The sequence below is a fragment of the Duganella sp. OV510 genome, assembly GCF_900100205.1.
Classification (GTDB): Bacteria; Pseudomonadota; Gammaproteobacteria; order Burkholderiales; family Burkholderiaceae_D; genus Rugamonas.
This window is the reverse complement of sequence record NZ_FNEQ01000001.1, coordinates 279,348-335,635: the sequence shown is the minus strand read 5'-3', so window position 1 is coordinate 335,635 and position 56,288 is coordinate 279,348. Positions and strand designations below refer to the sequence as shown.

At 61.6% G+C, this 56,288-nt stretch carries 56 protein-coding genes (2 of these 56 cut by a window edge); 33 read left to right on the top strand and 23 right to left on the bottom strand.

Annotation, left to right across the window (positions count from 1 at the left end; translation table 11 throughout):
- From bamA to BLS51_RS01585, 10 genes are all read left to right on the top strand, one after another.
- A protein-coding gene (bamA, locus tag BLS51_RS01630; protein ID WP_090179358.1) for an outer membrane protein assembly factor BamA crosses the window boundary here: on the top strand, positions 1–2,009 show its 3' portion. It extends 328 nt beyond the left edge of the window; the window shows 2,009 of its 2,337 coding nt (coding positions 329–2,337); its start codon lies beyond the left edge, outside the window; it ends in the stop codon at positions 2,007–2,009.
- Between the two features lie 58 nt (positions 2,010–2,067).
- Positions 2,068–2,571 (top strand): OmpH/Skp family outer membrane protein, encoded by a 504-nt coding sequence (locus BLS51_RS01625; RefSeq protein ID WP_090179361.1) that lies wholly within the window; start codon positions 2,068–2,070, stop codon positions 2,569–2,571.
- A 36-nt stretch (positions 2,572–2,607) separates the two neighbouring features.
- Positions 2,608–3,663: a UDP-3-O-(3-hydroxymyristoyl)glucosamine N-acyltransferase gene (lpxD, locus tag BLS51_RS01620; protein WP_090179367.1), complete on the top strand. Its 1,056-nt coding sequence runs from the start codon at positions 2,608–2,610 to the stop codon at positions 3,661–3,663.
- Positions 3,660–4,148, top strand: coding sequence for a 3-hydroxyacyl-ACP dehydratase FabZ (gene fabZ, locus BLS51_RS01615; RefSeq protein WP_090179371.1), 489 nt, complete (start codon positions 3,660–3,662; stop codon positions 4,146–4,148). The genes lpxD and fabZ overlap by 4 nt, the downstream gene beginning before the upstream one ends.
- Positions 4,149–4,150: 2 nt before the next feature.
- A complete protein-coding gene (gene lpxA, locus BLS51_RS01610) occupies positions 4,151–4,942 on the top strand; it encodes an acyl-ACP--UDP-N-acetylglucosamine O-acyltransferase (RefSeq protein WP_090179374.1) in 792 nt (263 codons plus the stop codon).
- A gap of 1 nt (position 4,943) precedes the next feature.
- Entirely contained in the window at positions 4,944–6,152 is a 1,209-nt protein-coding gene (lpxB, locus tag BLS51_RS01605) for a lipid-A-disaccharide synthase (protein WP_090179377.1), read from the top strand.
- On the top strand, positions 6,149–6,769 hold the full coding sequence (rnhB, locus tag BLS51_RS01600) for a ribonuclease HII (RefSeq protein ID WP_090179380.1): 621 nt from the start codon (positions 6,149–6,151) through the stop codon (positions 6,767–6,769). The genes lpxB and rnhB overlap by 4 nt, the downstream gene beginning before the upstream one ends.
- On the top strand, positions 6,766–7,551 hold the full coding sequence (locus BLS51_RS01595) for a TrmH family RNA methyltransferase (RefSeq protein WP_090179384.1): 786 nt from the start codon (positions 6,766–6,768) through the stop codon (positions 7,549–7,551). The genes rnhB and BLS51_RS01595 overlap by 4 nt, the downstream gene beginning before the upstream one ends.
- 20 nt (positions 7,552–7,571) lie before the next feature.
- Positions 7,572–8,771 carry an EAL domain-containing response regulator gene (locus tag BLS51_RS01590; RefSeq protein WP_090179388.1) on the top strand — a complete coding sequence of 400 codons (1,200 nt, stop codon included), beginning with the start codon at positions 7,572–7,574 and terminating at the stop codon, positions 8,769–8,771.
- A 134-nt stretch (positions 8,772–8,905) separates the two neighbouring features.
- Positions 8,906–11,299, top strand: a complete 2,394-nt coding sequence (locus BLS51_RS01585) for a catalase (protein ID WP_090179391.1) — start codon at positions 8,906–8,908, stop codon at positions 11,297–11,299.
- Positions 11,300–11,315: 16 nt separating this feature from the next.
- On the opposite strand, the gene BLS51_RS01580 is transcribed toward BLS51_RS01585, so the two are convergent.
- Positions 11,316–12,164 (bottom strand): posphoenolpyruvate synthetase regulatory kinase/phosphorylase PpsR, encoded by an 849-nt coding sequence (locus tag BLS51_RS01580; RefSeq protein ID WP_090179394.1) that lies wholly within the window; start codon positions 12,162–12,164, stop codon positions 11,316–11,318.
- A 156-nt stretch (positions 12,165–12,320) separates the two neighbouring features.
- On the opposite strand from BLS51_RS01580, the gene ppsA reads away from it, so the two are divergent.
- From ppsA to BLS51_RS01555, 5 genes are all read left to right on the top strand, one after another.
- A complete protein-coding gene (gene ppsA / locus BLS51_RS01575) occupies positions 12,321–14,750 on the top strand; it encodes a phosphoenolpyruvate synthase (protein WP_090179397.1) in 2,430 nt (809 codons plus the stop codon).
- Positions 14,751–14,836: 86 nt separating this feature from the next.
- A complete protein-coding gene (locus BLS51_RS01570; RefSeq protein ID WP_090179402.1) occupies positions 14,837–15,259 on the top strand; it encodes an NfeD family protein in 423 nt (140 codons plus the stop codon).
- 22 nt (positions 15,260–15,281) lie between these two features.
- Positions 15,282–16,217 carry an SPFH domain-containing protein gene (locus BLS51_RS01565; protein ID WP_090179405.1) on the top strand — a complete coding sequence of 312 codons (936 nt, stop codon included), beginning with the start codon at positions 15,282–15,284 and terminating at the stop codon, positions 16,215–16,217.
- A gap of 4 nt (positions 16,218–16,221) precedes the next feature.
- Entirely contained in the window at positions 16,222–16,629 is a 408-nt protein-coding gene (locus BLS51_RS01560) for a DUF4259 domain-containing protein (protein ID WP_090179409.1), read from the top strand.
- Between the two features lie 102 nt (positions 16,630–16,731).
- On the top strand, positions 16,732–17,568 hold the full coding sequence (locus tag BLS51_RS01555; RefSeq protein WP_090179412.1) for an NAD-dependent protein deacetylase: 837 nt from the start codon (positions 16,732–16,734) through the stop codon (positions 17,566–17,568).
- Here the strand turns inward: BLS51_RS01555 and BLS51_RS01550 are convergent.
- From BLS51_RS01550 to smpB, 3 genes are all read right to left on the bottom strand, one after another.
- Positions 17,565–18,119 carry a FlgO family outer membrane protein gene (locus tag BLS51_RS01550; RefSeq protein WP_090179415.1) on the bottom strand — a complete coding sequence of 185 codons (555 nt, stop codon included), beginning with the start codon at positions 18,117–18,119 and terminating at the stop codon, positions 17,565–17,567. The two genes, BLS51_RS01555 and BLS51_RS01550, sit on opposite strands and share 4 nt — an antisense overlap.
- On the bottom strand, positions 18,119–18,811 hold the full coding sequence (locus BLS51_RS01545) for a hypothetical protein (RefSeq protein WP_090180792.1): 693 nt from the start codon (positions 18,809–18,811) through the stop codon (positions 18,119–18,121). The genes BLS51_RS01550 and BLS51_RS01545 overlap by 1 nt, the downstream gene beginning before the upstream one ends.
- A 161-nt stretch (positions 18,812–18,972) precedes the next feature.
- A complete protein-coding gene (gene smpB, locus BLS51_RS01540) occupies positions 18,973–19,422 on the bottom strand; it encodes an SsrA-binding protein SmpB (protein WP_090179418.1) in 450 nt (149 codons plus the stop codon).
- A gap of 74 nt (positions 19,423–19,496) precedes the next feature.
- Between smpB and BLS51_RS01535 the strand changes: the two genes are divergently transcribed.
- Positions 19,497–19,931 carry a type II toxin-antitoxin system RatA family toxin gene (locus BLS51_RS01535; protein WP_090179421.1) on the top strand — a complete coding sequence of 145 codons (435 nt, stop codon included), beginning with the start codon at positions 19,497–19,499 and terminating at the stop codon, positions 19,929–19,931.
- Positions 19,921–20,217 (top strand): RnfH family protein, encoded by a 297-nt coding sequence (locus BLS51_RS01530; RefSeq protein ID WP_090179424.1) that lies wholly within the window; start codon positions 19,921–19,923, stop codon positions 20,215–20,217. The genes BLS51_RS01535 and BLS51_RS01530 overlap by 11 nt, the downstream gene beginning before the upstream one ends.
- Here BLS51_RS01530 and BLS51_RS01525 read toward each other — a convergent pair.
- Positions 20,195–21,403 carry an esterase/lipase family protein gene (locus tag BLS51_RS01525; RefSeq protein ID WP_090179431.1) on the bottom strand — a complete coding sequence of 403 codons (1,209 nt, stop codon included), beginning with the start codon at positions 21,401–21,403 and terminating at the stop codon, positions 20,195–20,197. The two genes, BLS51_RS01530 and BLS51_RS01525, sit on opposite strands and share 23 nt — an antisense overlap.
- Positions 21,404–21,526: 123 nt before the next feature.
- Between BLS51_RS01525 and BLS51_RS01520 the strand changes: the two genes are divergently transcribed.
- Positions 21,527–22,360, top strand: coding sequence for a substrate-binding periplasmic protein (locus BLS51_RS01520; RefSeq protein ID WP_090179436.1), 834 nt, complete (start codon positions 21,527–21,529; stop codon positions 22,358–22,360).
- A gap of 6 nt (positions 22,361–22,366) precedes the next feature.
- Here BLS51_RS01520 and BLS51_RS01515 read toward each other — a convergent pair whose 3' ends face one another.
- The 8 genes from BLS51_RS01515 to BLS51_RS01480 all read right to left on the bottom strand — a co-directional run bounded on the left by BLS51_RS01515 (position 22,367) and on the right by BLS51_RS01480 (position 31,968).
- The gene (locus tag BLS51_RS01515) at positions 22,367–24,625 is read right to left on the bottom strand and encodes a beta-glucosidase (protein ID WP_090179441.1); all 2,259 of its coding nucleotides are present in this window, start codon (positions 24,623–24,625) and stop codon (positions 22,367–22,369) included.
- A 35-nt stretch (positions 24,626–24,660) separates the two neighbouring features.
- Positions 24,661–27,030, bottom strand: a complete 2,370-nt coding sequence (locus BLS51_RS01510) for a GH36-type glycosyl hydrolase domain-containing protein (protein WP_090179446.1) — start codon at positions 27,028–27,030, stop codon at positions 24,661–24,663.
- 11 nt (positions 27,031–27,041) lie between these two features.
- Complete coding sequence (locus BLS51_RS01505) at positions 27,042–28,385, bottom strand: MFS transporter (RefSeq protein WP_229207428.1); 1,344 nt, start codon at positions 28,383–28,385, stop codon at positions 27,042–27,044.
- A 92-nt stretch (positions 28,386–28,477) separates the two neighbouring features.
- On the bottom strand, positions 28,478–28,981 hold the full coding sequence (locus tag BLS51_RS01500; protein ID WP_229207429.1) for a gluconokinase: 504 nt from the start codon (positions 28,979–28,981) through the stop codon (positions 28,478–28,480).
- 98 nt (positions 28,982–29,079) lie between these two features.
- On the bottom strand, positions 29,080–30,108 hold the full coding sequence (locus tag BLS51_RS01495) for an HTH-type transcriptional regulator GntR (RefSeq protein ID WP_090179456.1): 1,029 nt from the start codon (positions 30,106–30,108) through the stop codon (positions 29,080–29,082).
- A 63-nt stretch (positions 30,109–30,171) separates the two neighbouring features.
- A complete protein-coding gene (locus tag BLS51_RS01490; protein ID WP_090179460.1) occupies positions 30,172–30,657 on the bottom strand; it encodes a DUF4124 domain-containing protein in 486 nt (161 codons plus the stop codon).
- A 74-nt stretch (positions 30,658–30,731) separates the two neighbouring features.
- The gene (locus tag BLS51_RS01485; protein WP_090179466.1) at positions 30,732–31,223 is read right to left on the bottom strand and encodes an FxDxF family PEP-CTERM protein; all 492 of its coding nucleotides are present in this window, start codon (positions 31,221–31,223) and stop codon (positions 30,732–30,734) included.
- 469 nt (positions 31,224–31,692) lie between these two features.
- Positions 31,693–31,968, bottom strand: coding sequence for a hypothetical protein (locus tag BLS51_RS01480; protein ID WP_090179470.1), 276 nt, complete (start codon positions 31,966–31,968; stop codon positions 31,693–31,695).
- A 182-nt stretch (positions 31,969–32,150) separates the two neighbouring features.
- Here BLS51_RS01480 and BLS51_RS01475 point away from each other — a divergent pair, with 182 nt between their 5' ends.
- Positions 32,151–32,372 carry a hypothetical protein gene (locus BLS51_RS01475; RefSeq protein WP_090179475.1) on the top strand — a complete coding sequence of 74 codons (222 nt, stop codon included), beginning with the start codon at positions 32,151–32,153 and terminating at the stop codon, positions 32,370–32,372.
- Between the two features lie 39 nt (positions 32,373–32,411).
- Here BLS51_RS01475 and BLS51_RS01470 read toward each other — a convergent pair whose 3' ends face one another.
- The gene (locus tag BLS51_RS01470; RefSeq protein WP_090179478.1) at positions 32,412–32,672 is read right to left on the bottom strand and encodes a hypothetical protein; all 261 of its coding nucleotides are present in this window, start codon (positions 32,670–32,672) and stop codon (positions 32,412–32,414) included.
- A 324-nt stretch (positions 32,673–32,996) separates the two neighbouring features.
- Positions 32,997–33,278, bottom strand: a complete 282-nt coding sequence (locus tag BLS51_RS01465) for a hypothetical protein (RefSeq protein WP_090179481.1) — start codon at positions 33,276–33,278, stop codon at positions 32,997–32,999.
- 439 nt (positions 33,279–33,717) lie between these two features.
- Here BLS51_RS01465 and BLS51_RS30090 point away from each other — a divergent pair, with 439 nt between their 5' ends.
- Positions 33,718–34,398, top strand: coding sequence for a PEP-CTERM sorting domain-containing protein (locus BLS51_RS30090; RefSeq protein WP_090179486.1), 681 nt, complete (start codon positions 33,718–33,720; stop codon positions 34,396–34,398).
- Between the two features lie 289 nt (positions 34,399–34,687).
- Entirely contained in the window at positions 34,688–34,819 is a 132-nt protein-coding gene (locus BLS51_RS30415; protein WP_255369050.1) for a hypothetical protein, read from the top strand.
- Positions 34,820–35,015: 196 nt separating this feature from the next.
- On the opposite strand, the gene BLS51_RS29160 is transcribed toward BLS51_RS30415, so the two are convergent.
- Positions 35,016–35,366 (bottom strand): hypothetical protein, encoded by a 351-nt coding sequence (locus tag BLS51_RS29160; RefSeq protein WP_139168632.1) that lies wholly within the window; start codon positions 35,364–35,366, stop codon positions 35,016–35,018.
- Positions 35,367–36,004: 638 nt separating this feature from the next.
- Between BLS51_RS29160 and guaB the strand changes: the two genes are divergently transcribed.
- Both guaB and guaA read left to right on the top strand, forming a co-directional pair.
- Positions 36,005–37,468 (top strand): IMP dehydrogenase, encoded by a 1,464-nt coding sequence (gene guaB, locus BLS51_RS01455; RefSeq protein ID WP_090179489.1) that lies wholly within the window; start codon positions 36,005–36,007, stop codon positions 37,466–37,468.
- A 60-nt stretch (positions 37,469–37,528) separates the two neighbouring features.
- A complete protein-coding gene (gene guaA / locus BLS51_RS01450; RefSeq protein ID WP_090179493.1) occupies positions 37,529–39,139 on the top strand; it encodes a glutamine-hydrolyzing GMP synthase in 1,611 nt (536 codons plus the stop codon).
- A 123-nt stretch (positions 39,140–39,262) separates the two neighbouring features.
- On the opposite strand, the gene BLS51_RS01445 is transcribed toward guaA, so the two are convergent.
- The 3 genes from BLS51_RS01445 to BLS51_RS01435 form a co-directional block, all read right to left on the bottom strand.
- Positions 39,263–39,571, bottom strand: a complete 309-nt coding sequence (locus tag BLS51_RS01445; RefSeq protein WP_090179496.1) for an addiction module antidote protein — start codon at positions 39,569–39,571, stop codon at positions 39,263–39,265.
- A complete protein-coding gene (locus BLS51_RS01440) occupies positions 39,568–39,834 on the bottom strand; it encodes a type II toxin-antitoxin system RelE/ParE family toxin (protein ID WP_090179499.1) in 267 nt (88 codons plus the stop codon). Before BLS51_RS01440 ends, BLS51_RS01445 begins: the two co-directional genes overlap by 4 nt.
- 279 nt (positions 39,835–40,113) lie before the next feature.
- Complete coding sequence (locus BLS51_RS01435) at positions 40,114–40,968, bottom strand: LysR family transcriptional regulator (RefSeq protein WP_090179504.1); 855 nt, start codon at positions 40,966–40,968, stop codon at positions 40,114–40,116.
- Positions 40,969–41,099: 131 nt separating this feature from the next.
- Here BLS51_RS01435 and BLS51_RS01430 point away from each other — a divergent pair, with 131 nt between their 5' ends.
- Together BLS51_RS01430 and BLS51_RS01425 are read left to right on the top strand one after the other, a co-directional pair.
- Positions 41,100–41,846, top strand: coding sequence for a glucose 1-dehydrogenase (locus BLS51_RS01430; RefSeq protein WP_090179508.1), 747 nt, complete (start codon positions 41,100–41,102; stop codon positions 41,844–41,846).
- Positions 41,843–43,276, top strand: coding sequence for an MFS transporter (locus BLS51_RS01425; RefSeq protein ID WP_229207430.1), 1,434 nt, complete (start codon positions 41,843–41,845; stop codon positions 43,274–43,276). Before BLS51_RS01430 ends, BLS51_RS01425 begins: the two co-directional genes overlap by 4 nt.
- A gap of 63 nt (positions 43,277–43,339) precedes the next feature.
- On the opposite strand, the gene BLS51_RS01420 is transcribed toward BLS51_RS01425, so the two are convergent.
- Positions 43,340–44,176 (bottom strand): hypothetical protein, encoded by an 837-nt coding sequence (locus BLS51_RS01420; RefSeq protein ID WP_090179519.1) that lies wholly within the window; start codon positions 44,174–44,176, stop codon positions 43,340–43,342.
- Between the two features lie 98 nt (positions 44,177–44,274).
- Positions 44,275–44,544, bottom strand: coding sequence for a hypothetical protein (locus tag BLS51_RS01415; protein ID WP_090179523.1), 270 nt, complete (start codon positions 44,542–44,544; stop codon positions 44,275–44,277).
- A gap of 210 nt (positions 44,545–44,754) precedes the next feature.
- On the opposite strand from BLS51_RS01415, the gene BLS51_RS01410 reads away from it, so the two are divergent.
- Together BLS51_RS01410 and BLS51_RS01405 are read left to right on the top strand one after the other, a co-directional pair.
- Positions 44,755–45,177: a hypothetical protein gene (locus BLS51_RS01410; protein WP_090179527.1), complete on the top strand. Its 423-nt coding sequence runs from the start codon at positions 44,755–44,757 to the stop codon at positions 45,175–45,177.
- Positions 45,178–45,248: 71 nt separating this feature from the next.
- On the top strand, positions 45,249–46,139 hold the full coding sequence (locus tag BLS51_RS01405) for an alpha/beta fold hydrolase (RefSeq protein WP_217636412.1): 891 nt from the start codon (positions 45,249–45,251) through the stop codon (positions 46,137–46,139).
- Here the strand turns inward: BLS51_RS01405 and BLS51_RS01400 are convergent.
- Positions 46,090–47,028, bottom strand: coding sequence for a LysR family transcriptional regulator (locus tag BLS51_RS01400; protein WP_229207431.1), 939 nt, complete (start codon positions 47,026–47,028; stop codon positions 46,090–46,092). The two genes, BLS51_RS01405 and BLS51_RS01400, sit on opposite strands and share 50 nt — an antisense overlap.
- 115 nt (positions 47,029–47,143) lie before the next feature.
- Here BLS51_RS01400 and BLS51_RS01395 point away from each other — a divergent pair, with 115 nt between their 5' ends.
- From BLS51_RS01395 to BLS51_RS01375, 5 genes are all read left to right on the top strand, one after another.
- On the top strand, positions 47,144–48,325 hold the full coding sequence (locus tag BLS51_RS01395) for an efflux RND transporter periplasmic adaptor subunit (RefSeq protein WP_139168631.1): 1,182 nt from the start codon (positions 47,144–47,146) through the stop codon (positions 48,323–48,325).
- 2 nt (positions 48,326–48,327) lie between these two features.
- Positions 48,328–51,507 (top strand): efflux RND transporter permease subunit, encoded by a 3,180-nt coding sequence (locus tag BLS51_RS01390; RefSeq protein WP_090179540.1) that lies wholly within the window; start codon positions 48,328–48,330, stop codon positions 51,505–51,507.
- Between the two features lie 16 nt (positions 51,508–51,523).
- On the top strand, positions 51,524–52,945 hold the full coding sequence (locus BLS51_RS01385) for an efflux transporter outer membrane subunit (protein WP_229207432.1): 1,422 nt from the start codon (positions 51,524–51,526) through the stop codon (positions 52,943–52,945).
- An 86-nt stretch (positions 52,946–53,031) separates the two neighbouring features.
- Complete coding sequence (locus BLS51_RS01380) at positions 53,032–53,460, top strand: MarR family winged helix-turn-helix transcriptional regulator (RefSeq protein WP_090179548.1); 429 nt, start codon at positions 53,032–53,034, stop codon at positions 53,458–53,460.
- A gap of 126 nt (positions 53,461–53,586) precedes the next feature.
- Positions 53,587–54,558: an alpha/beta fold hydrolase gene (locus BLS51_RS01375; protein WP_090179553.1), complete on the top strand. Its 972-nt coding sequence runs from the start codon at positions 53,587–53,589 to the stop codon at positions 54,556–54,558.
- A 2-nt stretch (positions 54,559–54,560) separates the two neighbouring features.
- Here the strand turns inward: BLS51_RS01375 and BLS51_RS01370 are convergent, their stop codons facing one another.
- On the bottom strand, positions 54,561–55,355 hold the full coding sequence (locus tag BLS51_RS01370) for an alpha/beta fold hydrolase (RefSeq protein ID WP_217636413.1): 795 nt from the start codon (positions 55,353–55,355) through the stop codon (positions 54,561–54,563).
- A 66-nt stretch (positions 55,356–55,421) separates the two neighbouring features.
- Here BLS51_RS01370 and BLS51_RS01365 point away from each other — a divergent pair, with 66 nt between their 5' ends.
- Positions 55,422–56,288, top strand: the 5' portion of a protein-coding gene (locus tag BLS51_RS01365; protein ID WP_175472487.1) for an AraC family transcriptional regulator. 111 nt of this gene lie beyond the right edge of the window; only the first 867 of its 978 coding nucleotides appear in the window; its start codon is at positions 55,422–55,424; its stop codon lies off the right edge, out of view.

Below are 56,288 nucleotides of genomic sequence, written 5' to 3'. Positions count from 1 at the left end.
ACTTCACCGGCACCAAGGAGTTTGAAAAAGACACGCTGGTCAAGGCGCTGAAAGACATCGGCGTCGGCGAGGCCAAGATTTTCGACAAGGCGTCGGTCGACCGCGCCGAACAGGAATTGAAGCGCCAGTACCTGTCGCACGGGCTGTATGGCGTCAAGGTGGAAACCACCGTCACGCCGCTGGAGCGTAACCGCGTCAACATCAACTTCGTGGTGGACGAGGGCGAGATCGCCAAGATCAAGGAAATCAATATCGTCGGCAACAAGGTCTTCTCCGACAAGGAACTGAAGGAACAGCTGGCGCTGAACACCGGTGGCTGGTTCTCGTGGTACACCAAGGCCAACCAGTATTCCAAGACCAAGCTGACCGGCGACATCGAGTCGCTCAAGTCCTACTATCTGAACCGCGGCTACATCAGCATGAATATCGACTCCACCCAGGTGTCGATCACGCCGGACAAGAAGGATATCTACATCACCGTCAACATCACCGAGGGTGAGCAGTACAAGGTCAACAACATCAAGTTCGAAGGCGAGACCTTCGGCCGTGAAGAAGAACTGCGTCAGCTGGTGCTGCTGCGTAAAGGCGCGATCTATTCGGGTGAGATGCTGACCGCCACCAACAAGCTGATTTCCGACCGCCTGGGCACCTTCGGCTATGCCTTCGCCAACGTCAACGCGGCGCCGGACATCGATGTCGACAAGCGTGAAGTGTCGTTCACCTTCTTCATCGATCCGGGCAAGCGCGCCTATGTGCGCCACATGAACATCGCCGGCAACACGTCCACCCGCGACGAGGTGATCCGCCGCGAATTCCGCCAGTTCGAATCCAGCTGGTATGACGCCAACAAGATCAAGCTGTCGCGCGACCGCGTCGACCGCCTCGGCTACTTCAAGGACGTCACCGTCGATACGCCTGAAGCACAGGGTACGTCTGACCAGGTCGACGTCAACATGACCGTGACCGAGCGCCCGACCGGCAACTTCCAGATCGGCGGCGCCTTCTCGCAGTCGGAGAAATTCTCGTTCCAGGCGGCGATCCAGCAGGCCAACTTCGCCGGTTCGGGCACCACCGTCGGCCTGGAGCTGAATACCTCCAAGTACAGCCGCACGATTTCGTTCTCGCAGACCGACCCGTACTACACCGACGACGGCGTGTCGCGCGGCTACGAGCTGTATCTGCGCACCACCAAACCGCCGGCGGTCAACATCGGTATGTACACGATTAAACAGCAGGGCGGCCGCGTCAGCTGGGGCGTGCCGTTCTCGGAAGTCGACACTGTGTTCTTCGGTGTGGGCCTGGAGCGCTCGAAGATCACCACCGACGAAACCTCGCCGACCCGCTTCCAGGATTACGTGCGTTCGATCACCGGCATCGCCAGCGGTGTTGGTACTGCCAGCGCCACCGCCGTGCCGCTGACCGTGGCATGGGCGCGCGACAGCCGCGATTCGGCCACCACGCCAACCATCGGCCGCTACCAGCGCGCCAACCTGGAGCTGGACTTGATCGGCGAACAGAAATACTACCGTGCCGTCTACGAGCAGCAGTGGTACAAGCCCTTGTTCTGGAAAATGACCCTGGCGCTGAAAGGTGAGATCGATTACGGCCGTGGCTTTGGCGACAGCAACTATCCGGTGTTCAAGAACTTCTACGCCGGCGGCATCGGCTCGGTGCGCGGCTACTACAGCTCCTCGCTGGGTGCGGTCGACACCCGCTACGGCGATGCGCTGGGCGGTGCTTCGCGCGTCATCGGCAATGCCGAACTGCAGATGCCATTCCCTGGCTCGGGCCAGGACCGCAGCCTGCGCTGGTTTGCCTTCCTTGACGGCGGCCAGGTGTATCAGGAAGCTGAAAAAATGCGTTTGTCGCAATTGCGCTATTCTTCGGGTCTGGGCATCAGCTGGATTTCGCCGGTCGGTCCGTTGAAGTTGAGTTATGCTAAGCCTTTGAACGCCAAGTATGGCGACCGCCTGGAACGCTTCCAGTTCCAGATGGGTACCGGCTTCTAATGTCGGAAAGTATTAATTTTTACCTCGGAGAAATAAGTTGAAGACTGCATCCGCAACCATGACCAAATATCTTGCCGTGCTTGCATTGGGCTGGTGTTCATTGGCACCGGTGCAGGCTCAGACCTCGGCATCGCGCATTGCGTGGATCAGTCCCGAGCGCATCTACAATGAGTCGAAGCTGGCCAAGCTGGCCGGCGAAAAGCTGCAGGAAGAGTTCAAAAACCGTGAAAAGGCGATGAACGACATGGGCCTGCGCCTGAAGACGGCGTCGGAAAAGCTGGAAAAAGATGCGCCGGCGCTAAGCGAGGCGGACCGCGTCAAGCGCCAGCGCGACGTGTTCGAGCTGGACAAGGAATACCAGCGCCGCCAGCGCGAGTTCCGCGAAGACCTGAGCCAGCGCACCAATGAAGAGCGTCAGGCGATTTCGGAAAAAGCCACCAGGATCATCAAGCAGATGGCCAACGTGGAAGGCTTCGACATCGTGCTGCAGGACGCTGTCTGGGCCAGCCCGCGCATCGACATCACCGAGAAGGTGCTGGCCGCGCTGGACAAAGACAAGTAAGACAAGTAATAACCTCGTCAAAGATTGGATCACCCGATGGGCACTCGACTAGGAGCATTGGTCGAACGCTTGGGCGGACAGCTGGTGGGCGACGCGAACCTGGAAGTATCCGGGATCGCGCCCCTGGCGGATGCCGGCGTTTCGCACATCAGCTTTCTCAGCAATAGCAAGCTGCGCGCTCAGGCGCTGCAGAGCCAGGCGGCGGCACTGATTGTGTCGGCCGCCGATGACGCTTTTATCGCCGCCGGTTACACTGGCGCGCGCATCGTCGTCCCGAATCCCTATGTGTATTTCGCCCGCGCGGCGCAGTATTTTGAGTCGCTGACGGCCATCGTGCCGGCGGCTGGCGTGCATCCGACCGCCGTGGTGGCGGAGACGGCGCAGGTGGCGCCTTCGGCGCATATCGGCGCGCGCGCGGTGGTGGAAGACGGCGCGGTGATCGGCGAGCACGCCGTGATTGGCGCCGGCTGCTTCATCGGCCGCGAGGCGGTGATCGGCGATGCCACCAAATTGTTCGCCAACGTCACGTTCCATGCGTATTGCCAGATCGGCGCGCGTGGCATCATCCATTCCGGCGCGGTGATCGGCACCGACGGTTTCGGCTTTGCCAACGAGGGCGGCGTCTACATCAAGATTCCGCAAACCGGCCGCGTGATGATCGGCGACGATGTGGACATCGGCGCCAACACCACCATCGACCGTGGCGCGCTGGCGGATACGATTATCGAAGACGGCGTCAAGCTGGATAACCAGATCCAGATCGGCCATAACTGCCACATCGGCGCGCATACGGCGATGGCCGGCTGCGTCGGCGTGGCCGGCAGCGCGAAGATAGGCAAATACTGTACCTTCGGCGGCGCCGCCATGGTGCTGGGCCACCTGAGCATCGTCGACAAGGTGCACGTCGGCTCCGGCTCGATGGTGTCGCGTTCGATCCTGGAGCCGGGCCAGTACACCGGCTTCTACCCGTTGGCGAAAAACGCCGACTGGGAAAAATCGGCCGTCATCGTGCGCAACTTGTCGTCCATGCGCGATAAAATCCGCGCACTGGAAAAAATCATCAAGACCAAAACAGAGAATAACGAATCATGACCACTACTGAAAACAAGACGATGGACATCTGCGAGATCAAGTCCTACCTGCCGCACCGCTATCCGCTGCTGCTGGTCGACCGCGTGCTCTCGTATGAAGAGAACAAGTCCATCACCGCCATCAAGAACGTGACCGTCAACGAAGAATTCTTCAACGGCCACTTCCCGCACAAGCCGGTGATGCCGGGTGTACTGATGATCGAAGCGATGGCGCAGACCGCCGCGCTGCTGTCGTTCAAGACCATGGGCATCAAGCCGGACGAGAACTCGGTGGTGTACTTTGTCGGCATCGACAACGCGCGCTTCAAGCGCCCGGTCGGTCCTGGCGATCAGCTGAAAATGGATATCGAAATCGTGCGCGTCTCGCGCGGCATCTGGAAATACAAGGCGGTCGGCTCGGTCGACGGCCAGACTGCCGTGGAAGCAGACCTGATGTGCACCATCCGTAACGCTGCCGACGCTTCGCAGCCAGCCGCAGGACAGTAATCATGGCCAAGATACACGCCACTGCCGTCGTCGACAGCAAGGCCGAGCTGCATGACAGCGTCGAAGTCGGCCCGTACTCGGTGATCGGCCCGAACGTTCGCATCGGCTCCGGCACGGTGGTGGGTCCGCACGTGGTCATCGAAGGTCACACCAGCATCGGCAGCGACAACAAGTTTTTCCAGTTCTCGTCGATCGGCGCCGCGCCGCAGGACAAGAAGTGGAACGGCGAGCCAACCCGTTTGACCATCGGCGACCGCAACACCATCCGCGAATTTTGCACCTTCAACACCGGCACGGTGCAGGACAAGGGCGTGACGTCGCTGGGCAACGATAACTGGATTTCGGCTTACGTCCACCTGGCGCATGACTGCGTGGTGGGCAGCAATACGATCTTCTCGAATAACGCGCAGATCGCCGGCCACGTCGAAATCGGCGATTACGTGATCATGAGCGGCTTCGCCAATGTGCACCAGTTCTGCAAGATTGGTGCGCACGCGTTTGTCGGCATGAGCACTTCGCTGACGCAGGATGTGCCGCCGTTTGTGCTGTTGAACGGTAATCCGGCGGCGGCGCATGGCGTCAACATCGAAGGTTTGAAACGCCGTGGTTTCACGCGCGAGCAGATCAACGGTATCCGCGCCGCGTACAAGATCATCTACCGCTCCGGCCTGACGCTGGAAGAAGCCAAGGCGGCGCTGATCGCTGAAGAAGCGGCCGTGCCGGCCGACGTGGCGCTGCACATGCGCGCCATGCGCGAGTTCCTTGATACGGCAAGCCGTGGCATTGTCCGATAACATGGCGCCGCACGCCGCGCAGCCCGGTGCCGATGGCACGAGGCGGGACGCGGCGGCCGGCAGGCCGCTGTCCCTGGCCCTGGTGGCAGGCGAGCCGTCCGGCGACATGCTGGCGGCTCGTTTGCTTTCCGGCCTGCGTCCGCATCTGCCGGACGCGCGCTTCCATGGCATCGGCGGGCCGCAGATGATGGCCCAGGGCTTCGAGTCGCACTGGCCGATGGACCAGCTGACCGTGCGCGGTCTGCTGCCTGTGTTGATGCGCTATCGCGAACTGAAAGGCGTCCAGAGCGCGCTGCGCGACCAGTTGCTGGCCGAGCGTCCGGCGGTCTTCATCGGCGCCGACTATCCAGGCTTTAACCTTGGCCTGGAAGAGCAGCTGAAGGCGGCCGGCATCCCCACCGTGCACTACATCGGGCCGCAGATCTGGGCCTGGCGCGGTGGCCGCATCAAGAAGATCCAGCGCGCTGTGTCGCACATGCTGGTGATCTTCCCGTTTGAAGAAGCAATATACAAGCAGGCCGGCGTGCCGGTCAGCTATGTCGGCCACCCGCTGGCCGAGCTGATTCCGCTGACGCCGGACGTGGCTAGCGCACGCCGTCAGCTTGGCTTGCCGGAAGATGCCAACGTGGTCACCATCATGCCGGGCAGCCGCATGTCTGAGCTCAAGTACAACACGGTCGCCTTCGTGCAGGCGGCCAGGCTGCTGAAGCAGCGCGACAGCACGCTGCGCTTCGTGGTGCCGATGGCCGGTGAACGCCAGCGCGCCTACTTCCTGGAACTGCTGGCGCAAGCCGGCTTGCAGGATGTCGAGATCCAGCTGCTGGATGGCCAGTCGCACACCGCGATCGCCGCCGCTGAAGCGGTGATGGTGGCCTCCGGCACGGCGTCGCTGGAAGTGGCGCTGTTCAAGAAGCCGATGGTCATCGCTTACAAGATGATGGAGCTGGAGTGGCAGATCCTGCGCCACTTCGGCTACCAGCCATGGATAGGACTGCCGAACATCCTGGCGCGCGAATTCCTGGTGCCGGAGCTGCTGCAGCACGCGGCCAGCGCCGAAGCACTGGCCGAGGCGATGTGGAAGCAGCTGAGCGACGCGCCGCATCGCCAGCGCCTGACGCAGCGTTTCACCGACATGCATCACAGTCTGCTGCGTAACAGCGCAGCGGAAAGCGCAGCCGCCGTGCTACAAGTAATTGAAAGAACCAAGTGAAGAATCAAAACCTAGGCCTGTTCGATGACCTGCCAGACTCGCCGGATGAAATCATCTGCGGCGTGGACGAGGCAGGGCGCGGCCCGCTGGCCGGCCCGGTGTTTGCGGCCGCCGTCATCCTCGACGTCTCGCGTCCCATCGAAGGCCTGCGCGACTCGAAGAAACTCACCGAGGCCAAGCGCGACATGCTTGCGCCGCTGATCAGGCAGCACGCGCTGGCGTGGGCCATTGCCGAAGCGTCGGAAGAAGAAATCGACAAGCTGAATATCCTGCAAGCGTCGATGCTGGCGATGCGCCGCGCGGTCGAAGCACTGAGCACCGTGCCGACGTTGGCCCTGATCGACGGCAACCGCTGCCCGGTCATGAAGATCCAGAGCATTGCGGTGATCGGTGGCGATGACAAGGTGGACGCCATCTCGGCCGCCTCCATCCTCGCCAAGACCGCGCGCGACGCCGCACTGGTGTCGCTGCACGCACGCTATCCGCAATACTGCTTCGACCAGCACAAAGGCTACGGCACGGCACTGCACCTGGAGCGCCTGCGCGAACACGGCCCGTCGCCGGTGCATCGCCGCTCGTTCGCGCCGGTGCGCGCGCTGCTGGAGGTGAACCTGTGAAAACCATCACCTCGCGCGACAATGCGCAATACAAGGAACTGGTCAAGCTGGCCGGCAGCCAGCAGGCGCGCCGCAAGGCCGGCCGCACGCTGCTGGACGGCGTGCACCTCTGCCAATCTTACCTGCAACTGCGCGGCATGCCGGAGCAGTGCGTGGTCAGCGAAAGCTCGCTGCATAACGCTGAAGTGATGGACATCGTTGGCCAGCTGGAAGCGCAGCGCGCGCATGTACTGGCCTTGCCGGATGCGCTGTACAACGGCATCAGCCAGGTCGAAAACGGCATTGGCGTGATGTTCCTGATCGATACGCCGGAACGTTCGGTAACGGCGCCGCTCAGCGTGTCGGCGGTGCTGCTGGACGGTGTCCAGGACCCGGGCAACGTCGGCTCCATCCTGCGCAGCGCGGCGGCGGCAGGCATCCAGCAAGTCTATTGCAGCAGCGGCACGGCGTTCTGCTGGTCGCCGAAGGTGCTGCGGGCGGCGATGGGCGCGCACTTCGTGCTGGATATCTTTGAGAATGTCGACCTGTCGGAGCTGGTGCGCTCTGCAAGCGTGCCAACGCTGGCCACCAGCGGCTACGCGGCACAAAAGCTGTACGAGATCGACTTACGCCAGCCGGTGGCGTGGATCTTCGGTCATGAGGGGCAGGGCGTTGCGGACGACCTGCTGTCGCAGGCCACGCACAAAGTCGTGATCCCGCATCTGGGACAGGTAGAATCGTTGAACGTCGCCGCCTGTGCGGCAGTATGCTTTTTCGAGCAAGTCAGGCAGAATCACACTTAAAGCACACACTGGAGGCGGTCATGGACATCGCGCAGTTGCACTTTCTGGTAGCCGAAGGGGATCAGGTACAACGGCACGCGCTGGCCGACATCCTCGTGCACGTGGGCGTGGGCAAGATCACCCAAGCTCCCGATGGGCATACGGCGTTGCGCCATTTCAGCGCCGGCATCACGCCGGTGGTGGATATCGCCATCATCGACCTGGCGCTGCCGGGCATGGATGCGCTGGAGCTGATACGGCGGCTGGGTGAAGCGCGCTGCAAGGCCGGCGTCATCATCGTTGGTGCGCAATCCAATGCGGTGCTGTTCTCGGTGGAGACGATGGCGGTGGCCTATGGCGTGAATGTATTGGGCGCCATCGGCAAGCCGGTGATCGGCAGCCGGCTGGTGGCGTTGATTCACAACTATGTACCGCCGGCTGAAGCGCGTGGCATGCATGAAGCGGCGCCCACCTTGTCTTTCTCCAAAGTGGGGCAGGGCTTGCAGAACCGCGAATTCGATCCCTTCTTCCAGCCTAAAATCGAACTGGAGACCGGTCAGGTCAAAGGACTGGAGATGTTTGCGCGATGGCGGCATCCGCTGCATGGCGTGCTGGGGCCGGCGTCCTTCATGCCGGCACTGGAGACGGCGCAGCGGGTCGATTACCTCGACTGGACCATGATAGAAAAATCGGTGGCCGCCTGCCGCAAGCTGCATGAGCAGGGCGTGCCGATCTCGGTCTCGATCAACGTCGACCAGAGCACGCTGGCGCACCCGCAGTTCATGGAGCAGATTGCGGCCTGCCTGGAGCGGCATCGCATCATGGCCGACTACATCACGTTTGAAATGACGGAATCGGCGGTGCTCAGCACCGATCCGCACTTCCTCGAACGCCTGCTGCGGCTGCGGATGGCCGGCTTCGGGCTGGCGATCGATGACTACGGCACCGGGCGCAGCAACCTGCAACTGCTGGCGCGGATTCCGTTTTCGGAGCTGAAGATCGACCGCAGCTTCGTCGACGGCGCCTCCAAGCGCTCGGCGATCGGCACGGTGCTGCGCTCCTGCCTCGGCCTGGCGCGCTCGCTGGACCGACGATCGGTCGCCGTCGGCGTCGAAACCAAGCAGGATTGGGATTTCCTGCAAAGCCTGGGCTGCACCTACGCCCAGGGCTACTACATCGCCAAGCCGATGCCGGTCGAAGACTTCCCCATCTGGCTGGCCGACTGGCAGCATTTCTTCTAAAACCGGTGTCAGGTCTGACATTCGCACACGAGCTCATGTACCAAAGTCAGACCTGACACCGGATTTGCGCTTGATCAAACACACTCAGCGCTAACGATCGCACACTCGACCTCTATCTAATTTAGGAGGTCGGTATGGCTAAACGTAAATCCAACGGCGGCGCGGTGGACGGCGCCGGATCGATTCTGAGCACGGTCGCCGGACCGGCCGCGCCGCCACGGCCCGCGCGTCTTGGGCCGCCGAATCCGATTGCCGACCAGCTGCTGGAAAAGAATACCGGCGACGATATCCTGGCCGCCGGGATGCCTTTCAATTCCAGCAAGCCGCTGGAGTATGGCGAAGCGGCCTACACGCCGCACGTCGGCGAGACGCACGCGCCGCCATCGCCGCTGGTCACCGCCAGCACCAGCACTGAGACCATTGCGTCACCCAAGGTCGGCGATGGCGAGCCGGAGATCGGCGACAACGCCATCAACCGCCCGCTGGATCGGGTGCGCGCCGACGATACCGGCCGTGAGTTGACCACCAACCAGGGCGTCCCTGTCGCCGATAACCAGAACTCGCTGAAAGCCGGCCTGCGCGGCCCGACGCTGATGGAAGACTTCATCCTGCGCGAGAAGATCACCCATTTCGACCATGAACGCATCCCGGAACGCGTGGTGCACGCGCGCGGCTCGGCGGCACACGGCTATTTCGAAAGCTACTGCGACCTGCGCGCCATCACGCGCGCCGCGCCGTTCGCCGCCAAGGGCAAGCGCACGCCAGTCTTCGTGCGTTTTTCGACCGTGGCAGGAGAGCGCGGCTCGGCCGACACCGTGCGCGATGTGCGCGGCTTCGCCACCAAGTTCTATACCGAGGAAGGCAACTGGGACCTGGTAGGGAATAATATCCCGGTGTTCTTCATTCAGGATGCGATGAAGTTCCCGGACCTGGTGCATGCGGTGAAGCCGGAGCCGCATCACGCCATGCCGCAAGCCTCCAGCGCGCACGATACCTTCTGGGACTTCGCCTCGCTGAGTCCCGAAATCGCCCACATGCTGCTGTGGCACACCTCCGACCGCGCCATTCCGCGCAGCTACCGGATGATGCAGGGCTTCGGCGTGCATTCCTTCCGGCTGGTGAACGCCAGCGGCGCCTCGGTGTTCTGCAAATTCCACTGGACGCCGCTGGCCGGCACGCATTCGCTGGTGTGGGACGAAGCGGTGCGGCTGGCCGGCGCCGATCCCGACTACCATCGGCGCGATCTGTGGGAGGCCATCGATGCCGGCGCGTTCCCCGAGTGGGAGCTGGGCCTGCAAATCTTCAGCGAAGAACAGGCAGCGCAATTCCCCTTCGATATCCTCGATCCGACCAAGATCGTGCCGGAGGAAATGGTGGCGGTGCGCACGGTCGGCAAGCTGGTACTGGACCGCAATCCGGACTATTTCTTTGGCGAGACCGAGCAGGTGGCGTTTTGCGCGGCGCATGTGGTGCCGGGCATCGATTTCACCAACGACCCGCTGCTGCAAGGACGGCTGCATTCGTACATCGATACGCAGATCTCCCGGCTGGGCGGGCCGAACTTCCACGAGATTCCGATCAACACGCCGCTGGCGCAGATCCACAACAACCAGCGCGACGGCTTGCACCGCCAGCAGATCAATCGCGGCCGCGTCAACTACGAGCCGAATTCTCTGGCCGGCGGCTGTCCGTTCCAGGCCGGTGCGCGCGGTTTTGTCAGCGTGCCGGAGCCGTCGCAGGGCAATGAGGTGCGTGGCAAGCCGGAACTGTTTGCCGATCACTACGCGCAGGCGCGTCTGTTCTGGATCAGCCAGAGCCTGACCGAGCAGCGGCATATCATCAACGCCTTCCGCTTCGAACTGACGCGCGTGCAGACGCCGGCAATACGTAGCCGCACGCTGGCGCTGCTGGTGAATATCGATCCGGCGCTGGCGGCTGGCGTGGCCGAGGGACTGGGGATGGCGGTGCCGCCGCCGTTGCCGCTGGCGAGCGGGCAGCCGCCGTATGATTACATGGCGTCGCCGTCGCTGTCGCTGTTTGCGCGGCCGGGTGTGACCGGCATCCGTACGCGGCGTGTAGCCGTCGTGGTGGCTCCAGGCGTGGAGGGGGCGCTGGTGCGCAAGCTATATGCATCGCTGCTGGATGATGGCGCTGTGCCGCGCCTGGTCGGCGCACGCATCGGAGCGCTGGAATCGGCCACCGATGCGGCGCTGGATGTGGAGATCAGTTTTGAGACAGGACCGTCGGTGCTGTGGGACGGTGTGGTGGTGCTGGCGCCGGCGGCGGATGCGCTGGCGATGGAATTCGTCAAGCTACAGTACCGGCATGGCAAACCGCTGCTGGCGATCGGCGGCGGCGCCGAGCTGCTGAAGGCCGCCAGGATACCGCGCAAGCTGCCGCAAGGCTTGCCAGATCCGGGTATCATCATCGTTGAACCCGGCGAGGCAGTGCAAGGGCTGGCGGCGTTTAAAGCGGTGCTGGCGCAGCACAGAGTCTATGCCCGCGAAACGGATCCGCCACGCGTCTGACCCGCATGGCGCGGGTTCAGTACTCGCGCCGGTCCGGCTTGATCTCTTGCAGGATGGTGGTCGAAATCTCCTCAATCGACTTGGTGGTCGACGACAGCCAGCGTATGCCCTCGCGCTTCATCATTGCCTCTGCCTCATTCACCTCATAGCGGCAATTCTCCAGCGACGCATACTTGCTGCCGGCGCGCCGCTCATTGCGGATCTCGGTCAGGCGCTCCGGCGTGATGGTCAGCCCAAAAATCTTCGACTTGAACTCATACAGCGACGACGGCAGCTTGCCGCGCTCGAAGTCGTCCGGTATCAGCGGATAGTTGGCCGCCTTGATCCCATACTGCATGGCCAGATACAAACTGGTCGGCGTCTTGCCCGAGCGCGACACGCCCACCAGGATCACATCGGCCGACGCCAGATTCTTGTGCGACTGCCCATCATCATGCGCCAGCGAGAAATTGATCGCCTCGATGCGGTTCTTGTACTCCTCGCTATCGACGATATTGTGCGAACGGCCGATGGTATGGGTCGACTTCACACCCAGCTCTTGTTCCAGAGGGGCAACAAAAGTCTGGAACATGTCCATATACATGCCTTTGCATTGCCGTATGACATCAGACAGTTCGGTATGCACCAGCGTTGAAAAGACGATCGGACGGTGACCGTCGGACGCAAACGCCTCATTGATCTTGCGCAATGCATCGTGCGCCTTGTCCAGCGTATCGATGAATGGCAGCCGTACCTGGCGGAAGCGCAATTCAAACTGGGTCAGCACGGAATGGCCAAAGGTTTCAGCGGTAATGCCGGTGCCGTCGGAAACAAAAAAGACCGTGCGCGCTGCCGAAGGCAAGGGAGGGCGTTGTTCTTGTGTCATGTTTAGTGCAAGTATCCTATTGTGAATCGTCAATTCGGGCCACAGGCTGTAGAATGTGCGCCAACAGGATGCATTGTGCGGCACGACCACCAGAATAAGCAAGAATATGAGTCTGCCCACCGCCGGAAAGATTTCTATCATCAAAAAGGTGTTTTTATGTCCAACGCAGCATTGAAGGAGCAAAACAACGAAGCAGTCTACGTTGCCTCGTTTGAAAACTTGCGAATGACGGATGTTGAATCCGTCGGCGGCAAGAACGCGTCGCTCGGCGAGATGATCAGTCAGCTGGCCGGCGCCGGCGTGCGTGTGCCGGGTGGCTTTGCCACCACCGCCCAGGCATTCCGCGACTTCCTGTCGTACAGCGAAGCTGGCGGCAAGTCGCTGGCCGAGCGTATCGCCGACCGCCTGGCGGACCTGAACATTGACGACGTTCGCTCGCTGGCGCAAGCCGGCGCCGAAATTCGCCAGTGGATCGTCGACACGCCATTCCAGCCCCGCCTGGAAGCCGAAATCCATACCTTCTACGAAAAACTGGTGGCCGATTCGTCGACCGAAATGTCGTTTGCCGTGCGCTCGTCGGCCACCGCCGAAGACTTGCCGGACGCCTCGTTTGCCGGTCAGCAGGAAACCTTCCTCAACGTGGTCGGCATCGACAACGTACTGGACGCGATGAAGCACGTGTTCGCCTCGCTGTACAACGACCGCGCGATCTCCTATCGTGTGCACAAAGGCTTCACCCACGCTGAAGTAGCATTGTCGGCTGGCGTGCAGCGCATGGTGCGCTCGGACCTGGGCGCCGCCGGTGTCATGTTCACCATCGATACCGAGTCCGGCTTCAAGGACGTGGTGTTTGTCACCTCCAGCTACGGCCTGGGTGAGACCGTGGTGCAGGGCGCGGTGAATCCGGACGAATTCTACGTCCACAAGCCGATGCTGGAAAAAGGCAAATCGCCTGTCATCCGCCGCAACATCGGTTCCAAGCTGCTGAAGATGGAATTCACCAACGAAGCCAAGGCTGGCCGCTCGGTGAAGACCGTGGACGTGCCGGTGGAACTGCGCAACCGCTACTCGCTGAATGACGAGGAAGTGGTGGAGCTGGCCAAGTACGCCGTCATCATCGAAAACCACTACGGCCGTCCGATGGACATCGAGTGGGGCAAAGATGGCCGCGACGGCAAGCTGTACATCCTGCAGGCGCGTCCGGAAACCGTGAAGTCGCAGCAGAAGCCGACCGACGTGCAGCAGCGCTTCAAGCTGAAGTCCAGCGGCACCGTGCTGGCTTCCGGCCGCGCCATCGGTCAGAAGATCGGCGCCGGTCCGGTGCGCGTGATTCACGACCCATCGGAAATGGAGCGCGTGCAGCCTGGCGACGTGCTGGTGGCCGACATGACCGACCCTAACTGGGAACCGGTGATGAAGCGCGCTTCCGCCATCGTCACCAACCGTGGCGGCCGTACCTGCCACGCGGCGATCATCGCGCGTGAACTGGGCGTGCCGGCGGTGGTCGGCTGCGGCGACGCGACCGACGTACTGAAGGACGGCACTTTCGTCACCGTGTCCTGCGCTGAAGGCGATGAAGGCAAGATCTACGACGGCCTGCTGGAAACCGAAATTTCGGAAGTCTCGCGCGGCGAGCTGCCCAAGCTGCCGACCAAGATCATGCTGAACGTGGGTAATCCACAGCTGGCGTTCGACTTCCAGGCGGTGCCGAATGGCGGCGTCGGCCTGGCGCGTCTGGAGTTCATCATCAATAACAATATTGGTGTGCACCCGAAAGCGATCCTGGAATATCCGAACATCGACGCGGACCTGAAGAAGGCCGTGGAATCGGTGGCGCGCGGTCACGCATCGCCACGCGCGTTCTACGTCGACAAGCTGGCGGAAGGCATCGCCACCATCGCTGCCGCATTCTGGCCGAAACCAGTGATCGTGCGCCTGTCGGACTTCAAGTCCAACGAGTACAAGAAGCTGATCGGCGGTTCGCGCTACGAGCCGGACGAGGAAAACCCGATGCTGGGCTTCCGCGGCGCTGCCCGTTACCTGGCAGAGGACTTCGCCGGCGCATTCGAAATGGAATGCGCAGCGATGAAGCGCGTGCGTAACGACATGGGCCTGACCAACGTCGAAATCATGGTGCCGTTCGTGCGCACGCTGGGCCAGGCCGAGAAGGTGGTGGGCCTGCTGGGCAAGAACGGCCTGGTACGCGGCGAGAACGGTCTGCGCCTGATCATGATGTGCGAAGTGCCATCCAACGCGATTCTGGCAGAGCGCTTCCTGGAGCACTTCGACGGCTTCTCGATCGGTTCCAACGACCTGACCCAGCTGACGCTGGGCCTGGACCGCGATTCCGGCATGGCGCTGCTGGCGGCCGACTTCGACGAACGCGACGACGCCGTCAAGGCGCTGCTGTCGCAGGCGATCCAGGCATGTCGTGCGCAGGGCAAGTACATCGGCATTTGCGGCCAGGGGCCGTCGGACCACCCGGACTTCGCGGCGTGGCTGATGGAGCAGGGCATTGAATCGATGTCGCTGAATCCTGATTCGGTGATCGACACCTGGCAAAAGCTGGCCAGCCTGCAAAAGTAATCAAAGCACGCTGGAAGTGGTATAAATGAAACCCTCGCGTCCCATGACGGGATGCGAGGGTTTTTGCATTCGAAGAGGAGACCATAATGACTGACTGGAGCTACTGGCTGGCGGCTGCCGGCGTGACAGTGATACTGGAGCTGTTCGTTGGCACCTTCTACCTGCTGATGATCGCCATCGGCATGGCGGCGGGCGGCGCGGCGGCCTTGCTCGGCTTCGGCCCGGCGCTGCAATTGCTGGTGGCGGCGCTGGTCGGCGTGGCCGCCACGGTGGCGCTGCGCCGCAGCGGCTACGGACGCGCGCAACAGCGCGTGCAGGCGGAGCGCGATCCCAACGTGAATCTCGACATCGGCCAGACCGTCCACGTCCCCGCGTGGCAGGACAATGCGGCGCGCGTGATGTATCGCGGCGCGCTGTGGGACGTCGAACTGGCGCCGGGCGGCATTGCCGCACCGGGCGCCTACACCATCCGCGAAGTACGCGGCAGCCGCCTGATCGTGGCGGCATAAATCAACAACTACGGAGAATTCCATGGATATCAGTATCGGTAACGTCACCTTCATCCTGTTTATATTGGCGCTGGTGTTCGTCTTCAAGACGATCAACGTGGTGCCGCAGCAGCATGCGTGGGTGGTCGAGCGCCTGGGTAAATACCACGCGACGCTGGGACCTGGCCTGAACATCGTGATCCCGTTTGTCGACCGCATCGCCTACAAACACGTGTTGAAGGAGATCCCGCTGGATGTGCCGCCGCAGGTCTGCATCACGCGCGACAACACGCAGCTGCAGGTGGACGGCATCCTGTACTTCCAGATCACCGACGCCATGCGCGCCTCGTATGGCTCGTCCAACTACATCGCCGCGATTACGCAGCTGGCGCAGACCACGCTGCGTTCCGTCATCGGCCGCATGGAGCTGGACAAAACGTTTGAAGAACGGGAGCATATCAACACCGCCATCGTCAACGCGATCGACGAATCGGCCGCCAACTGGGGCGTGAAGGTGCTGCGTTACGAGATCAAGGATTTGACGCCGCCGAAGGAAATCCTGCACGCGATGCAGGCGCAGATCACCGCCGAGCGGGAAAAGCGCGCGCTGATCGCCGCCTCGGAAGGCCGCAAGCAGGAACAGATCAACATCGCCAGCGGCGAGCGTGAAGCGCAGATTGCCCGTTCGGAAGGCGACAAGCAGGCCGCCATCAACCGCGCGCAAGGGCAGGCGGCAGCGATTGTCGCGCTGGCGGAAGCGAATGCGTCGGCGCTGCGCCAGGTCGGCGCCGCGCTGCGCGAGCCGGGTGGCGACGAGGCCATGAACCTGAAAGTGGCCGAGCAATACGTCGGCGCCTTCGGTCAGCTGGCGAAGACCAACAATTCGATTATCATACCGGCCAATCTGGGCGACATGAGCGGCCTGATTGCGACCGCGATGCAGGTCGTCAAAACGCAAGGCAAAATCATCAAGGAGTAAAAGTATGGGCACCTGGGCGGTAGACGCCTTCGGCAACGACTACGCACAAGACTGGGCGGAAGACCTGCACGAAACGAGCAATCTGGATGCGGTGGAAGACACCCTCAACACGGTGCTGGAAGCGGCCGGCGAACTGGAAGCCCCGTTCGCCGCCGAGGCCCTGGTAGCGATCGAAGTGCTGGCGCGCCTGCAAGGCAAGGGCGGGCCAGCGACGGAAGACAGCGCCGCCGTCGACGAATGGGTCGCCGCGCGCAAGCCCAAAGCCAAGCCGCGCGCCGACCTGGCCGACAAGGCCGCCCGCGCCCTCGACCGCATCCTCGCCACCGACAGCGAACTGCGCCAACTCTGGCAAGAAAGCGAGCACTACAACGACTGGCAAGCCGCCGTCGCCGACCTCCGCTCCCGCCTCTAAAACCCGGGGTCAGTTCTGCCAAACGTACACGGGCTCAACCGCTTGCGGTTGAGCCCGTGTACGTTTGGCAGAACTGACCCCGGATTGCTGTAACATTCGGGGATGAATCTGAATCAGCAAATCGATCGTCTACACACTTTTCTTCATCAGCACCAGCGGGTGCTGGTGCTTACCGGCGCCGGCCTGAGCACGGCGTCCGGGATTCCCGACTATCGCGACAAGGATGGCGTGCGGCGTGGCCGCAATCCTATCCAGGGGCCGGATTTCCGCAAGTCGGAGGCGGTGCGGCGGCGCTATTGGGCGCGCAGCATGGCTGGCTATCCGACGCTGGCCGGCGCCGCGCCGAATGCCGGCCACCACGCGCTGGCCGAGCTGGAGGCGGCGGGGCGCATCCATGCCATCATTACGCAAAACGTCGATGGCTTGCATCAGCAAGCGGGTAGCCGCAAGCTGATTGAGCTGCACGGTAATATTCACGGCGTGCTGTGCCTCGATTGCCGCAGCGTGCATCCGCGCGCCGCGATCCAGAACTGGCTGCTGGCGGCGAATCCATCCATGGCGCCGACCGGACCAGTGGGCGAGGTGGTGCCGGAAGCACGCCCCGATGGTGATGCGGAAATCGAGCTGGATGAGTTCCAGGACTTCCACCTGCCATACTGTCCAGCCTGCGGCGGGACCTTGCAGCCCGATGTGATTTTTTTCGGCGATAACATTCCCCCACAACGCACCGCCGATGCGCTGCAACTGGCCGATGAGGCCGACGCCGTGCTGGTGGTCGGCTCGTCGCTGATGGTGTTTTCCGGCTTCCGCTTCGCCAAGCTGGCGGCGCAAAGCAACAAGCCGATCGCCGCCATCAACCTCGGCAAAACCCGGGCGGATGACTTGATCGGCTTGAAAGTGGAGGCATCGGCAGTGGAGGTGCTGCCGCTGCTGGTTTAGTTCCGCTGAAGCATCGAGCGGACGATGGCTTCCTTGGCCAGCACATAGTCGTGGCCGGCCAGCACGAAGTTGGTGTTCGGCTGTATCACTTTGACGTTGATGAACACCATGTCGCTGGTCTCGGCATACGAACCGACCACGATCGCCTGCGCATTGTGGGTGGTCGCGACTTCGCCGATTTCACGCGTCAGCATCAGCTCGCCCTGGTTGCGCTTCAGGTAGACGCTGTTGCGCAGCTTCATCTCCAGCATGCTCAGGCCGCCTTGCGCCATGCGCGTCGACAGCTGTTCGGATACCAGCCGGCCCAGCGTGGTGGTCTGCTCCAGGGCGTCGATATTGACCACGGTGGCCATGATCAGCGGCTTGCCGAGCACCATCTTGCCATTCAGTTGCGCCAGCAGCGCATCGGCTGCCTTGTAGTTGGCGTTGATGAACTGGTTGGAAGAGATGGTGGCGTAATTGCCTTCTTCGTCTTTTGGCGTCGATGAGCAGCCCGCCAGCAGCAATGGCAACGCCAGCAGGGAGACTCGGACCAGGGATTTCATCTGCATTAGATATCTCCGCGTACCTGGAAGGTACGGGTAATTTTTGGTTCTTCGGGCTTGGGATCGACGATGCCGTACAGCACGCGGTCGGTGTCGGCGACGTAATAGGCCGAGGTGCTGCGCGCCAGGTAGCGGTACTGGTCGGATACGGACACCGTGACGATAATTTCGGTTTTCGGCGTGTCGCCCGGCGCGAACTGCGAATTGAACCATTGATAGGTGTCGAGCGCGCCTGCGCCGGCGGCGACGTTGAACAGCGCGCCGGCATCGATTTCGCTCAGCAGCCAGACGCCTCCCGCCAGGATGGTCTTGTCGCCGTGATAACGGTATTGCGGACGGTCAGCGGTAAAGGTGACGGTCTGCACATCCAGGTCGACCCGCAGCGAGCCGGCCGGGCTGCGCGACACCACATAGCCATCGTTGACCAGCGAGGTGGTCAGCTGCGCCGCCAGGGCGCGCTGGAACGCGCTTGGCTCTTTCGGTTCGTTGATATACACCGGGCGCGGCGGGCTTTTCTTCAGCTCCAGCACCACGCGCTTCTCGATGCTGTCGGAAATCACTCCCCAGTGATAAGCCGCTTGCAGCTTGGCTTGCTTGGTCACAGGGAAGTTGGCCGCCAGCGGCGTCGGCGTGTAGCGCGACGCGCAGCCCGCCAGCAGGATGCCGGCCGCCAGAGCCATTGCAGTTTTCAGCGCCATGATTGCCTCGTCGTCAAAATTGTCCAAATCACGGCCACAGCAGAGCCGCGAATGTAAAATCATTCTTCAAGCAGTTTAGCATGGATGTTTCTAATTAGAAATTCTCCGGGTAATAAAAAACCCGGTACGGGACCGGGTTGTGTACAGAGTGCGCAACAGTTTTAGCGCTTGTGGGTTTTCATCGCCTGCGCAACCTCGCGCTTGCCGTCGCGATCTTTCTCTGTGGCACGCTTATCGTGCATTTTCTTGCCTTTGGCCAAGCCGATTTCACATTTGACGCGGCCGCCCTTGTAGTGCAGGTTCAGCGGCACCAATGTGTAGCCGGCGCGCGTCACCTTGCCGATCAGCTTGTCGATCTGCTCGCGGTGCAGCAGCAGCTTGCGGGTGCGCACCATGTCCGGCGTGATGTGGGTGGAGGCGGTCGGCAGCGCAGCGATGTGGGCGCCGAACAGGAATAGCTCGTCGCCCTTGATGGTGACGTAGGCTTCCTTGATCTGTACCTTGTTGTCGCGGATCGCTTTGACTTCCCAGCCTTCGAGCATGATGCCGGCTTCGTAGCGGTCCTCGATGAAGTAGTCAAAAAAGGCTTTTTTGTTATCGGCTATGGTCATGTGGTGGTATCGGTTAAACTACTGCTGCGCGTCGCCAGACGCAATAATTCAACATCATAGCAAATGGTTAGACAATGGCAGTAGTGCACAAATCAGTTTTCCTCGGTTACAGCGCCCAGCAAATGTTCGATCTGGTGGCGGCGATCGAGGACTATCCCAAATTTCTGCCGTGGTGCGGTGGCGTCGAGATCCGGGAGCGCAATGGCAATACGGTGGTGGCCAGCGTGGGGATCAACTACCACGGCGTCAAACAGGCGTTCACCACTTCCAATGAAAACACTGCGCCTTCATCCATCAAGATGAAGCTGGTGGACGGTCCTTTCAAGTGCCTGGACGGTGTCTGGACCTTCAAGGCCCTGCGCGAGGATGCCTGCAAGATCGAGCTGGACCTGCACTACGAGTTTTCCAGCGGTCTGCTGGACAAGCTGGTGGGGCCGGTGTTCGGCATGATCGCTAACAGCATGGTGGATTCCTTCTGCAAACGGGCGGAAACGGTGTATGGCAGTTGAAACCTTCGCGATCCAGGTCTGCTATGCGAGCGACGCGGTGCAATTCCTGCGCGACTTGCAGGTGCCGGCCGGGACCACGCTGGAGCAGGCGATCGCGCTGAGCGGCGTGCTGACCGAAGTACCAGGCCTGGACCTGAGCCAGCTGCAAACCGGCATCTACGCCAAGAAAAAGCCGCTGGACACCGTCCTGCGCGCCCACGACCGCGTCGAACTCTACCGCCCCCTGATCGCCGACCCGAAGAACGCCCGCCGCCGCCGCAAGGCTAGCCCAGCTGCCGAAGGATGAAATCCCGCGTCGCGGGATGCTGGAAGAATTCGGTGTGCCAGACGTCGTTTTGTTTTTGTTCGGCGCTGCCGAAGTTGAGGATGTGGGCGGCGTCCGGGGTGGCTTGCGGTAGCAGGACGCTGCTGTAGGGGACGATCAGGTCGCTGGCGCCGTCAAGCAGGGCGTGGCTGAGCAGCGCGCCGGTGTGTTCCAGCAGCGAGTCGCCGTAGGCGAAGTTGGCGCGGGCGTAATAGCAGTTGGCGTCGTTGAGCAGCGAGCCGGAACGGTTCAGCTGCGCGATCAGCGATGAGCCGCTGGTCAGCGCCTGTACGCTGGGACGGGCAAATCCGAGCGACACCACCATCCGTGCCAGTCCGATCACCACGTCCAGACCCATGCCATGGCTGAACGACGCCAGCATGGCCGCCACATTCAGGAATTGCTTGATCTCGCCTGGCGACGCCAGCGGCGAGCCCTGGTTGGCGGCGCCGATGAACATCACTTTGCCGATGCGGGCGATGCGTCCGCTTCTGGCCTGGACGATATCGGCCAGGCCCCCGGTCAGCAGCGAGCGCACCACCAGGCCGCCACGGCTGTGGCACAGGATATCCACCTCCCAGCCGGCATCGGCTGGCAGGCGTTGCAGCAGGTTCAGCGCGTTCTGCTGGGGCGTCTTGGCGATGGTCCAATGATCGTAGCCGAACACGCGGCCTTGGTAACGTTGCAGCAGCGGCTGTAAATCCAGGTCGCCAAATCCGCCTTCGGTCGAGCTGAATATCCCATGCACCAGCAACAGCACCTTGCGCCCGCGCGCGGCGGCCAGGTCTTCCGGCATCACCGGCCGGCCGTGGCCCCGGTTCAGCGCCAGCAACTGCTCCGGTTTGCTGTGCGCCTCGATCCGGCTAATCATGGCCTGCGTCATCCGCTCGGTGGCGCGCAGCGAGGCTTGTACGATCCAGTCCCAGCCCTGCGGGGCCAGCGTGGGCGAGGGCGGTCCAGGCATCTCGCCGGGAAAAACAAGCTGCACGCAGCCGCTATCCTTGTGCCGCACCACATGCAGCGCCTCATCTTCGATCAGCGACGCCGGCAAAGGCGGCGTGCCGGCCAGCGGTTCCAGGTCCGGCATTGCCGCTGCCAAGGCGTGATCTTCCATCGCGTCCTGCAAGGCGCGGTGAAGTTCGGCTTGCTTGTTGGGAGTCAGCTGCATGCTGCCCAGTGTACCAGCGCGACAGGCTTTGCACCGTTGCAAAGACGCTTTGCAGGAATGGCGCTTCCTCATGCGCTCAGACCAGCCTAAGATAGACTCATCATTACCAACAGATAAGAGTGCATGATGAGACGCAAATGGTTGCTCCTGATCGCCAGCCTCAGCTGTGGCCTGTCCGCCGCACGCGCCGCTACGGACTGTCCACCAGTCACGCGCGTCGGCCTGAGTGACCTAGGCTACACCTCTTATCGGGAAAACGGCCGCATCGCTGGCATAGCTATCGAGGTCGCCAATGAGATGGCGCGCCGCACCGGCTGCAAGTTCGAGTTTCACTGGTATCCGCGCCAGCGGCTGTTCCTGGAGCTGGAGGCGGGCCGCATCGACATGACCATGGGCTCGATGCGCACGCCGGAACGCGATGTCTACGCCCGCTATCTGCCGTACGCCTATCTGCAATACGACCTGGTGTTGGCACAAACGGATGGCAAACAGTACGCCAGCCTCGCTGACTACGTTGCGCGCGGTGATGGCCGCCTCAATGTCACGCGCGGTGTGGTATATGACGCCGCCATCGAAACCCAGCTGGCCACGCTGGCGTCGCACGGCCGCCTGGAGGTGGTGAACGATTTTGAGACGGTGTTCGGCAAGCTGGAAATGGGGCGCGCGGCCGGCACGCTGGCCACGCCGCCGATCTACGGCAAATATCTCAAGCACAGCAAGCTGCACGTGACGATCGTGCCGCTGCCGGAATCGGCGCCGCGTTTTACTGGCATTTACCTGTCGAAGCAGAGCGTATCGCCGGCGGTGCACCAGCGTTACGCGGCAGCGTTGAAGGCGATGACGTCGGAGCAAAGCGTGCGCACTATCTACACGCACTACTTTGACGACGCCACCGTCAAGCGCACCTTCCGCAATGGCCAGGCGCCGCTGATGACGGCCTTGTCGGCCGCCGATTGATGACGCTTACTTGCCGTTGACGTCGACGCTGCCAGCGTCCAGCTTGACCTTGACGCTGGCAGCTGGCTGCGCACCAGCTGAATCGGCCAGCGTGACAACATACTCGCCGGCGGCGATCTTCCAGGTCTTGCTGGCGCTGTCGTAGACGCCCAGCAGGCGTGGATCGACCCTCACCGTGGCCTTGCCGCTGGCACCGGCTTTCAGGTCCAGCTTGTCCCAGCCCCCCAGGCGCTTCGGCGCTTCCCAGCCACCGGCGGCTGGCGACACGTACACCTGGCCCACCGACTTGCCATCGCGCTTGCCGGTGTTCTTGATGCTGAACGTGACTTCGATGCCGTTGCCTGCGGCTTTGGCGCTCAGGTTCTCGTAAGCGAAAGTGCTGTACGACAGGCCGTAGCCGAACGGGAACAGTGGTTTCATGCCTTTCAGGTCAAACCACTTATAGCCAACCGCCGCGCCCTCGATGTTGTAGTTGGTGGTGACTTTTTCGAGGATGTTCTCATCCTTGGTTTTGCCGTCGCCATCGAGCTTCGGACGTGGCAGCTGATCCACCGACGCCGGGAAGGTCGCCGGCAGGCGGCCGGACGGATTGACATCGCCATTCAGCACGCGTGCGATCGCCGCGCCGCCGTTGGTGCCGGGATACCAGGCCTCCAGCACCGCGCCGACATTGTTCAGCCATGGCATGACGACCGGGTTACCGGTTTGCAGCACCACCACGGTTTTCGGATTGGCTTTGGCCACGGCCGCGATCAGCTCGTCCTGCTTGTGCGGCAGCGACAGGTCGTCGGCGTCGAAGCTCTCGGCCATCCACTGGTTAGCGAAGATGATGACGACATCGCTGCCTGCCGCCAGCTTGGCGGCAGCGGCGAGATCCTTGCCGTCGTTGTAGGTCAGCTTGGCCTTGGTCAGCTTGGCCAGTTCGCCCATTGGCGACGAGCGGTGGAAGACGATAGGGCCAGGGAAGTGCGTCGGGCCTTCATTCGGCACCGGCGACAGGCCTTTGGGATACACTTGCGCCGAACCGCCGCCCGACAGCACGCCCTTGTCGGCATGGCCGCCGATGACAGCGATACTGCGCACATTGGCCGCCAGCGGCAGCAGGGCGTTATCGTTCTTCAGAAGGACGATGGCTTCCTCTGCGTCCGCCTGGCTGATCTTGCCGTGGGCGACGAAGTCGATGCCGGCATCGTTAGAGGCCGGCTTGGACACCGGATGCTCAACCAGGCCATGCGCGAACATGGTGCGGGTGATGCGCTTGACCATGTCATCCAGGCGCGCTTGCGGCACATGGCGGTTGACCACTGCTTCCTTCAGCGGGCCGTTGAAGTAGTCGGATTTATCGAAGGGATAGCCGGACTGCTGGTCCAGGCCGCGCAGCGCCGCCGGGATGGTCGAGTGGGTCGCGCCCCAGTCGGACATCACATAGCCGGTGTACTTCCAGTCTTTCTTCAGCACTTCGTTCAGCAGGTATTCGTGTTCGCAGGCGTAGTCGCCGTTGACGCGGTTGTACGCGCACATCACCGAGCCCGGATTGCCGCGTTCGATGGCAAACTGCAGTGCCAGCAGGTCCGACATGCGGCCGTTTTTGTCGTCGATGATGACGTTGACGTGATTACGGTTGGTTTCCTGGTCGTTGAAGGCGTAGTGCTTGACGGTGGAAATGATGTGGTTCGACTGGATGCCGCGTATCTGCTCGCCGACCATGACGCCTGCCAGCAGCGGGTCTTCGCCGCCGTATTCGAAGTTGCGGCCATTGCGCGGCTCGCGTTGCAGGTTGACGCCGCCGGCCAGCTGCACGTTGAAGCCGGAGGCGCGCGCCTCGGCGCCGATCATGGCGCCACCGGCGTAAGCCAGCTTGGTGTTCCAGGTGGCGGCGGTGGCGATACCGGCCGGCAGGGAAGTGCGCTCGTAGGGTTTCTTCGACACAGCCTGGGTGGCCACGCCGACACCAGCGTCGGTCTGCCATTGCGGCGGCAGACCGAGGCGGGCGATGCCAGGCACGTAGCCGGCGGAATCCGGACGGCCTTCTTTGGGCTGCTCGTGCTTCTTCGGCGTGAATTCGGTCGAGAAGTAGGCAAACACGGTCTGGATTTTTTCATCCAGCGTCATCGCTTTCACCAGCTGGTCGGCGCGCACGTCGGGCGACTGCTTGGGGTCCAGCCAGGGTTGGTTTGCGTCTGCGGCGTGTGCGGCGCCGCTGTGGGTAAACGACAGCATGAGGGGATAAGCCAGTGCCAGAGACAGCCAGAGACGCTTCTTCATACGATTACCGTGTCCTTATAGTTTTAAGTTGATCTTCAGCGCGGAATCAACACCTTCAGCGCATATGCTCCGCCTGCAACGATACCGGTGAAAACGTTTTCAGTCAAACGGTTCTCCCCATCCCAGACCTGGACTTCGCTGACGTCCGCCCGTTGTATGGAAACGTCGAAGGTGGCGTGACGGAACTTGCGCACCACCTTGATGCCGTCCCAGTGCGAAGGCAGCTGCGGCTTGATGCTCAAGCCATCGCTGCTGCCCTTCAGGCCACACAGGCCCTCGACAAAGCACATGTACACCCACGACACGGTGCCGGTGTTGAACAGCTGGCTGGAACGGCCAGCGGTGCGCGGGAATTCGCGCCAGGCGCCGCGATAGTAGTTGGGGATGAACACCGGCAGCTGGCCGCGTTGCAGGTAGTCCTCCTCGCTCGGGCCAGGCAGCATGCGGCGCAGCAGATCGTAGGCGCGGTCGCCTTCGTTGGCGGTGTACAGGCTGTAGATGTAGAACACGGCGGCGTGGTTGTACACCGCGCCGTTCTCCGCCGAACCCGGATGCTTCTGCGTCACGCGGCCGACATCATCGCGCATGGCGCTGTAAGGCGGTGCGAACATCTGCACGCCGTATGGCGTCACCAGGTGCTCGTCGACCTGCGCCAGCATCGAGGCGCGCTGGCCGGCGTTGGCGGCGCCGCCGAGGATGGCCCAGGCCTGCGGATTCAGCCAGATGCGGCCTTCCTTGTCCTTGCGGATGCCGAAGGTGACATTGTCATCGGTGATGCCACGCGCGAACCAGTCGCCATCCCACAGGTGTTCGTTGGCGGCGCGGTTGACGGTGCGCGCGCCGGCGCGGAAATGCCTGGCGCTTTCCGCCAGCGAGGTGCTGGAAGCGGTGGTCTCGCAAATCTCGGCCCACAGGTTCAGCGCATAGGCGGTGGCCACGGTCAGCCAGCCGGATACGCCACGGCCCTTGTAGCCGACCATGTTCATCGGATCGCACCAGTCGCCCTGGGCGATGTAGCTGAGGCCACGCTGATCGCGCGCCTGCAGCAGCCAGTCCATGGCACTGCTCACGCGCTCGGAGACGGTGAGGGCGATGCCGCTTTCCTTGCCGATGACATCTTCGTTGAGGATGTCATAGTCGCCGGTTTCATCGAGGTAGACCTTGAGCGCCACGGGCAGCCAGACGCAATGGTCGGTGTGCGGCACCTGGTTGATGTACTTGAGCTCCGCGCCTTCCGCCAGCAGGATACCGTCCGGCATGGCGCCACTGGCTTCCTGTTGCGACAACGCGTGCAGGAAGGCGGCGCGCATCACGGCGGGCTTGATGAAGCTCATGCCCATGTTGTCCTGCAGGTAGTTGCGGGTTTGCGGGTCGGTGCTCAGACGATTGACGTCGCCGTGGTAGAACACCTGGCGCGGCAGCCAGTTGTTGACGAAGTTGTCCAGGTCCGCGTCCGGCGTTTGGATGTGCAGGCAGCCATGGCCGCCTGCGATATAGGCTGCATATTCGTCTGCCGTGGTCTTGAAGGCTTGCGCGTTCAGGTACTTGGCGCGCACCGCCTGGATCTCGGCATCGTCGAATGCAGGGCCGAACAGGAAGCGGTAGTCGCGCGCTTCACCGGCTGCCAGCGACAAACGGTACTGCACCACGGCGGTAGGCGTTTCATAGCGTGCATCACTGCCGCCCAGCGTTTCGGCGTCGATGGCGGCCGGGCGGTTCAGCGAGCCTTCGCCCTCGAATGCCGACTGGCGCACTTCCCAGGCGTCCGGCGCCTGTTCGCACAGGAAGTAGGTCTTGTCCTTGAAGTTCTTCTGCTTGAAGTAGTCGGCCACCTTCTGGTACGGCGTGACGCTGCTGGCGACCACGCCGCCCAGGTCCGCGCGGTATTCGCCGGACTGGTTCATCCACGACATGTAACCGATCGGGAAGTATGGGTAGACGCTGATCTTGCGTGCGCGGCCCGAGATATTCGTCACGCGCAGCGACCACAGCTCCACCACCTCCGCCACCGGCACGCCCAGCGTCAGCTCGATGCGGATGCCAAGATGTTCGATGGTCCATTCCAGATTGCTTTTGCCGACCGAGAAATTGAAGCTGTCAACCTTGGCGCGCACCGGCTCATACGGTGCGGAGAACAGTTCGCCGGTTTCTTCATCCTTGATGTAGAAGAAGCGGCCCGGATGATGCGCGTAGTAGTTCTGCTCCGGCTGCATGAAGGTCTTGGCCTCCAGGTTGGGCGCATAGGCGTACTTGGCCGGCTCCGGCTGCATGTATTGCGCGGTGGCGTAGCCGCGGCAGGTGATCTGTATCATCATCTTCTGATTCCACAGGAAGCCCGCCGCCTGCGGCATCGCCGTGGCGCTGGTCAGTTCGTAGCGGTCACCGTTGTGGGTGGGGCGTAGCATAGGAATCTCCATCAGGACTTGCGCGCTTCCAGATCTTTTTGAATCTGCAGCAGCTTGTTGTTATCGAGGTTGTACATGAACATGACGGCCACCGCGAGCAGCGCGAAGAAGGCCGGGATGAAGGACATCAGCCAGACGATGCCGGCTTGCGAGCCTTCGGTTTGCGCGGCGTTGGCGACATAGCCAAGACGCGTGAAGATGGCGCCGATCACCGCGACCGCAACGGCGGTGCCGAGCTTTTGCGAGAAGGTGGCGGCGGCAAAGGTCATCGCCGTGGCGCGGCGGCCAGTGCGCCATTCGTTGTAGTCGGCGGTGTCGGCATACATCGAGAAGGCCAGCGGCGACTTGGGGCCGAGCACCAGGCCCATGGCGATCTGCAGCGCGAACATCAGCCAGATCTGGTCCTTGGGCACGAAGAAGAAGGCTGACGACAGCACGGCGGTGATGGTCATCAGTATCATCATCAGCTTTTTCTTGTCGATGAAGCGTGTCATCAGCGGCGTCAGCGACGCGCCAGCGGCGGCGGCCATCATATAAGCCGGCACAAAGCCCGCCATCAGGTCCGGGCGCTCCACCACGTACTTGAAGTAGTAGGCCGCGCTGCTGGTGCGCAGCGTGATGGTGATCATGATGATTAACGCCAGGAAGAACAGCGCCACCCATGGACGATTCTGCGACAGGTCGCGCACGTCCTGCCATACATTGGATTGCTGCTCGGCCGACGGTGTGACGCGCTCGCGCGTGTTAAGGAAGGTCAGTACAAACAGCAGCGAGGCAAACACACTCCACACCAGCATGGTCAGTTGCCAACCCAGCTTGTCGTTGCCGCCGCCAAGCCAGTGCACCAGCGATGGCGTGGCCGCCGTCACCAGCGTGCCGCCGGCAAAGGCAAAGATGAAGCGCAGGCCGTTGACGGTCGAGCGTTCCTGCGAATCGGCCGACAGCACGCCGGACAGGGCGTTGTAAGGAATGTTGATGCAGGTGTAGCAGACCATCATCGCCAGATACGTGCCGTAAGCCCAGACGATTTTGCCGCCTTCCGACAGGTCCGGCGTGGTGTAGGTGAGGAAGGCGGCGCAGGCCAGCGGCAAGGGCACCCATATCAGGTATGGGCGGAACTTGCCCCAGCGGGTGCGGGTGCGGTCGGCGGCCGCGCCGATCATTGGATCGGTGAAGGCGTTGATGATTTTGATCGTGAACATCATGGACGCGGCGGCGGCGGCGGAAATGCCGAACACGTCGGTGTAAAAAATCAGCAGGAAGGTGGCGACATTGGTCCAATAGAAATTGAAGCCCATGTCGGCAATGCCGTAGCTGATTTTTTCCCGCCAGCTCAATTGTTTGTTCACGGTCATCTTCATTACGCTTGTAAAAACAGGCAGCGTAACACTGCCTGAACGGAACAGCAGCTAGTTCCGGGGAGAGCCAGATTTGATAGCGGTAACTATCATGTTCTTAAAATCTGCTGCACCAGCGCTGCCGGTGCCTGGGCGATGTCCAGCACGATGCCGGCTTCGTCGTCCTGCAGCGGTTCCAGCGTGGCCAGCTGGCTGTCGAGCAGGGTGGGGGGCATGTAGTGATCCTTGCGCGCGGCCATGCGTTCGGCGATCAGCTCGCGCGGGCCGGCCAGATGGGCGAAGCGCAATTCTGGATCGGCGCTGCGCAGCAGGTCGCGGTAGCGGCGCTTCAGCGATGAACAGGACAGTACCAGGCCACTTTGCTTCAGGCGCGCGTCGCGGATTTCCTGGTGCAGCGCCATCAGCCAGTCGGCGCGGTCGGCGTCGGTCAGCGGCACGCCGGCGGTCATCTTGGCGACGTTAGCGTAGGAATGGTAGGTATCGCCTTCGAGAAACGGGACTTCCAGCGCACCGGCCAGTTGCAGGCCGACAGAACTTTTACCACAGCCGCTGACGCCCATGACGACCCAGCGAGATGTTTTGCTTTTTTGCATATGAATGATAGCGCTAACAGTTTCGACGAGTTTAGACGGATTGAAAAATTTGTAAAGAACTATCGATGCTGCGGCGCAGCAGCCCGTTTTGGGTTGGATTAAGCGCTCTCGCGCGCCATCAGCGTGAAGCCGAGATCGATCTGTTTGCTGGCCGGATCTTCGCCCTTGATGACCGAGCGCAGCAGCGTTGCCGCCTCGTAGCCGATACGGTAGCGAGGCGTGCCGATGGTGGTCAGCGAAGGATTCATCCAGGCCGACGCGGGCAGGTCGTTGAAGCCGCAGATGGCCAGTTGCGTCGGCACGGCGATGCCGCGCCGCTGGCATTGGTAGATGGCGCCGTGGGCCAGGTCGTCGTTGCAGCAGAAAATGGCGTCGCAGTCCGGCGACTGCGCCAGCATGCGGCCAAGCAGCTCGGCGCCGAGGGCAATGGTGGACGGTTCGCCGACCATCACTTCCAGCTTCGGATCGGACAGGCCGGCTTCCTGCATGGCCTTGCGGTAGCCTTCGGCGCGGCGCAGCGTACGCTCGTCCAGCTGCGCGCCGATGAAGCCGATGCGCTTGTGGCCCTTGTCGAGCAGATAGCGGGTCATCGCGTGCCCGGCCTGGAATTGCGAGAAACCGACCGTCAGCTGTTCGGGATCGGTCGACATATCCATCATCGACACCACCGGCACGCGCGAGTTGGTGAGGATTTGCTGCACGCGCGGACTGTGCGACAGGCCGGACAGCAGCATGCCGTCCGGCGCCGATTGCAGATAGGTGGCGATCAGCTTTTCTTCTTCCTTGTCGGAATAGCGGGTATTGCCGATCAGGATCTGGTAATCGTCGGCATCCAGCGCGTCCTGGATGCCGGCCAGCACCTCGGTGAACACCGCGTTCGACAGCGACGGCACCAGCACCGCGATCACCTTGGATTGCGACGAAGCCAGTGCGCGGGCGGCGCGGTTCGGCACGTAGCCCAGATCGGCCACGGCTTTGTCGACCCGGTCGCGCAGCGCTTGGGACACCATGTCTGGCTGGGTGATGGCGCGCGAGGCGGTCATGGTCGCCACGCCCGCTTTTTCCGCCACCATCGCCAGGGTGATGCGTCCGCTGGCGCGGCTCTTGCCCGCTTGAGTCTTCGTCATTGATGAAACTGGAATGATATTGATAGCGATATCATACGGCAGCTAGAACAAAAGTATCAGCATCTATTTGCAATCGACCAACACTTTTTGCGTGTTTTTACGCAATTCGTCGCGCTCAACTTCGTTCATATAGCCGCGTTCACCGTTTTTGTCGAAAGTGCTGAGACGCAGGCCCTGGTCCAGTGCCAGCTGGTTTTTGCGGGCGGCGTCACAATTGGCGGTTTTGTCGACATTGCGTTGCGCTTCGTCGGCGGCAAGACGGGCTTTTTCCGCAGCCTCGCTCTGGCGCTTGATGAAATCGGCATTGCGCTCGGCAATTGTGGGCGCTGGCTTGGTGGCGACGGCGGCCGGTACTTCAGGCTCAACGGGCGCGTACGGATTGAATACCGGCTTGCTGGCGGCTTTCAATATGCGCTTTTCGGGAATGTCTGGCGGAGGCGGGCGGTCGGAGAGTTGCTTGACGCCTTTGTTGTCGATCCAGATATATTGGGCTGCCACGAGCGGCGAGGCAATCAGAAGCAGGGCGGCGATGGCGGCTCGGAGGTGCATGGTGGCGCTCCAATGACAGTTGCGTAGATTTCGCCATTATTCATGGCGGCTGTCAACTGGAGCGCCGGTGCAGATTACTGCTGTTGTTGCTTACGACGACGTGCGACCAAGCCCATCAGGCCCAGGCCGCCCAGCAGCATGCCGTAGGTTTCTGGCTCAGGTACTGCCGAAACGGTGATCTGGCCGGTGTACTTGGCCAGTTTTTCATTGACCAGGTCGCCGTTCAGGGCCAGGGTGAATGGCGATTGCGAGGTGATTTCGAACAGCGCCGAGGTGGTTTTGCTGCCGTTGACCAGCGAGAACGGTAGTTGACCGTTGATCGATGCCGAGGTCAGGTTCACGTAGTTGCCGCTAACCGACAGTTCAACCGAGTACCAGCCGGCTGCCAGACCGGTGAAGGTCAGCACGTCGGTACCGTCCGACAGCAGGCTGTCAGTGGTGGTGGCGACGCCGTCAAATTTGTAGGTCAGGTCTGGGGTGATCAGAATTTCCTGGTCGGCAGCGTGTGCGGAGAAAGCGGTAGCGGCGAGCAGAGCGGCAGCGGCGATGAGCTTCAGTTGTTTCATTGTAGAACCCCTAAATTACGTAAGTTAGTTATATCCGGCATTTCAGCGCCGGGCTGTTTGCCTGTTAGGCCGTGCAACAATAGCAATTTTTTTAAATTAGCGAGAAAACAACACCAATTCCGCGTGGCAATCTTTAACAAAAAATCCAATAAGAAACTTTTAAGATAAGAGGAGACGTTTTTTGATTGCATTTGGGCACAAAAAAAGCCCCGAAAGGCTTGATTTGGAACACGGGTCATGAGTGCTTTTGCGGGGGTTGGCTGCAGTAAGTACGACGATGCCCGCCAGTCGCAGGAAGTAGGCATAGGCTCACGACGGAGCTAGGCGTGTCTACGATGCAGTACTCGTTTCGCCTGGGTAACCATTTTCGTTAAGTTCGGCCCGTAGGTAGGGCGCGCGCAGGTGCGCGCAATGTGCATAGCAAGGCCGCGACGACGAAAGTATTTTCAATGTCATGTCCCGCTTCAAATCAGTGCGGGTGACTGCGGTATTGATTCAACTGCTGATTTGCGAGTTTTTCCACACTCTCTATCCTGAGTTCGCGAGCCGCGTGAAACTTTGATATCAGCTCCTTGAAGTGGCAGCTCTTGCCGGCATCAGACGGCTGTTCTGCTGCGTCATACTCCAATACAAATCTCGTCTCAGCCGCCGTCAGCCCCGTAAACACGGTTTTGCCATTGTCGTCCAGCGCCAGCACGCCCGCGTCGAACAGTGCAGCGCGAGTATCTTCTTCAAACTGAACCATAAGCCCTCCGAATTTGTTAGCGCAATCTTGTTAATTTTAGATCGCAACGTAGCGATTGCAAGTTGAGGAGACGGCATCGGGATTGTTCAGTTGTTTTTATGTGAGGGCGCAGCCTGATGACCAGTGAGGCGCGGAATTTCACATTCGTTCATAATGGTTAGCCCGACACTCTGGAGGTTTATATGCCGTTATATCAAGTCCGATATCGAGGTGGCAAGGAACTGACCTTCAACTCTCCCAGCATCTTGCGTGAGGAGCAGATCGTTGAACGTGTGCTGGCTGAGGAGAAGATCATTCCGGGTGCAGTAGAGAAGCGTTCGAGCCTGCAAGACACCATCACCGCCAATCACCTTGGACCGATAGCGTACACGGAAGACGAAAGCGAGCCAATCACGATTTCGTGATCCTCTTCCAATGCAGACAGCCGCCTTCTACCAAGCCGGCTACTTCTTCAGTGCGTCTATCAATTGCCGCGCTTCCGCGAGCAGGGCGCTGACACACGCATTGCCGCTTGGATAGCTGCGGCCGCCGGTACTCAGCACCTGCATGCGCGGATCTACCCAGTCATCGGGATTTTCGTCAGGGTGCAACTCGGCCTCAGCAATGGCTGCGTAGCGCGAAGGATGGCCGACCTTGCTTGCGGCATGGCTGCATCGGATCGTAATGTCCCAGCCTTTGTAGGTCTCCTGAACGGTATGGGACATGACAAATCCTTGTTTGAATTGTCAATATTATTACGCAACTCAGAGAAATTAATAATAGCTTTTTGCTATCGAATCGCGAGGTTGGACTATCAGGGTGGTTCCTGTCGTGTCCGTTCTGCGCAAGACCATGCAATCACCAGACAAAACTCCTGTATAACTCCGCTCAATTGCCGAGACGGCAGCATCTATGCCGCTTTCGGACCTTCAAAACGTGGGCGAAACGTGGGCGAAAATCAAACGGTCTTGACCGCCGTCACATTCTTCATGTGGGGGGGCGTTGGGGGGGAAGCACCCCATCTTCCTGCTTGATCCAGCGCCCGTAGACTACAGCTTCGATGTGATTCCCGTGCTTCCCCGGTGCGCGACGGATGAACGTTCAGGCGGCGCAGTCCCAAACATCGCGCGCTCGGCGCGGGCTTGTGCCTGGTCCATGGCGCGGGCATGGACTACTGCGCGATCAACTGTCCACCACATCTGTTTGAACTGCTCCGCCTTGACCAGGGCGGAGACGTTGATGTTGTGGCCAGCCAGCGTTACGGCCTCGATGCTGAGATAGAGGACGTCGTGCAGGTGGTTGCACACCAGGCAGATCAGGTCTGCGGACAATGACCGTCGAGTTTTTCCCGTGTCAGTTGTTTGGTGCGCGCCACGACTTACTGCCTCGGACGCATATCATTGTAGAGAAAATACAATGCGCAATTCTCGCGGAAACTAACATTCATCGGTGCCTGCCGCCAGTCGATCTCATTCGTGATGTGCTTAATGATGTTGCGGTATGAAATGGACCCAGGCGGCGATAAGTTGCCGAGGCGTGCAGGAACTATGGCGCCAAGGTCGCGCTGTCCCATCGCGTTGTATTTTCGTTAGGTGTGACAAAGTGAGAGAATTCGATTGGCCGAGGTTGGTAATATGACAATCAAAATTATAATTATGAAGATACAAGAGCTGCTGCAATGGGGAACATGTGTCTAGCCACACGGAGCAGCAGCGTTTGAATCCAATTAGGGAACTTTCACTTATTGAGTGAGAAATTGAGGAATCGAACATGAGAATTAATAAAAAGCTCGTCTCGCTGCTTGCCGGTTTGGCTCTGGCCAGTCCGGTATTTGCAGATACAACGATAACTAATGTCCCCTCTTGGGATGGCGGAAACGCCATTGTTGGGTGGAGCACTCGCAGCCTTACAACGTTTGGCCAAACGTTCACCACTGGTGCCTCTGATACTGTGTTGAATTCGTTTACCTTTTATTTGACAGGTTACTACCATGCCGGTTCTTCGGATGACATCTCATACAAGGCATACGTTGCTGAATGGGACGGGTCTAAAATGTCAAATGTCGTTTGGTCATCTGGCATTTCTTCGACAGGTGTTGGAAATAGTTGGGATTTTCAAAAAATCGACACGAATACAGGGAAGCTCGAACTGAAGACCAATACTCAGTACGTGGCGTTCTTTAGCACTTCCGGCTTGTACTCTCCATCTGACAGGGAAATCGTCAACACCTTTGGTCTAACTGAAGATACCATTAGCGGTGGCAGCGCCGTGATGAGTAACAACCACGGATACTTTTCCCAGTTAAGTCTCAATTCTTGGACTGTTTTGCGAGGTGATGATTTGGCGTTCAGTGCGACGTTAACCGCTGCAGTACCCGAGCCGGAGACCTACGTCATGCTGCTTGCTGGGCTGGGTCTGATCGGCGTAGCAGCACGCCGGCGCCGTGCGTAGGAACCGCGCGCGACATAGCCGCTTACGGGCGGTTTTTTTCCGCATGTCTTGTTGGGGCGAATGACCAGAATGGTTGCGGCGCCAAATTTTCCGGTAGCACCGCCGGCCGCCAGTCGATCTCATCCGTATTGATGCGGTTGATGATGTTGGTAGTGTCGAGGTGCGCGAAGCTGGCGAACACGAAGAGACCGAGCAAGGCCTACCGGCCGAAGCCGGCGGTGCTGCCGTTCGGCATGCGGCGCCAGGTGCAGATGGAAATGTCCGGCTACCAGGCGATGATCGCGCTGGCATGGACCACCTCCAGGAGCAACGCGTCTACGATCTGCTGTCGGCCGCCGACTTGGTCAAGCGCACGGCGCCGGCTGGCCACACGATTCGCGAGGCGGGTGTAATTGCATTATGGAAATTTGCGGAAATTTAATAAACTAAATCCGGTAGGTTGGCTCTTAAACTATTGCCGAGTTGGATTGCGGCTTGATATAACTCGGTGTTATTGTCTTGTAATGTCATGCCATATATTAATAGCCTCTCGCTATCGGATCGGCATTGAACTCCAAGATGCAATAGTCCACGTTGTCCTCTAATCACAATGCTGGTATCCCGCACAATTTTGAACTTTAACTCGTGAAGGGCTTGTCGACCGAGCCGCATGTGTTATCCCAGTCTTTATCCGGAGTTCCGATCTGGCTATCAGGTCTGGACCTCAAAACATTGCTCGTGAGAACATGAGTTAAAAAATTGAGGCGTTCGCCGCTTTCTTGATGAATCTGCATATCCAAGTTAAATGTTTCACCTCGTTGCTTCTTTAGCGTAGTTAATTCATCATCAGCTTTTTGCAAGGCGTCCAATCTAGATTTCAGCACAGGAACTTGATTAGTTATTTCAAAAAAACCTCGGGCCGCACCTACACCTGTCAGGAAAACGGTTATGAGCAATATCGCGATGTGCTCACGGGCGACATCGTGCAATGATTTCCTCGGTGAGCGATTGTTTGGTCTAGGCGGCACGATAAAGTCTTAGAAAGACATGTCTTGAGTTTCCATAATTCATGCGATATTGTCAATGAAAATATTGCTAGTTCATCCCGTTCTCGATCCGCGACGTTGGGATGATTTCGAGACTTCTTTTCCAAATCAGGAGACTGTGTTAACGTCCAGTATCACCTCTTGGAGTACACCGCATGGGCTTTGCTGACCGATACCTTCATTCCGTCAATTCAACTGACCATCGCGACGACGAGCACCACCACGCCACCGTGCGCGGCGGCGCCGGCATTGGCGCGCTAATGTCGCGCGTGACGTACGCCCGGTACGCAGCACAAGCTGTTTGAGTCGGGCAGCGCGAGCTTAGTCAGCCTGCTGCGGATCTGGGCCCAACGCGTGATCGAGAAGGGACGCGAGCGCAAGTGGGGCAAGATCGGCAATGCGTAGGACGGTCAGGCGGCGGAAGCGCAACGTGGGCGAAAAACAGGACAATCCGAAACAAAACCAGAAAAAACCGATGTAGATATTTTGGCTTCTTCGCTATGTAGGGCATGGTCTGAGGAAGTCTGCGACAAAATTTTGTTGTTCCTGTATAATGCCGCTTTGCGCCTATAGGAAATGCTATGCGTCTACTTCAAAAAGCACTCACATTCGATGACGTGCTGCTCGTCCCAGCGTACTCCAACGTTCTTCCTGCGGATACGTCCCTCAAAACCCGTCTGACTCGCAATATCAGCCTGAACATCCCGCTGCTGTCGGCCGCTATGGATACGGTCACCGAGGCCCGCCTGGCAATCGCCATGGCACAAGAAGGCGGCATAGGCATCATTCACAAAAACCTGAATCCGAAAGATCAGGCGCGTGAAGTGGCGCGCGTCAAGCGCTTCGAGGCCGGCGTGCTGCGTGACCCGATCACCATCCCGCCTACCATGAAGATCCGTGACGTCATCAAGCTGACCGAGCAATATGGCATTTCCGGCTTCCCGGTCGTCGAGGGTAAAGAAGTCGTCGGCATCATCACCAACCGCGACCTGCGTTTCGAGCAGGAACTGGACGCGGAAGTGCGCGCCAAGATGACCCCGCGCGAAAAGCTGGTGTACGTCAACGAAGACGCCGACACCACCGAAGCCAAGCGCCTGATGAACAAGCACCGCCTGGAGCGTGTGCTGGTGGTCAACGACGCGTTTGAACTGAAGGGCCTGATCACCGTCAAGGACATCCAGAAATCCACCGAGCACCCGCTGGCGTCGAAAGACTCGCAAGGCAAGCTGCTGGTCGGCGCCGCTGTTGGCGTTGGCGCCAAGGATGAAGAGCGCATCGATCTGCTGGTTGCCGCCGGCGTTGACGTGCTGGTGGTTGACACCGCCCACGGTCACTCGCAAGGCATCCTGGATCGCGTGAAATGGATCAAGACCAAGTACCCGCACGTGGACGTCATTGGCGGCAATATCGCCACCGCTGCCGCCGCCAAGGCGCTGGTGGAATACGGCGCGGATGCGGTCAAGGTCGGCATCGGCCCAGGCTCGATCTGCACCACCCGTATCGTTGCCGGCGTGGGCGTACCGCAGATCACCGCGATCTCGAATGTGGCCGAAGCACTGGAAGGCACCGGCGTGCCATGTATCGCTGACGGCGGCATCCGCTTCTCCGGCGATATCTCGAAAGCGCTGGCAGCCGGCGCCTCGACCGTGATGATGGGCTCGATGTTTGCCGGCACCGAAGAGGCGCCAGGCGAAGTGATCCTGTACCAGGGCCGTTCGTACAAATCGTATCGCGGCATGGGCTCGCTGGGCGCGATGTCGGATGGTTCGGCCGACCGCTACTTCCAGGACGCCACCATGAAGGCCGACAAGTTCGTGCCGGAAGGTATCGAAGGCCGCGTGGCCTACAAAGGCTCGGTGCTGGCAATCATCTTCCAGCTGGTTGGCGGCGTGCGCCAGTCGATGGGCTACTGCGGCTGCGCCACCATCGAAGAACTGCGCAACAAAGCCGAGTTCGTCGAGATCACCTCGGCCGGCATGCGCGAATCGCACGTGCACGATGTGCAAATCACCAAGGAAGCGCCGAACTACCGTTCTGGCGACTAAATCCCTTGCAAACGCCGGCCCACGCCGGCGTTTTTCCATATTCAAACTGGTTCAAACTCCATGCACTCTAAAATCCTCATTCTCGATTTCGGTTCCCAGGTTACCCAGCTGATCGCCCGCCGCGTGCGCGATTCCGGCGTGTTCTCGGAAGTGTATCCGTATGACGTCAGCGACGAATTCGTGCGCAACTACGGCGCCGCCGGCGTGATCCTGTCGGGCAGCCACAGCTCGACGCTGGAAGGCGACGCGCCACGCGCGCCGGACGCTGTGTTCGAACTGGGTGTGCCAGTGCTGGGCATCTGCTACGGCATGCAGACCATGGCCGCGCAGCTGGGCGGCAAGGTCGAAAACGGCAAGGTGCGTGAATTCGGCTACGCCGAGGTGCGTGCGCGCAACCACACCAAGCTGCTGGACGGCATCGTCGACTTTGTCACCGACGAAGGCCACGGCATGCAAAAGGTCTGGATGAGCCACGGCGACAAGGTGCTGGACATGCCGCCAGGCTTCGTGCTGATGGGCGACACGCCATCGTGCCCGATCGCGGCCATGGCCCATCCGGAGAAAAATTTCTACGGCGTGCAGTGGCACCCGGAAGTCACGCACACGGTGCAGGGCAAGGTCATGCTGAGCCGCTTCGTGCACGAAATCTGCGGCTGCAAATCGGACTGGAACATGCCGGACTACATCTCGGAAGCAGTCGAGAAGATCCGTGCGCAAGTTGGCAGCGATGAAGTCATCCTGGGCCTGTCGGGTGGCGTCGATTCGTCGGTGGCGGCAGCGCTGATCCACCGCGCGATCGGCGACCAGTTGACCTGCGTGTTCGTCGATCATGGCCTGCTGCGCCTGAACGAAGGCAAGATGGTCATGGACATGTTCGCCAACAACCTGGGCGTGAAAGTCATCCGCGTCGATGCGGAAGAGCAGTTCATGGGTCACTTGGCCGGCGTCAGCGATCCCGAGCAGAAGCGCAAGATCATCGGTCGCGAGTTTGTCGAAGTGTTCGACAAGGAATCGGGCAAGCTGGTCAACGCCAAGTGGCTGGCGCAAGGCACCATCTATCCGGACGTGATCGAATCGGCGGGCAAGGGCAAGAAAGGCCAGACCATCAAGTCGCACCACAATGTTGGTGGCCTGCCGGAGCATATGAAGCTGTCGCTGCTGGAACCGCTGCGCGAACTGTTCAAGGACGAAGTGCGCAAGCTGGGCGTGGCGCTGGGCCTGCCGCATGACATGGTCTACCGTCATCCATTCCCAGGTCCGGGTCTGGGCGTGCGCATCCTCGGTGAAGTGAAGAAGGAATACGCCGACCTGCTGCGCCAGGCCGACGCCATCTTCATCGAAGAACTGCGCAACACACCGTACCAAGCCACCATCGTGCCGGGCTTCGATCAGGACGCCGAGCCGAAGAACTGGTACGACGCCACCTCGCAGGCGTTTGCCGTGTTCCTGCCGGTGAAGTCGGTGGGCGTGATGGGCGACGGCCGCACCTACGAATACGTGGTGGCGCTGCGCGCCGTGCAGACGCAGGACTTCATGACCGCGCACTGGGCGCACCTGCCGCACGACCTGCTGGGCCGCGTGTCTAACAGGGTCATCAATGAAGTGCGCGGTATCAATCGCGTCGTCTACGATATCTCGGGGAAACCACCTGCGACGATCGAGTGGGAGTGATTTCCTAACTGGCAGCGGCTGGCGCTGCTTGGTAAGCGGATGAGCCTTAAGCCCCTGTTTTTTAGGGGCGTTTTCTTTTTGCTGCTGAAAGACGAAGCGAGCTCGTGCATTGCATGGTGTGCATCACATTGCGCGATGCACACCAAGCTTTAATCCAGCGGCACTCAGAACCGCCAGCAGCGTTTTCATGGTGGGATTGCCGTTTGGTGAAAGCGCCCGATACAGGCTCTCACGTGGAATTCCGGCGCGCTCGGCAATTTCCGCCATGCCTTGTGCTTCAGCGACTTGGCGTAGCGCTGCTAAAAGCGCCAGCCGCCCACCTTCCTTGTCTGCTTCTTCCAGCGCGGCAGCAAGGTACTCGTCGACAAACGCCGGGTCTTCGCGCAATAGTTCCACAACTGCGTCATCATGTGGACGAGATGGATTGTTCATGATGCATTCCTTGTGTGCCAGTCTTTCCAATACGACACCGCCATCGCAATATCGGCCTGTTGCTTGCGCTTGTCGCCGCCGATGAGTAGCAGTAGGAGCTGCTCGCCAGCACGGGCATCATATACACGGTAGCCTGGACCGTGATCGATTCGCAGTTCCCACACTCCGTCGGTGATTGGTTTGCAGTCGCCGAAATTCCCGCCGCTCAGGCGCTGTAGCCGAACTAAAATCCAATGATTTCGTACATGATTTTTGTGAATTATAAGTTACAGAACGGTGTTTTCAAGTACGGATCGCCGTTATGACCACGTTACGGTTTTGACGCTGCCGATAGTAGACCAGCTCTGACAGCTTTGGTTCCAGCGAGCGGAGTGATCGATCGCGCTACCACCACTGCGCGTAACAGATCGTGCCGATACTCAGGCAGGATCCGGCACATCGCAGCTGAGCGGCGGTTTCAGGCGAAGAGGCGGTCCTGGCCAAAGGCCGCAGTGGCAAACCGCTCGCTGATCACGCGGTGCGCTGCGCCGTCCGGATGCAGGTTAGTTTTGTCGAGCAAACTGGTCTGCCAGATCCAATAGCGCCCGCAGGCGATCCATATGCCGCAGGTCCTGATGGTAGCCGACCCAGATATCTCTGCCAGGCGGCTGCCCGAATGTTTCGATGCACTGTAAGCCGGATATGGCATCGCCAAGCGGCCTGGGCAGCACTGCCAGGCCCATGCCCTGGACGCACATTTGGGCCTGCACCGCGCGGCTGGTGCTGGAGAACACACGCGGTGACATCGGGAACTGCTCAAGCATCCAGGCGACATCCGGAAAGTGCGACTGGGCCGAATTCATGAGAATGAGGCCGACCGAGGCCGGATTCTTTTGCATTGCAAGCGCGGAAGCGGCCGAGCCGTACAGGCCGTATGACATGCGCATCAGGCGTCGCTGAACGATGTCTGGTTCCGTGAATGGCACAATACGGAACGCCACATCGGCTTCGCGGCGCGACAGATCGAGCAGCCGATAGCTGGCAATCACCTCGGGCACGATGGCCGGATGGCGGCGCGTTAATTCCGTCAACACGGGCGCCAGCACATAACCGGCAAACCACTCTGCTGACGATATCCGTAACACGCCTTCAAGACGCTCGTGGTTGCCGGCCAATCGCCGTTCCATGGCTAGCCCGGAATTTTCCATCGATTCCGCCAGCGCCAGCACAGCATCCCCGGTGTCGGTTAGCACCAGCCCGTCTTTGGTTCTGCGGAAGAGTGCCTGCTCGGCTTCATCTTCGAGTGCCTTGATGCGGCGACCGACGGTCGGATGACTCACACCCAGCGTGCGGGCAGCTTCGCCCAGCGACCTGCAGCGTGCCACCGCGAGAAAGATCCGCACGTCGCTCCATTCCATGTTGTGAAGGCCCGTTCAAAAATGTACGCAGAATATACAGTAATGGCAGTTTACGGACAATACTGTTAGTCGCATCATGACGCTTTTGTTGCGCTGGCCTCTTCGCGTCAGCGCCATCTGAAAGCGCAAACATGAACAAGTTAAAAGACAAAGTCGCCATCGTCACGGGCGCATCCAAGGGCATCGGTGCGGGCGTCGCCCGTCAACTCGCGGCAGACGGCGCCAAGGTGGTGGTCAATTACGCTAGCAGTAAAAGCGCTGCGGATCGAGTGGTCGCCGACATCCAGGCCGCTGGCGGCGATGCGCTGGCGGTCGCTGCGGATGTGACCAAACGGCACGAGGTCGAACTTCTGGTGCAAACGGCAATCAGCACTTTCGGGCGCCTGGACATCGTCGTCAACAACTCCGGCATCTACCAGTTCGCCAGGATCGAGGAGACCACCGAAGAACTCTATCGCAAGCAGTTCGATATCAATGTTCTGGGCACGCTGTTGGTTGTTGCTGCCGCCGCACCGCACCTGGGCAGCGGTGGCAGCATCATCAACATCAGTTCCAATGTCACGCGCGTATTTCCGGCTGAGAGTGCCATTTATACCGGCACGAAAGGGGCGGTTGACGCGATCACCGGCGTGCTCGCGCAGGAACTTGGCCCGCGTGGCATCCGCGTCAATGCCGTCAATCCGGGCCTGGTCGAAACAGACGGCACCCATGCGGCCGGGGTCATCGGTTCTGAATTCCAGCGCTGGAACGAGGGCCAGACGCCGCTGGGCCGCATCGGCCAGGTGCGGGACATCGCGCCCATCGTCTGCTATCTCGCTTCGGACGATGCGCGGTGGGTGACAGGTGAAGTCATCCTGGCATCGGGAGGCATGCGTTGAATGCACGAGGCACGGAAGTGATGCGGACGACAAGCTCCGCCGCGCGCCGGTGGTCGGCATTTGCGGTATTGCTGGTGGGGGCTTTTCTGCCCCCGCTGGACTTCTTCATCGTGAATGTCGCTCTGCCGTCGATACAGGGCTCGCTCCATGCGAGCGCTGCAGAACTGCAACTGCTTATTTCCGGGTATGCAGCCGCCTATGCGGTTTTCCTCATCACCGGTGGTCGACTCGGCGACCTGTTTGGTCGACGTAAAATCTTCCTGGTTGGTATCAGCTGCTTCGGGCTGACCTCGGTGTTGTGCGGTCTGGCCACCTCACCGGCCTTGCTCATTGCCGGACGCATGCTGCAAGGCCTGAGTGCAGCCGCCATGGCGCCACAAGGCCTGGCGTCCATCCATGCGTTGTTTCCGGAGCAGGAGCGTGCACGTGCGCTGGGCCTGTACGGCGCCGCTGTGGGGCTGGCAGCGGTAGCTGCGCAAGCGCTTGGCGGTGCGTTAATTTCCGAAGACCTCTTGCACCTGGAATGGCGGATCATTTTTCTGATTAACCTGCCCATTGTGGCGGCTGTGCTCATTTTCGGGTTTCCATTGCTGCCGGACGTGCGCGGCGACGACCCGGCGCCGGTCGACAAAGTCGGCATGTTGCTCTGTGCGCTCACGCTGGCGTTACTGATTGTTCCGCTGGTCGAGGGACGGGAGTTCGGTTGGCCGTGGTGGGCCTGCGCCATGCTCATCGCATTCCCGCTTGCTGGCTTTTGCTTCTGGAAATACGAGAAGGCTTATGGCCGTCGGGGCGGGGTCCCGATCATCAGTGTTGATCTGGCCAAGATACCTGGGTTAATGAGCGGCCTCACAGGGGTACTTTTCTTCTATGTGGTCTCGGCCTTTTTCCTGGTGTTCTCCGTTTATCTTCAATCCGCCATCGGGCTGAGTCCTGTGGAAACGGGGCTGGTCTTCCTGCCTTTCGGCGTTGGCGCCTTCATAGGCCCGCTGACGACGCCGCTGGTCCTGCGCGCTTGCGGCAGATTTGTTCCTGCCATCGGCATGATGCTCGAAGTCGCTGGCTGCGTGACCCTGGCCGTCCTCGTGGCTGCGACGCCTGGCCGCATGCCAGACCAGATTCCGTTGGTCATGGCCGTGGGCTTGCTGGGTTTCGGTCAAGGATGGGCGCTGCCAACACTCGTGCGCTCTGTCATCAATCGCGCACCGGTCACCGGCTCCGGGATGATTGCTGGCATCACCAACTCCGCCTTGCAGATCAGCGCAGCGCTTGGCGTTGCTGTCATGGGAGGCATCTTCTTCACCTTGGCAGGGACATCGCCCAATCCGACGTCGATGGCCAAGGCGTTTGCCGCCGCAATGCTGTGCGTGGCCGCCAGCCTGGCAATTTCTGCGGTCTTCTCGGTGGTGGCGTCCAGGCCGGCCAACTGATTGCCGGGCGGCGCGCGCGTGCCTGTCTGAACGCGGCCTCTCGCCAAGATGCCGGATTTTTTCTTACTTTGGCGTTGGCAACAGTGGCAGGCGCAGACGGCGGTTCAGGTTTAGTGCCTTGATGTCGGCGCCAAATGCTTCATCGATCAGGCGTGCTTTAAGTCCGCTGGCTTCCGCCGCTTTCAGGGCCCGCTCAATGATGGGGCGGTAATGGGCGACCGATGGGTTCAGATAAAAACCAAAGTCGGCGCGGTACTCGAATAACAGGTGTTGTTCCACTGCCAGCTCAGGATGCGCACGTGCCTCTTTCAGCACCTCAATCACGCCGCGCGGCAGATAATCGACATGGCGGTTTCCCGCCGCCACCATCGCATACACCGTATTCCACGGTGCGGCGTGCTCGTACAGCGGCAAGCCCGCCGCTTTCCACACTTTGGTATCGCCCCAGCCGGCGCCGAAACCGGCGATCAGTCCGGTACGCTTCAGATCTCCGACGGACCGGATCTGGGCGAAGGCTGCTGTATCGGCATGGCGTATCAACAGCACACGCTGACCGATCAAGCCGTTGGTCAAAGCATTACGCACCGGGACCAGCTGTTTATCGTTGTCCTTTTCCTTGGACTGCATGCCATAGAAGAGATTGATGTCATCGCTGCCCAGCATCCACCACATGCGGCGTGCGGGAATATCCTTCACATACTGGATGTGATAGGGCTGCTGTATCAATTTCAATGACTCTTCCAGCAGCCGGACGAAGTAGTCGGCACGGCCATCCGACACCACGGCAATACGCAATTCAAGCGGTGCAACGCCTGCAACTGGCACAGGCGCGGATATTGATGAGGCCGATATAAACAGGGGGCAAGCGAACAAACAAATAAATCGCAGCTTGAAAATCATTTCCGCGACTCCGGGCAAAATCGCGATTGTAGCCTAACTTGGTTTCAAGAAGTTATACCGGTTTTGGCAACAAACACGCCTGCCCGTTGCGCCGCAGCTCAGGCAGTCACGTTGATGCGGTGGCCGCTGGTCGCCGTCTGCACTGCTGGAAGCTGAGGGTCTTGCTTTTCTACGCCATGCGCTTTCAGCAGCTCGGCGAAGCTGGTCGGCAAGCCGGACACCGGCTTGGGCAGCGGATGGTCGGTGTCCAGCGAGGCGTAATAGGCCGCATTCGGGCTGTTGGCCCAGCCGCCGGCTGCCGATTTGCCTTGTGCCTGCATGTCGCGGATCCAGGCGGTGCCGGAATTGCTGATAGTCAGTGTGCTCATGTCGTGTTGCTCCTTGACGAAGTTGAAGAAATTGCGGGGCGCTGCCGGGCCAATATACGTGCTGGATGCCAGCGATACGATGCTTGATCGCGCAAGACTGTGATGTCGAAACTGGAATATTCCGGATGCAGCAATGCAGTAGTGCGTGCAGCAGGTCGTCAATGCGCGTTCGGCTTCCTACAATGACGGGACTTTTTTGAAAGGACCATCATGCATCCGTTGATACAACTCCGTGAAGCCGGCGCCAGCGCCGAGGAAATTGGCGCCATCCTGGCGCCGGAAGTCGTGTTCAAGAGTCCCGTCCTGTCGCGTAACATCATCGGCCGTGACGCCGTGGCGCGCGCCATGGTCGGCGCCATCGCCGTGCGTGACGGCAGCTATATCGCCGAGATGTCGGAGGGGGATGTGACGCTGCTGGTATGGCGCGGCACGGTCGATGGCCAGCCGCTCGACAGCTTTGAAATGCTGCTGCATGATGACGATGGACTGGTGATCGAGCGCAGCGTCGCCATGCGGCCGTTCGCCTCGGTGCTGGCGTTCCGCCAGGCTTTTTACGAGCGCATGAAGGACGTGCTGGACCCTGGCTATTTCGCGCTGCCGTTGGCGCAGGCACCAGCGCAGAGGGCGGGCTGATGGTGCGCGGCCGGTGGCGCACACTGCCGCTTTGCGCATGCTTGCTGGCGTGCGGTGCAGCCGCGCAAAGCATGTCGCGCCATACCATCCAGCTCCATGGCGACAGCGTGTTTTACCGCGAAGCCGGCGATCCCGGCCTGCCGACGATCGTGCTGCTGCACGGCTTTCCATCGTCATCCCATATGTTTCGCGACCTGATGCCGGCGTTGGCCGGACAGTTCCATGTGCTGGCGCCTGACTATCCGGGCATGGGCTACAGCGCCGCGCCGCCGGAGCAGCGGGGCGCCGTCACCTTCGACAGCCTGGCTGATACCATCGAGCGTTTTGTGGCCAGCGCCAGCCAGGGTAAAGTCATCCTGTATATGCAGGATTTTGGCGGGCCTGTTGGCATGCGCCTGGCCACCCGTCATCCGGAATGGATCGCCGGCCTGATCTTCCAGAACACGCCGGTTTCGCTGGACGGCTGGGCGCCTGACCGGCTGGCGGCAGTGCAGGCGGGTGCCGCCGCCCCGCCAGCGGCGCGGCGTGCAGCCGCCGCCTCGCGCGTCTCGCTGGCAACCGCACAATTCCTGCATCGCCAGGGCGCACGCCAGCCCGAACAGCTGAATCCGGACGCCTGGCTGAGCGATGCTTACGCGCTCGGCCTGGCCGACGACCGGCGCGTGATGACTGACCTGCAGGTGGACATCGCCAGCAATCTGCCGCTGTATGCGGACTGGCAGGCGTATCTGAAGGCGCGGCAGCCGCCGACGCTGGTGGTGTGGGGGGATGGCGATCCGCTGTTCCCGCCCGCTGGCGCCGAAGCACTGCGGCAGCTGGTGCCGTCCGCCGAGGTAGTGCACTATGCCACCGGCCACTTCGCGCTGGAAGAGGAGGGCGCCGATATCGCCCGCCGCATTCTGGCGTACTTTGTCAGGCCTGTTCGGGCAGCGACTGATACAGCGCCGCATACCAGTCGATGAAGGTGCGCAGGCGTTGTGGCATATGGCGGTTGGGGCGAAACACGATCGCCACCGGCCGGGGCGGGGTGGCGTAGTCGTGCAGGATCTGGCGCAGCAGGCCGCTGCGCACCGCCGGCCGCAGCGTGTATTCCGAGGCGCTGACAATGCCCAGGCCGGCCACGCCGCAAGCGAGGTAGGCGTCGGCGTCGTCGACAAACACCGTATGCGCCATCGGCACCTGCGCCAGCTGGTCGTTGACGGTGAATTCCCAGGGCCGGCTGCGCCCGCCATGATCCCAGACATAGCCGATACCGACATGCCGCGCGAGATCGGCGACGCTGCGCGGTTCGCCATGCTGCCGCAGATAAGCCGGCGAGGCGCAGGTGATCCGCGCCACCTGGCCGATGTGCTTGACCACCAGGCCCGGGTCGGCGCAGGCGCCGACCCGGATCGCGCAGTCAACGCCGGCTTCGATCAGGTTCACGCGGCGGTCCGAGATCGCCAGCTCGACGTCGATCTGCGGATAGCGCGCCAGAAAGTCGGGCAACGCGGGTATCAGGACGCTTTTCGCCATTGAGCCGGGCAGGCCGACCTTGAGCCGGCCACGTGCGCCCTGGCGGTTACCGGCCGCCATCGCTTCCATCTCATCGATCTCGCCCAGTACTCTGGCGCAGCGTTCGTAGTAGGCGCGGCCCTCGTCGGTGAGGGTGACATTGCGGGTGCTGCGATTCAGCAGCCGCACTTTCAAATGGGCCTCCAGCGCCTGCACCATGCGTGACACCGAAGCTGCCGGCAGTTGCAGCGCTTCGGCGGCGCGCACGAAACTGGCCGCGTCCGCGACCCGGACAAACACCCGCATGGTTGCCAGCCGGTCCATCAGCACGCCACCTGCGGCGCCCTGGGTTGGCATAAAGCGGTTGACTTTGCAAGTAGATAGATTACAATCATCATGAATAAGCCGCAGCCTCTTGAATCAAGGGGCTTTATTTTACCCAATATATGTGTAATTGCACACGTGGATTCTCATGAACAATACAGATTTCAGCAAATTAGGGATGCTGGCGCCTGCGCTATTTGCCGGAGGGCTGGCGACGCTGGTCCTCAGCGGCTGTGGCAATGCGCACAGCAATAACGCCGTCGCGCCGGCGCAGGGCGCGCCGGTGACGGCCGCTGTCGTGGTCGAGCGCGGCGTGACATTGACGCAGGAATTCTCCGGCCGCATGGAAGCGATTGAACGCGTCGACATCCGCGCCCGCGTTGCAGGCTACATCAATTCGGTGCATTTCGCGCCGGGCAGCAAGGTGCGGAAAGGGCAGCTGCTGTTCGTCATCGATCCGCGTCCGTTTGCCGCCGAGGCCAGCCGCGCGCAGGCAGCGGCGCTGGCCGCCAGCGCCAGGGCCGACCTGGCCAAGCTGGAACTGAAGCGCGCCGAGAAGCTGCTGGCGGACCGCGCCATCGCCCAGCGCGAGTACGACGAACGCGCGTCCGCGCTGAAAGAGCTGGACGCGAATGCGCGCGCCGCCGCAGCTCAATATGAAACGGCCCGGCTCAACCTGAGTTACACGCAAGTCAGCGCACCCATCGATGGCCGCGTCAGCAAGGCGGAGATCACGGTCGGCAACCTGGTCGACCAGACCGCCGTGCTGACCTCGGTGGTCTCGGACGACCGCATTTATGCCAGCTTCGATGGCGACGAGGAAACCTATCTGCAAGTCGGTGCCCGGACGCGCCGCAACGAGCCGGTCAAGGTGCGCATCGGCCTGGCCAGCGAAACCGGCTTCCCGCATGAAGGACGGCTGGAGTTCGTCGATAACCGCCTCGATGCCGGCAGCGGCGCGGTGCGCATGCGTGCGGTGTTTGCCAATACCGACAATCTGCTGGCGCCCGGGCTGTTCGCGCGGGTGCAGGTGGACAGCGGCGTGACCGGCGGCCACAAGGCGGTGCTGATCAACGATCAGGCCATCAGTACTGACCAGAGCCGCAAGTTTGTCTATGTGGTCGGCAAAGACAATAAGGCGCAGTACCGGCAGGTGACGCTGGGCGCCGCCACCGGTGGCCTGCGCATCGTGCGCTCGGGCCTGAAGGCAGGCGAGCGGATAGTCGTCAATGGCTTGCAACGGGTGCACCCGGATGCACTGCTGGCGCCGCAAATGGTGGCGATGGACGGCGCTGACGCCAACGTGGCAGTCGTCGGTAAAGGGAACTGATCATGAATTTTTCGCGCTTTTTTGTCGACAAGCCGATCTTCGCGGCGGTCTTGTCCATCATCATTTTTGTCGGCGGCCTGATTGCGATTTTTCAGCTGCCGATCTCCGAATATCCCAATGTAGTGCCGCCGTCGGTGGTGGTCAGCGCCCAGTACCCAGGCGCCAATCCCAAGGTGATTGCCGAAACCGTGGCGGCGCCGCTGGAGGAGCAAATCAACGGTGTCGAGCACATGATCTATATGTCGTCGCAAAACACTTCCGATGGCGCGCTCAAGCTGACTGTCACCTTCGCCATCGGCACCAATGTGCAGCAGGCGGAAACCGAAGTGCAGAACCGGGTGCAGCGGGCCTTGCCGCGCTTGCCCGAGGAGGTGCGCCAGATCGGCGTTACCACCGTCAAGACTTCGCCCAACCTGACCATGGTGGTGCACCTGGTGTCGCCGGACTCGTCGTATGATGATCTGTACCTGCGCAACTATGCGGTGCTGAACGTCAAGGACCAGCTGGCGCGCATCCCTGGCATGGGCGATGTGCAGATACTTGGCTCGGGCGACTACGCCATGCGTGTCTGGCTCGATCCGCAAAAAGTGGCGCAGCGCGGCCTCACCGCCGGCGATATCGCCAGCGCAATCCGCGAGCAGAACGTGCAGGTCGCGGCCGGCGTGGTTGGCGGTTCGCCGACGCGCGCCGCCGACTTCCAGCTCAGCGTCAACACCAAGGGGCGGCTGAAGAGCGAGGAAGACTTCGGCAACATCATCATTCGCACCAATGCCGACGGCGCGCTGACGCGGCTGCGCGACGTCGCGCGCATCGAGCTGGGTTCCGGTTCGTATGCGCTGCGCGCGCTGCTCGACAACAAGCCGGCTGCGGCGCTGGCGATCTTTGCTTCGCCTGGCGCCAACGACCTGCAACTGTCGGCCGACGTGCGCGCCCGCATGGCCGAGCTGAGCAAGGACTTCCCGCGCGGCGTCGAGTACAGCGTGGCCTATGACCCGACCATGTTTGTGCGCGATTCGATCAAGGCGGTGATCCACACGCTGTTTGAGGCGATCGCGCTGGTGGTGCTGGTGGTGATCGTGTTCCTGCAAACCTGGCGGGCGTCGATCATTCCGCTGCTGGCGGTGCCGGTGTCGGTGGTGGGCACGTTTGCCGTCATGCTGGCGTTCGGCTTCTCGATCAATACGCTGACCTTGTTCGGGCTGGTGCTGGCGATCGGCATCGTGGTAGACGACGCTATCGTAGTGGTGGAAAACGTCGAGCGCAATATCGCCGCCGGGCTGTCGCCGCGCGCCGCCACGGTGCAGGCGATGAAAGAGGTCAGCGGCCCCATCATTGCGATTGCGCTGGTGCTGTGCGCGGTGTTTGTGCCGATCGCCTTCGTCGCCGGCCTGACCGGCCAGTTCTACCGCCAGTTCGCGCTGACGATTGCGATTTCGACGGTGATTTCCGCCTTCAGCTCGCTGACGCTGGCGCCGGCGCTGGCAGCCGCGCTGCTGCGCCCGCACGATGCGCCGCAGGATGCGCTGACGCGCGTGATCGACAAGCTGTTCGGCCGCTTCTTCCGCTGGTTTAACGACTTCTTCGGCCGCAGCTCGCAGCGTTATGAAGGCGGCGTCAAGGGCGTGCTCAGTCACAAGACGCTGTCGGTCGGTTTCTACCTGCTGCTGGTGGCGCTGGCGGCGCTGCTGTTCCGCCTGGTGCCGCCCGGCTTCGTGCCGTCGCAGGACAAGGGCTACCTGGTCGGCTTCGCACAATTGCCGGAAGCGGCCGCGCTGGACCGCACCGATGCAGTGATACGCCGAACCGCCGAGATCGCGCTGGGCGTGCCTGGTGCACGCAACACGGTGGCTTTCCCCGGCCTGTCGGTCAACGACCTGACCAATGCGCCCAACGCCGGTATCGTCTTCGTCGGCGAACTGGCGCCGGAGACCCGCAACACGCCGGAGGTCAGCGCCACCGGCATTGCCGGCGAGATCAACAAGCGCGCCGGCGCCATCCAGGACGCCTTTGTCATGGTGTTCCCGCCGCCGCCGGTCAACGGCCTGGGCACCATCGGCGGCCTGAAGATGATGATCGAGGACCGTGGCAATCTTGGATACGACGAACTGTACAAGGCTACCCAGGCGCTGGTCGACAAGGCGCGCGCCGCACCGGAGCTGGCAGGCGTGTTCTCCGGCTATCAGATCAATGTGCCGCAGCTGTATGCCGACATCGACCGCGACCGCGCCAAGCAGCTGGGCGTGCCGCTGCAAACCATCTATCAGACGCTGCAGATCAATCTCGGCTCGCTGTATGTGAACGACTTCAACCAGTTCGGCCGCACTTACCAGGTCAGGGTGCAGGCTGACGCCCGCTTCCGCTCGCGGGTGGAGGACATCGGCCAGATGAAGGTGCGCAATGACAAGGGCGAAATGATACCGCTGTCTTCGCTGATGCGCATCAGCGACAGCTATGGCCCGGACCGCGTGCAGCGCTATAACGCCTACGTGGCGGCCGACCTGAACGCCGGCCCGGCGCCGGGTTATTCCAGTGGTCAGGCGCAGGCGGTGCTGGAGCGGCTGGCGGCCGAGGTGCTGCCGAAAGGCGTCAGCTATGAATGGACCGGGCTGACCTACCAGGACACCATCGCCGGCAACACCATGATGTATGTGTTCCCGTTGTGCGTGCTGCTGGTGTTCCTGGTGCTGGCTGCGCAATACGAAAGCTGGACGCTGCCGCTGGCGGTGATCCTGATCGTGCCGATGTCGATCATGAGCGCGCTGCTGGGCGTCAAGCTGAGCGGCGGCGACAACAATATCTTCACGCAGATCGCGCTGTTCGTGCTGGTCGGCCTGGCGTCGAAGAACGCCATCCTGATCGTCGAGTTCGCCCGCGAACTGGAGCATCACGGCCGTGGCGTGGTGGACGCCGCGCTGGAAGCGTGCCGCCTGCGCCTGCGGCCGATCCTGATGACGTCGATCGCCTTCATCATGGGCGTGCTGCCGCTTGTGTTCTCACACGGCGCCGGTTCGGAAATGCGGCATGCCATGGGGGTGGCGGTGTTTGCCGGCATGCTGGGCGTGACCTTCTTCGGCCTGTTCCTGACGCCGGTGTTTTATGTGCTGGTACGCAAGCTGGCGCAGCGGCTGGAGCGGCATAAGCCGCAGGTACACAGCGCCGAGCAAAAGCTGGAGGGCCATTAAGATGAAGAGAGCAGCCATGAGCATCCTAGCGGTCTTGCTGGCCGGCTGTGCCGCGCCAGACTTCAGGCCGCCGGTCATCGATACGCCAGCCGCTTTCAAGGAGGCGACGGTGCAGACCGCAGCAGACGGCAGCCGCTGGGTGACGGCGCGGCCGGCCGAGCAGCAGGCGCGCGGCGAGTGGTGGCGCGCCTTTGGTGATCCGGCGCTGGATGGGCTGATTGCCGAGGCCACCCGCAGCAATGCCAACCTGGCGGTGGCGGCGGCACGGGTGCGCCAGGCGCGCGCCATCGCCGGCATCGCCGAAGCCGACCGCGTGCCGCAACTGGACCTGGCAGCCGGGGTCCAGCGGGGCCGTCCGGCGCCGGCGGAACTGGGCCTGCCGGCCGGCACGCCGGTGGCGCCGCAGACCACCTACCGGGCCCGTCTGACCGCCAGCTATGAGGTCGACCTGTTCGGCCGGGTATCGTCGAATATAGCGGCCGCCACGGCCGATGCGGACGCCACCGAAGCCAGCTACCGCTCGGTGCTGCTGGCGTTGCAGGCGGATGTGGCGCAACACTATTTCCGCCAGCGCGCCATCGACGCCGAGCTGGAGACGCTGGAGCGCACCGTGCAGACGCGCGAAGAAAACGTCAAGGTCAACCAGCGCCGCTTTGACCTGGGTGACATTGGCGAGTTCGACCTGGCGCGCGCGCTGACTGAGCTGTCGACCACGCGGGCCGAAGCCATCGGCCTGCAACAGCAGCGCGCCACCACCGAGCACGCGCTGGCGGTGTTGCTGGGCAAGCCGGCCGCCAGCTACAGCGCTGCCGCCAGTCCCTTGTCGGACGCCGCGCGCATGCCGGCGATTCCTGCCGGGCTGCCGTCGACGCTGCTGGAGCGTCGGCCCGACATCGCCGCCGCGCAACGGCGCATGGCGGTGGCCAATGCCCGTATTGGCGTGGCGCGCGCGGCCATGTTCCCGGCGCTGAATATCAACGCGGCCGGCGGCGGCGTGGCCGGCAATTTCCCGGATGTGCTGACGATGACCGGCCGCTCATGGATGCTGGGCGCGTTGCTGTCGTCGCCGCTGATCGATGGTGGCCGCCACCGCGCCGACGTCACGCGCAGCGAGGCGGCGCTGGAGGAATCGGTGGCCGCCTACCGGCACAGCGTGCTGGCGGCGTTTGCCGAGGTGGAGGACAATCTGGCCGGCTTGCGCATTCTGCATGGGCAGTCCAGCCAGATCGAAGACGCGCTGGTGTCGGCGCGCCGCTCGGCCGAACTGGCCCACAAGCTGTATGACGCCGGCCGCTCCAGCTACCTGGAGTTGCTGGACGCCGAGCGCAATCTGGCCACGGTCGAACGGAGCGCCGTGCAGCTGCGCGGCAACCGGGCCATCACCACCATCGCGCTGATCCGCGCGCTGGGCGGCGGCTGGGATGCTCCGGGCAGCTAAGGCAGCCGCCGCAGGGCAGGGAAGGCAGCGTGCGGCCCCTGCCTGCGGTACACTTGCCATCAACTACGCTTTAGATTGAACCATTTATGACCAAGCAGCTCGCCATTCTGGCATGTAATTGCCTCGCCGTGCGGCAGGCAGCACGTTCGATTTCTGCCCTGTATGACCGCCACCTGGCGCCGATGGGCCTGAGTTCGTCGCAGTTCAGCATCCTGGCCGCCATCAACGAAGCGCCGGGTATCGCTGTGCAGGAACTGGCGGATGTGCTGGTGATGGACCGGACCAGCATGGTGCGCGCGCTGCAACCGCTGACGCGCGACGGCTACCTGCTGCAACAGCCTGACCCGGCTTATCCGCGCAAGCTGCTGTTGTCGTTGACGGCGGCGGGAAGCGCCACTTATCAGCAGGCGCACGCGCACTGGCTGGCGGCGCAGGCAGAATTCGAAGCCGGGGTCGGCGCGCCGGAAGCAGCGGCATTGCGTCAGCAGCTGGCCGCCTGGAGCCGGAAACCCTAAACCCCAAGCCAATAGGTATGCGATAAGCATGCAATAAGCGCGGCTTGCCGCTTGACAGCGGTATCGCGCCGTTTTACTATCCACTTAATCTATCTACCGATAGATAGTTAACTCTCAAGGACTATCATGACGATCCAACGCACGACTTCTTCACGCCGGACTTTGCTCGGCTCCCTGGCTGGCCTGGCCGCTTTCACTGGCCTGGTCGCTGCCGGCACGCAAGCCGCCGCAGCAAGCGCCAAACCTGCCGGCCAGGCCGCGCCGGCGCGTCTCAGCGCCAGCACGCTGACGCTGAACGACGGCACCACGCTGTACTACAAGGATTGGGGCAGCGGCCCGGCAGTGGTGTTCAGCCACGGCTACCCGCTGTCGGCCGATGCCTGGGAATACCAGATGCTGTTCTTGATGCAGCAAGGCTACCGCGTCATCGCCTTTGACCGCCGCGGCTTCGGCCGTTCGAGCCAGCCGGCCGGTGGTTACGACTACGACACCTTTGCCGACGACCTGGCGGCCTTGATTAACGCGCTCGACCTGAAGCAGGTAACGCTGGTGGGCCACTCGATGGGCGGTGGCGAAGTGGCGCGCTATATCGGCCGCCACGGCGAGCAGCGTGTCGCCAGAGTGGCGCTGGTGGCGGCGGTGACGCCATTCCTGTTGCAGACGCCGGACAATCCGGGCGGCGCCCCGAAAGCCTTGTTTGACACCTTCCGCGCCGCCGTGCAGGCCGACCGCTCACAGTGGAACAAGGACGTCACCATGCCGTACTACAGCTACAACCGCGCTGGCGCCAAGGTGTCGGAGGGCGTGCGTGACGATTACTGGCGTCAGGGCATGAATACCGGTGTGCTGGCGGCCTACCACGCCATCACCGCCTTCTCCGAAACCGACTTCCGCGCCGACCTGAAGAAAATCACCGTGCCGACGCTGGTGGTGCATGGCAATGACGACCAGATCGTGCCGTTCGAGATTTCCGGCAAGCTGTCGGCCGGACTGGTGCGCCACGCCACGCTGAAGGTCTACGAGGGAGGCTCGCACGGCCTGCTGATTACGCAGAAAGACCAGCTGAACAGCGATCTGCTGGCCTTCCTGCGCTCCTGATGTTACAGCCCGCCGACGCTGCCGACCGCGCCGAGGATGCTGTTGGCGACCTCGGCGGGATGTGAGATCAGCGCAACGTGGCTGGCGCCGGTGATGGCGCTAATATGGGCTTTGATCTGCGCTGCCTCCGCCTGCTGGAAGGCACCCGGAATGATGATGTCGGCGTCGCCGTACACCCACCACGAAGGTTTGGTTTTCCAGGCGGCCGTGCCGACCTTATCGTCCAGCACGTGGTTGAAGATCGGGCCCTGGACCGAGGTCAGCACATTGCGCTCGGCTTCCGCCACATCCGGCGCGAAGCTGGAAGCAAAGGTGGGCGCGTCGAGCGTCAGGTAGCCGGCACTGTCGACCACCAGGCCTTTTTGCCAGGCGCCGGCCGGGAACGGTTTGGTGATGTCGTTGATCGACTGGCCATCGCCCGGCGCAAACGCCGACACGTAGACCAGCGCCGCGACCTTGCCATCGTTGCCGGATTCGGTGATGACAGCACCGCCGTAGGAGTGGCCGACCAGGACCACCTGGCCGCTTTGCGCGGCAATGGCGCGGCTGACGGTGGCGGCATCATCGGCCAGCGACTTGCGTGCCAGCTGTACTGCCACGACCTTGAGGCCGCGCTGTTGCAACAGCGGAATGACTTTCGACCAGCTGGAGCCGTCAGCCCAGGCGCCGTGCACCAGGACCACGGTGGTCGGCTTGATTTCCGCAGCGACGGTGGCGGCGACAGCGTCGGAGCTGCCGCAGCCGGACAGTGACAGGGTGCCGGACAGCGCCGCCACCGCGAGCGCGATTGCGCCCATGGGTTTCCATAGATGTTTCATGAGGTATTCCTGAGAATGAAAGAAAAAAGTGCCGCGGCGATCAGCATGATAAGCAAGGCCCGCCAGCACGGCCATGATGGCGACGCCGTAGTTCATGCCCCAGCGTCCGAAACCGACCTGCTGTCGCAGGTATTGACGCAGGTGCGCTTACGTGGTGGTGCCGTCTACCGGGCGGAACTCCAGGAACCGTGGGCTTTGCGTTTTCCGGCAGGGGCGGCGCACTTCTATTATGTCGAGCAGGGAGAGGCCTGGCTGCATCTGGGTGACGGCGCGCCGTTACCTCTGGTACGCGGTGACTTGCTGATGCTGCCGCACCGTCACGAGCATGTGCTGGGCAGCAGCGCGGCGCTGGCGGAAAGCGACATCGAGCCGCTCAGCCGCAGCCATTTCGGCGCCACCCGGCATGTGTTGCGTGCCGGGCGGGACGGTGCTCCATGCCGGCTGATCGGCGGCCAGTTCCATTTTGATGGCGATGCGGCCGCTGCCATCCTGGCGGCGCTGCCGCACGCGCTGTATGTGCCCGGCAATGGCGCGGCTGCGCCACCGTGGCTGGATGCGATTACCCGCTTCCTGCTACAGGAGGCCCATGGCGGCGGCCCCGGCTCGGCGTTGATGGTGTCGCGGCTGGTGGACTTGCTGGTGATTCGTGCGCTGCGCTGCTGGGCCGAGCACCAGGAGCGGCATCCCGGCTGGGTCGCCGGCCTGTCGCAGCCGCGCCTGGGGCGGGCGCTGCGTGCCATTCATGCCGAACCGCAGCGGGCCTGGACAGTGCAGGCGCTGGCAAGCCTGGCTGGCATGTCGCGCTCGGCGTTTGCCGAACGCTTTTCCGCCGCAGTGGGACGGGCGCCGCTGCAGTATGCGCAGCACTGGAAGCTGACGCTGGCGCATGACATGCTGGTGCAAGGAGCGCTG

Coding starts and splice junctions, on each gene's coding strand:
- BLS51_RS01625 (WP_090179361.1), top strand. CDS start 2,068: ATGACCAAATATCTTGCCGTGCTTGCATTGGGCTGGTGTTCATTGGCA.
- lpxD (WP_090179367.1), top strand. CDS start 2,608: ATGGGCACTCGACTAGGAGCATTGGTCGAACGCTTGGGCGGACAGCTG.
- fabZ (WP_090179371.1), top strand. CDS start 3,660: ATGACCACTACTGAAAACAAGACGATGGACATCTGCGAGATCAAGTCC.
- lpxA (WP_090179374.1), top strand. CDS start 4,151: ATGGCCAAGATACACGCCACTGCCGTCGTCGACAGCAAGGCCGAGCTG.
- lpxB (WP_090179377.1), top strand. CDS start 4,944: ATGGCGCCGCACGCCGCGCAGCCCGGTGCCGATGGCACGAGGCGGGAC.
- BLS51_RS01590 (WP_090179388.1), top strand. CDS start 7,572: ATGGACATCGCGCAGTTGCACTTTCTGGTAGCCGAAGGGGATCAGGTA.
- BLS51_RS01585 (WP_090179391.1), top strand. CDS start 8,906: ATGGCTAAACGTAAATCCAACGGCGGCGCGGTGGACGGCGCCGGATCG.
- BLS51_RS01580 (WP_090179394.1), bottom strand. CDS start 12,164: ATGACACAAGAACAACGCCCTCCCTTGCCTTCGGCAGCGCGCACGGTC.
- ppsA (WP_090179397.1), top strand. CDS start 12,321: ATGTCCAACGCAGCATTGAAGGAGCAAAACAACGAAGCAGTCTACGTT.
- BLS51_RS01570 (WP_090179402.1), top strand. CDS start 14,837: ATGACTGACTGGAGCTACTGGCTGGCGGCTGCCGGCGTGACAGTGATA.
- BLS51_RS01565 (WP_090179405.1), top strand. CDS start 15,282: ATGGATATCAGTATCGGTAACGTCACCTTCATCCTGTTTATATTGGCG.
- BLS51_RS01560 (WP_090179409.1), top strand. CDS start 16,222: ATGGGCACCTGGGCGGTAGACGCCTTCGGCAACGACTACGCACAAGAC.
- BLS51_RS01555 (WP_090179412.1), top strand. CDS start 16,732: ATGAATCTGAATCAGCAAATCGATCGTCTACACACTTTTCTTCATCAG.
- BLS51_RS01550 (WP_090179415.1), bottom strand. CDS start 18,119: ATGCAGATGAAATCCCTGGTCCGAGTCTCCCTGCTGGCGTTGCCATTG.
- BLS51_RS01545 (WP_090180792.1), bottom strand. CDS start 18,811: ATGGCGCTGAAAACTGCAATGGCTCTGGCGGCCGGCATCCTGCTGGCG.
- smpB (WP_090179418.1), bottom strand. CDS start 19,422: ATGACCATAGCCGATAACAAAAAAGCCTTTTTTGACTACTTCATCGAG.
- BLS51_RS01535 (WP_090179421.1), top strand. CDS start 19,497: ATGGCAGTAGTGCACAAATCAGTTTTCCTCGGTTACAGCGCCCAGCAA.
- BLS51_RS01530 (WP_090179424.1), top strand. CDS start 19,921: ATGGCAGTTGAAACCTTCGCGATCCAGGTCTGCTATGCGAGCGACGCG.
- BLS51_RS01525 (WP_090179431.1), bottom strand. CDS start 21,403: ATGCAGCTGACTCCCAACAAGCAAGCCGAACTTCACCGCGCCTTGCAG.
- BLS51_RS01520 (WP_090179436.1), top strand. CDS start 21,527: ATGATGAGACGCAAATGGTTGCTCCTGATCGCCAGCCTCAGCTGTGGC.
- BLS51_RS01515 (WP_090179441.1), bottom strand. CDS start 24,625: ATGAAGAAGCGTCTCTGGCTGTCTCTGGCACTGGCTTATCCCCTCATG.
- BLS51_RS01510 (WP_090179446.1), bottom strand. CDS start 27,030: ATGCTACGCCCCACCCACAACGGTGACCGCTACGAACTGACCAGCGCC.
- BLS51_RS01505 (WP_229207428.1), bottom strand. CDS start 28,385: ATGACCGTGAACAAACAATTGAGCTGGCGGGAAAAAATCAGCTACGGC.
- BLS51_RS01500 (WP_229207429.1), bottom strand. CDS start 28,981: ATGCAAAAAAGCAAAACATCTCGCTGGGTCGTCATGGGCGTCAGCGGC.
- BLS51_RS01495 (WP_090179456.1), bottom strand. CDS start 30,108: ATGACGAAGACTCAAGCGGGCAAGAGCCGCGCCAGCGGACGCATCACC.
- BLS51_RS01490 (WP_090179460.1), bottom strand. CDS start 30,657: ATGCACCTCCGAGCCGCCATCGCCGCCCTGCTTCTGATTGCCTCGCCG.
- BLS51_RS01485 (WP_090179466.1), bottom strand. CDS start 31,223: ATGAAACAACTGAAGCTCATCGCCGCTGCCGCTCTGCTCGCCGCTACC.
- BLS51_RS01480 (WP_090179470.1), bottom strand. CDS start 31,968: ATGGTTCAGTTTGAAGAAGATACTCGCGCTGCACTGTTCGACGCGGGC.
- BLS51_RS01475 (WP_090179475.1), top strand. CDS start 32,151: ATGCCGTTATATCAAGTCCGATATCGAGGTGGCAAGGAACTGACCTTC.
- BLS51_RS01470 (WP_090179478.1), bottom strand. CDS start 32,672: ATGTCCCATACCGTTCAGGAGACCTACAAAGGCTGGGACATTACGATC.
- BLS51_RS30090 (WP_090179486.1), top strand. CDS start 33,718: ATGAGAATTAATAAAAAGCTCGTCTCGCTGCTTGCCGGTTTGGCTCTG.
- BLS51_RS30415 (WP_255369050.1), top strand. CDS start 34,688: ATGGACCACCTCCAGGAGCAACGCGTCTACGATCTGCTGTCGGCCGCC.
- guaB (WP_090179489.1), top strand. CDS start 36,005: ATGCGTCTACTTCAAAAAGCACTCACATTCGATGACGTGCTGCTCGTC.
- guaA (WP_090179493.1), top strand. CDS start 37,529: ATGCACTCTAAAATCCTCATTCTCGATTTCGGTTCCCAGGTTACCCAG.
- BLS51_RS01445 (WP_090179496.1), bottom strand. CDS start 39,571: ATGAACAATCCATCTCGTCCACATGATGACGCAGTTGTGGAACTATTG.
- BLS51_RS01435 (WP_090179504.1), bottom strand. CDS start 40,968: ATGGAATGGAGCGACGTGCGGATCTTTCTCGCGGTGGCACGCTGCAGG.
- BLS51_RS01430 (WP_090179508.1), top strand. CDS start 41,100: ATGAACAAGTTAAAAGACAAAGTCGCCATCGTCACGGGCGCATCCAAG.
- BLS51_RS01420 (WP_090179519.1), bottom strand. CDS start 44,176: ATGATTTTCAAGCTGCGATTTATTTGTTTGTTCGCTTGCCCCCTGTTT.
- BLS51_RS01415 (WP_090179523.1), bottom strand. CDS start 44,544: ATGAGCACACTGACTATCAGCAATTCCGGCACCGCCTGGATCCGCGAC.
- BLS51_RS01410 (WP_090179527.1), top strand. CDS start 44,755: ATGCATCCGTTGATACAACTCCGTGAAGCCGGCGCCAGCGCCGAGGAA.
- BLS51_RS01405 (WP_217636412.1), top strand. CDS start 45,249: ATGTCGCGCCATACCATCCAGCTCCATGGCGACAGCGTGTTTTACCGC.
- BLS51_RS01400 (WP_229207431.1), bottom strand. CDS start 47,028: ATGCCAACCCAGGGCGCCGCAGGTGGCGTGCTGATGGACCGGCTGGCA.
- BLS51_RS01395 (WP_139168631.1), top strand. CDS start 47,144: ATGAACAATACAGATTTCAGCAAATTAGGGATGCTGGCGCCTGCGCTA.
- BLS51_RS01390 (WP_090179540.1), top strand. CDS start 48,328: ATGAATTTTTCGCGCTTTTTTGTCGACAAGCCGATCTTCGCGGCGGTC.
- BLS51_RS01385 (WP_229207432.1), top strand. CDS start 51,524: ATGAGCATCCTAGCGGTCTTGCTGGCCGGCTGTGCCGCGCCAGACTTC.
- BLS51_RS01380 (WP_090179548.1), top strand. CDS start 53,032: ATGACCAAGCAGCTCGCCATTCTGGCATGTAATTGCCTCGCCGTGCGG.
- BLS51_RS01375 (WP_090179553.1), top strand. CDS start 53,587: ATGACGATCCAACGCACGACTTCTTCACGCCGGACTTTGCTCGGCTCC.
- BLS51_RS01370 (WP_217636413.1), bottom strand. CDS start 55,355: ATGGGCGCAATCGCGCTCGCGGTGGCGGCGCTGTCCGGCACCCTGTCA.